Here is a 57,671-nt window from a genome sequence, read left to right on the forward strand (position 1 = left end):
TACCGCCTGACTTACGCTTTCTCTTAGGATCTGTGCGGCGATTTTTGGAACGTAAGTTATAAATGTGAGCACCGTACAAATACACCACAATAGATGCGATAAGCGCATAGCTAGGTTCCAGTAAAAAAATACTAACAGAGCCAACAAACATGTAGCTAAAAGGTAACAACTCGTATACTGGTTTAATTAACATAAGCACTCCGTCGCTATGTATTAATTATTATATGAAAAGCTAATTAGTTAGGATTCTCGCTACACCGTGATCCTTTACAGTAGCGACAATAAGTCTGACTAGTTAGTGTGATTTACCTCTCAATTATAACGCAAAAAAAGGCCTTGCCTAGAACTTAGACAACGCCTTCAATTATTTTAATGCTTTTTACTGATTGATGAGTGCAAAAAGCATTATTAAGTCTATGTGTTTTTAGTGACAGCCACAGCCGCCGTTACCATCACATCCTGGTTTCTCTGAACCGCAAGAACCGTGTTCATGGTCGTGATCATGTCCGTGGCTACCACAACCGCCTTCAGCATGAATATGTCCATGTGCAAGTTCTTCTGCAGTTGCTTCACGCACTGCGATAACTTCAACGCTAAAGTTTAATGATTGACCTGCTAGCGGGTGATTTCCATCAACAACAATCACGTCATCTTTAACTTCAGTAACTTGAACTGGGCGTTGGCCTAGCTCAGTTTCAGCAATAAAACGCATACCTGGAATAATGTCTTCGATGTCACCAAAAGCGCTCACTGGCACTTCTTGCTTTAAACCTGGGTGGTATTCACCATAACCTTGAGCTGCAGGGATGTTAGCATCGACTTTTTCGCCTGCTGTTTTACCTTCTAGAACTGATTCGAGACCAGGAATCAAGTTTTCGGTTCCGTGCAGATAAACCATTGGTTCACCTTCAAATGAACTTTCAATTAATTCACCTTGCTCATCAGACAAGCGGTAATGAATGGTAACCGCTGCATGTTTTGAAATTTTCATATCGCCTCCAATTGGTGTTGAGCGCATCATACCGTATTTTATTAGTTGGCTGCGATGACAAACATCAGTTTTTGCTTATTAAATCACAGCTTTTCAATTTCTGTTTGCGGTTTAACCCTTTATTGAGTTGATGTTGAAAATAAATCACGTTTTTTATGTTATTGACCAAACTTGAGATAAATACTGATGAATCAATGTATGCCACAGTGAACACGTGATGAACCCTAAGCCTACGAATGATTAGTTTGTAAGCTTAAAGTTCTGTATTTAAATGGTTTTATAGTCTGTGGTAGGTGTTTTTGATGATGAGGATGCTTGTTGTTATCATCGGTTTTGTTTGTTTTGTCCGTAATTTAAAACTCCTTATATTCTTAAAACGCATAAATCAACCAGCATATAAAAATAACTTTAAAATAAACTGTAAGCAGGGGTTGACAAGGTTGGGCAAAAAAAGCAATTCTGTAAGCCAATGTGTATCAGCAAATTCGGTTGCTGGATTAAAACAGTAACCTTACAAGAATTGATTAAGAGATTAACTAGATGCTTACCCTTATGCTCGTTGTAATTACCACCATTACAACCACCACTATTACAAGAGTGGGGGCGGGCTGATTACACCCTAAAAGATTTGTACTACAAGCCCGCTTCCCACAACAGAAGCGGGCTTTTTTATTTCTAATTCAACGATTTTAAATTTATATGTCATCACGTGGTGACAGGGAGATGTAGATGAAAGTAATGAAATTTGGCGGAACTTCGCTAGCGAATTGGTCACGTTTTTCGATGGCGGCAGATATTATCGCTGACTCATCATCTGTAGAGTCTGTTGCTACAGTACTTTCTGCTCCTGCTACGGTCACCAATGCGTTGTTAGAAATGGTTGATATAGCAGTAAGCCAACAAGATTACCAACCCGTTTTAGATCATATTCAACAGGTGTATACCAGCTTGTTTACTGAAGCTTCTGCTTCATTACTTTCCGCTCAACAATTTGAGTTGTTAGTCGAAAAATTAGCTGCCCAAATGTTGGTTTGGCAAGATAAGTTACATGGCGTCAAGTTATTAGGAGAATGCCCTGATAGTGTTAGAGCTCAGGTCGTTGTCACTGGGGAGCGTTTGTCTGCGGCATTAATGGAGCAAGTGATGCTGGCTAAAGGCCTAACTGCAGCGCAGCTGAATCCTGTGGCATTGTTTCTAGCCCATGGCCAACCATTAGAGTCAGTTGTCGACATTAGTGTGAGTAAACCTCGTTTTTCATTATTACCTTTAGATAAACACCGTGTATGGGTTATGCCAGGTTTTACAGCGGCCGATGCCCAAGGCAATATTGTGACGTTAGGCCGCAATGGCTCAGATTATTCAGCTGCTGTACTAGCGGCATGTTTAGATGCATCAAGCTGTGAAATCTGGACTGACGTGGATGGTGTATATAATACCGACCCACGGGTGGTTGCTGATGCTAAGTTATTGTCGCAATTGAGTTATCAAGAAGCGATGGAGCTATCTTATTTTGGTGCTAAAGTGCTGCACCCTAAAACGATTGCACCGATTGCTCAATATCATATCCCGTGTTACATCAAAAACAGCTTTAATCCTTCTGCGCCAGGCACTTTAGTGTCAAATGAAGCTGATCAAACCGGTTTGCAAGTTAAAGCGATTTCTAACTTAGACCATCAGACGATGTTTAACGTTTCTGACTCTGGTATGAAAGGCATGGTGGGGATGGCGAGTCGCACGCTTGCAGCAATCTCGCGTAGCGGCATTTCAGTGTCATTGATTACTCAAAGCTCATCTGAATACAGCATCAGTTTTTGTGTTGCCACTCATGAGGCGAACAAAGCTAAATGGGCATTAGAGCAAGAATTTGAACTGGAATTAAAAAATGAGTTACTCGAACCTATTGAGCAACGCCAAGATCTGGCGATTGTGTCATTGATTGGTGACGGTATGAAGACCCATAAAGGCGTAGCTGCCAAGTTTTTCAGTGCGTTAGCCAAAGCCAGTGTCAATATCATTGCAATAGCACAGGGGTCATCAGAGCGTTCCATTTCGACCGTTATTCAACAGAAAAAAACCAAACATGCCATTGGTGCGTGTCATCAAGCCTTTTTCGATGTTCAGCAATATCTTGATGTGTTTTTAGTGGGCAGTGGTAACGTTGGTGCGGGTTTATTAGACCAAATCAAACAACAGGCTGCGATGTTAAAAGAGCAGCATATTAGTATCCGAGTGTGCGGTATTGCTAACTCACGCCAAATGCTACTAAACAGCGACGGTATTGATCTTAATGTGTGGCAGTCATCATTAGAGCAACAAGGCCAGAGCTATGATCTTGCTAAGTTACTTGAGTGGGGACAAGAGCAACAATTACTTAATCCTGTATTGGTAGATTGTACCTCAAGTGAACTCGTGTCTGACCGTTACCTCGATGTTATGAATGCAGGATTCCATGTGGTGACACCAAACAAAAAATCGAATACTCGCGATTATGCTTATTATCAAGCACTGCGCCAAACTGCATTAAACCAACGTCGCCAATTTTTATATGAAACCACTGTGGGTGCCGGCTTACCTGTTATCGATAACTTGAAAAAGCTCTTGTATGCAGGCGATAAGCTTCATAAGTTTAACGGTATTCTTTCGGGTTCATTATCATACATTTTTGGCATGTTAGATGAAGGAATGAGCCTTTCTCAAGCAACCAGTATAGCGCGTGAAAAATGCTTCACTGAACCTGACCCACGTGAAGATTTAAGTGGTATGGATGTGGCGCGTAAGGTGTTAATCCTTGCCCGTGAAGTTGGCTTACCATTAGAGCTGTCTGATATTAATGTTGAATCAGTACTGCCTGCATCATTTGATGATTCTGGCGATGTCGATCAGTTTATGGCTAACCTTCCATCATTAGATGCACAGATCTCAGAGCGTGTCGCTGCGGCTAAGGCACAAGGCAAAGTGTTACGCTATGTAGGTCAAATCGATGAAGGGCAATGTCATGTCAGAATCGTTGAGGTCGATGCAACTAATCCATTATACAGCGTTAAAGGTGGCGAGAATGCGCTTGCGTTCTATAGCCGTTATTATCAGCCTATTCCTTTTGTACTGAGAGGTTATGGTGCCGGTACGGATGTAACTGCAGCAGGCGCTTTTGCTGACGTATTAAGAACCCTAAACTGGACTCGTGAGGTTGGGCTATGAATCAAGCGGTGAATGTAAGCCAAGAAATGCTTACCGTGTATGCTCCAGCGTCAATGGGTAATGTCGGTGTAGGATTTGATTTACTCGGTGCTGCTTTAGCTCCTATTGATGGTTCATTGTTAGGTGACAGAGTCATGATTAGTGCGGCTGATTCTGGGGTTAATTTTAGCCAAGTCGGCGAATGGGCACATAAGTTACCAGCAGAAGGTAAAGACAATATCGTATACCAATGTGCTGAGTTCTTTCTCTATAAGCTTGACCGTAAAGATGGTGTGAGCATTAGTTTAGAAAAAAACCTTCCGGTTGGCAGTGGGTTAGGCTCTAGCGCAAGCTCGGTCGTTGCAGCGCTATATGCCTTAAATGAACATTTTGGTAAACCTTTTGATGAACAAGCTCTACTGGGCTTAATGGGTGAGTTTGAAGGTAAAATTTCTGGCAGCGTGCATTATGATAATGTCGCACCTTGTTATTTAGGCGGTATGCAGTTAATGCTTAATGCAAAGGATAAAGCTTGCGCTGCTATTCCAAGCTTTGACAATTGGTATTGGGTTGTCGCTTATCCTGGTATTTCATTGTCTACGGCAAAAATGCGTGAATTACTGCCTGCACAATATGATAAAGCGGTCGCCATTGATTTTGGCCGCTATTTAAGTGCTTTTGTTCATGCGAGTTACCAGCAAGATGCCCAATTGGCTATTGAAATGCTTAAAGATGTATTAGCTGAGCCATATCGTGCAGCAGCGATCCCGGGTTATACCGATGCACGTTCTGCATTAGCAGAGTTAGGCATGTTAACTACCGGTATATCGGGTAGTGGCTCTACCTTGTTTAGTGTAACCGACGACCTCGCTACTGCTGAGAAAGCAAAAGACTGGTTGCTCAAGCATTATATTTCTCAGTCTGGCGGTTTTGCTCATGTGTGTAAATTAGATCAATTAGGCACCCGTTGCGTGTAAGTATCACCTATTCGCGTTATTATTTTTGAAATTGAAAAAGGCAGTCGTAATGCAATTATATAATTTAAAACACCCGTCACAGGAAGTAAATTTCAGCCAAGCAGTTCAGTTGGGATTAGGTAAAGACAGAGGGTTGTTTTTCCCAAAGACCATTCCGGTATTAGCGGATGTCGATGCTTTGTTGGCGTTGCCTTTTGCTGAGCGAAGCAAAAAAGTGTTGGGTGCTTGGCTAGGTGATGAGCTTGGACAGGAGAATGTTGATAAGCTTGTCGATAATGCGTTTACCTTTGATGTCCCACTAGCCAATGTTGATGATAAACGAGCCTGTTTAGAACTGTTTCACGAGCCAACATTAGCCTTTAAAGATTTTGGCGCTCGCTTTATGGCTCAGTGTGTCAACTTACTTGCCGGTGATAAAAAACTGACCATTTTAACTGCAACCTCAGGCGATACGGGGGCTGCGGTAGCAGATGCATTTTATGGTTTAGATAAAGTGAATGTGATGGTGCTTTATCCAAAAGGTAAAATCAGTGAGCTACAAGAAAAAATGTTTACTACCTTGGGTAAAAATATTCACACAGTGGCAGTCACCTCAGATTTTGATGCCTGTCAGCATCTTGTTAAGCAAGCGTTTGATGATACAGATGTACGTGACGGTTTAGCATTAAACTCTGCTAACTCAATTAATATCAGCCGTTTGTTAGCGCAGATTTGTTATTATTTTGAAGCTGTTGCTCAAGCGAAAAAAGCGGGTAAAGATGAAATTGTGATGTCAGTACCAAGCGGTAATTTTGGTAACTTGACCGCAGGCTTATTTGCTAAAGCAATGGGCTTACCGATTAAACGTTTTATTGCTGCAACGAATAGTAATGATACCGTGCCTCGTTATTTGCAAGATGGCGCATGGCAACCAAATAAAACCGTAGCAACCATGTCAAATGCCATGGATGTTTCTGAGCCAAGCAATTGGCCACGCGTTGAAGCGATTTGTGAGCAAATGGGCTGGCCGTTATCGTTAGTGACGGGCGTTGCGTTGTCTGAATCTGAAACGGCTTCAGCATTAGCTGAGCTTTATCAACTGGGTTATCAGTCTGAGCCTCACGCAGCTATTGCTGCACAGGCATTAACATTAGGGTTAACGGGTAATGAAAGTGGTATCTTTTTGGGGACAGCGCATCCAGCTAAATTTAAAGATGTGGTCGATCAACAATTAGCGATTGATTTGCCTTTACCACCAGAATTAGCTGCTGTAGCAGAGAAACCCATATTATCTGCAGAATTAGACGCCAATTTTGAGCAGCTTAAAGCTCATATGTTTTCTGTTTTAAAATAGCGCCTTAGCTCTGTTCAAACGCCTAACACGCAACCAGGTTGTGGTTAGGTGTTTTTTATATTCAAATATTATGATCTTCGTCATACCTCATTTTGTGTATCTCAGTGTAGATTAGTAAAAGTGCCAAATTTGACTATTATTTATACGTAGAGTGTCTTGTAACTCGATGACGGGAGAAAGTTATGTTGCAACGTTTAATGCGCGATCATAAGCATATTGCCATTTTGTTGAATATTCTTTCGAATAAGTTGACTCGATTGGCTGATGGAAACGGGGTGAATTTTAATCTTGTTAGAGACATTGTTGAGTACATGCAAGGTTATGCTGAACACAGCCATCATCCACTTGAAGATATTATTTTTGATTACTATAGCAATAAAGCGGGTTTAGCTAATTGCGGCCAATTGTATAACGAGCATCATCGTTTGGCTGAAGCGTCTGGCTCGCTAATTTATAGCTTGAATATGATTTTGTCTGATGTGGTGATTTCTCGTGAAAAGCTCATTAAAGACTTAAGAGATTATATTCAACTTCAGCAACTACATATGGAATATGAAGAACGTGAGGTTTTCCCTATGTTTGTGCAAACCTTCGACGATAATGACTGGGATAGAGTAGCAGTCTTGTGCCAACAACGATTAGTTGACGACCCCTTGTTCAATGACAATGATAAATCGATGTTTGAAGAATTACGGGCTTACATCGAAAAAGCTGAAACGACTGTATAGTGTTGGCCTTATTCTTTATAACAAAAAGAGCGCTAAATGCGCTCTTTTTATGTGATGTTAGCTACAATCAAAGATTGAGCAGTATAGTTATAGAACTAACGTGTTAGCATCAAAATCGAATGAATTATCGATATCTTGTAATTCCTTGAGCAAACGCTGTTTATCTTTAATGGCTTCAATCTCACGCCATTTGCGTTTTTTGGACGAGCTTTTTGAGCGGCTTGGTCTTTCAACAACTTCGTCTAGCGCACCACCATAGTCTAATCGATCCATGGTAACCTCCCTTGTTATTATGATGTCTCTCAACAAATAAGTATCATATTTCAACTATAGGGTGCAACACTTGTGTTGCATTTACGTTACTAAAAAATCACGATTTAATGAATGTGCAAGAAATTAAAAACAAAAAAGCCGTTCAAATAAGTTGAACGGCTTTTTTATTCATTGTGCTTTATTGGTTCACTCAAGCTTGTTTTATACCATTTCCATTAATTATGTGACCAATCAGAGTCGCTCAGACTGTTCAGTTTGAGGCGCATTGTTGAAATAATGGCTATTCCCTTCTAAGGCAATGCAACAAAGAAATGGACTGTCTGAGCGTCTCCTGTAAGGCGGGTTTCTGTACCTTCTATGCTGCTTAATCGTATTTTGACGTACGACTGCATGGATGCAGGAGGTAGAGCAACGCAGGAGCAGTTGCCGAGAGCAACTATGCCTACAATCCTATTACTTGCCTAGAAGGTACAGAATTCCCGCTGAATGACCAGATAATTAGTGGAATTGGTATTAAAGCTTACCTTGACGATATAGGTTGACCAAAGCATTGCTTGAACTGTCTAGTTCTGTTGCATCTTGGTCTGCACCAATGCGCTCTAGTACATCATTACCTAACTGCTTACCAAGCTCGACACCCCATTGATCAAATGAGTTAATTTGCCATATCGCACCTTGCACAAATGTGCGGTGTTCATATAGCGCAATTAATGCACCTAATGTAGTCGGGGTTAATTTATCCATCAATAAAGTATTGCTTGGTTTATTACCTGACATCACCTTATGTTTGGCTATAAGCGCTTTTTGTGGCTCATCAAGCTTACTGGTACTGAGTTCTGCTAATGCTTCTTCAAACGTACGACCTTGCATCAATGCTTGAGTTTGCCCAAAACAGTTTGATGCTAATTGATCATGATGCTCACCCAAAGGATTGTGGCTTTGAAGTGGCATGATAAAGTCAGCAGGGATTAAGGCAGTGCCTTGATGCAGTAATTGGTGATAAGCGTGTTGACCATTGGTGCCTTCGCCGCCCCAAATCACTGAGCCAGTACTGTAATCTACATCAGTGCCATTTAAGGTGACTGATTTGCCATTACTTTCCATGTCAAGCTGCTGGAAGTAGGCTGGTAAGCCACGTAAATAATGATCATAGGTTAAAATGACATGCGACTGTGAACCATGGAAATTACCATATAACACAGACAACATAGCCATAATCACTGGCATATTTTGTGGTAAAGGCGTATTGGCAAAATGCTCATCCATTTGGTGGGCACCGTCAAGTAAGGCTTTAAAGTTACCCATACCGACTAATAGCGCGATAGGCAAACCAATGGCAGACCATAAAGAATATCGCCCACCAACCCAGTCCCACATTGGGAAAATGTTGTTAGCATCCATTCCAAACTCAGTTGCTTTAGCCACATTGGATGTCACAGCGACAAAATGCTTGGCAATATCTTGCTGTGTCGCGCCTTGTGCTAAGAACCAGTCCTTAGCACTTAAGGTATTTGTCAGTGTTTCTTGAGTGCCAAATGACTTTGATGACATGACAAATAAGGTTGTCTCGGCATTAAGGCCTTTAAGCTTTTCACAAATCGATGTCGCGTCAACGTTGGCGACAAAGTGGCAATTAAGCCCTGCATGCCAATAAGGTCTTAACGCTTGCGAGACAATCTTAGGCTCCAAGAAATGAACCGCCAATACCAATGCTGACCACATCAGTGATGGCTTTACCTGTGTAGCCTTTCCATTGTCCTGATTGAACTGACTCAACAAATTCGGCCATTTTAGCCAGTGTTTGTTGTACTTCAGGGACGATGTTGGCGCCTTCTGCAATGATTTCTTGCTCCGCTTTACTGCGAAGAGCGGTGTGAAGCACAGCACGGTGTTCAGTGTTGTTGATCACATCGCCATTAAACATGGCTGCGATTTTATCTGTTAAGTTGGCTTCTTTTGCCAGTGCAAAAAGCAGCTCAAGCGTGTCATTGTTGATGCGATTTTTAGAATAATCTAAAAACAGCCCACACGCCTTAACACTCATTTGCTCAAAACGTTGTGGGTTTTGAGCAAACAGTTCGCGCATATGAGGCAATTGACTTGTGTGAGCTTGCAGTGCTTTCCAGGTAGTGCTTTGAGTGAGTGTCGTCACGAGTAAAGTCTCCTACTGTTTAGCTTAATTTGCTTTTTAGCATAACTTCTAGTTTGCCCTGATCGATGGCAAAGTTACGAATACCTTCTGCTAACTTGTCAACAGCCATTGGATCTTCATTAAAATCCCAACGGAATTGTTCTTCAGTGAGCGCAGTTGGCGCAGCAACAGTTGAGGTAGCGGCTACTAATTTACGGCTAATTGTCACATCTGTGTTAGCTAATTCTTCAAGTAGTGCAGAGCCAATGGTTAAACGGTCGCAACCGGCTAACTCGATAATCTCACCGATGTTTCTGAAGCTCGCACCCATCACTACTGTGTTGTAGCCATGTTGCTTGTAGTAGTTGTAAATTTCAGTAACAGACACTACACCCGGGTCAGTTTCTGCGGTGTAATCTTGACCTGTGTCTTTTTTATACCAATCTAAAATACGGCCGACAAAAGGCGAGATAAGGTATACGCCAGCTTCAGCACAAGCTCTTGCTTGGGCAAAACTAAACAGTAAGGTTAAGTTACAGTTGATGCCTTCTTTTTCGAGCTCTTTTGCAGCGCAAATGCCTTCCCAAGTAGAGGCCAATTTAATAAGAATGCGTGACTTATCAATACCCGCTTCTTGGTAAAGTTTAATTAGTTTGTGAGCTTTATCAATTGAGCGTTGTTTGTCGAACGATAAGCGTGCATCAACTTCTGTAGAAATGCGGCCAGGTACTAATTTTAAAATTTCCACACCGATGTTCACAGCCAGTTTATCGCCAGCATCTTCGATTTGTTGCTCAATGCTGCTGCTCTGTGTTTTAGCCCAAGCAATCGAGTCATCAATAAGCGGTGCATATTCTGGAATTTGAGATGCTTTTAAAATTAATGATGGATTGGTCGTGGCATCTTCAGGCTGGTAACGCTTAATTGCCTCTATGTCGCCCGTATCAGCAACGATGGTAGTGAATGACTTGAGTTGCGCGAGTGTGTTGGCCATGGAAATTTCCTCTCGATAAGCAATTAATATAAATCTATACCTTTATTAGAAGCGATTATAGCGATTATTCCAACTTAATTTGTAAAAAAATTACGAAAAAAACCATTATTTTCGCTTAAATTTAATTGATATTGTTGCTAAACAGACAGAATTGGTTAACCAAGTTGAACTTGATTGGCAATTCAGTTACCGCAACGTCAGTGTTAGTCACTGTTGTATTGGTTTTTAGGTCGTTCTGAAAATAAAAAAGCCGCTGCAAGCAGCGACTTTAAAGTGTAGCGTATTTTTTGTAAAAATTAACGCATTACTGGACGCTTTTCAGTACCAGTAATAATCGCTTCGATGCGACGGTTTACACGGTTTGCTTCAGCAGAGCTACCTTGCATAACGGGTTTAGTTACGCCATAACCTACAGAGCTGATACGGCTAGAGCTAATGCCATATTTAGTGTTTAATGCATTTGCTACAGCTACAGCACGACGCTCAGAAAGCTTCATGTTGTATTCTGCTTTACCTACGTTAGACGCGTGGCCTTCTATAGATACAGTGTGCTGTGGGTACTTAGTTAAATAGTCAGCTAATTTTTCTAAATCAGCAAATGAACCAGAACGGATTTCAGCAGAATCGTTAGCGAATAAAATGCCGCCTAAATCATGCTTAGTTGTGATGCTTTCATAAACAGTGCAACCTGTTGCATCAACTTTGTGAGTCATTGGCGTGTCTGCACATTTGTCGATGTTGTTTGTTACGCCATCTTTGTCGTCATCGCCAGGTGCGGCAACAACAGCGGCAACAACTGGTGCAGCAGCAACAGGTGCTGGGCTCGCAGTACCAAAACGGTAGCTAAGTGCTAAACCCCAGTAGTTGCTTTCCATTTTAAGGTTATCTAAAACGTCAGCATCCATGTTTTCGTAGCGACGGTACTTAGCTTGTAATTTTAGGTTGTCGGTAAAGTTATAACCAACACCTGCACCAAGAAATAAACCAACACCTGAATCACTCAAGTTTGCGCCGTTAATTTTTTTGTCGTTTTCTAGAAGATAGCTGTAAGTACCTACTTCTGAAGAAAGGCTCCACTTGTCAGCTAATGGATAAAAACCAACAACACCAACACTAACACCGGTAGCACCAACGTCATACATGTTGCCGTTAGTACCAGTCCATTCTGCGTTGCCTAGATCACGGTAACCAACTTCAATACCGATGTTTTCGTTAAATAAATAGCCACCAAACACATCCCATGCATATGGGTCATCGTCACCACATGTCAATGCGTTGTCGCAATTCTGTTCGTAATCGTTAATGCCCAAACCACCACCAATATACCAAGGAGTCATTTCTTCAGCGGCAGAAGCTGCAAAAGGTAACATTGAGGTGAGTAATACTACTTTTAATGTGTTCTTCATCATAATTTTTAGTCCATTGTTATTTTACTCCACCATACATGCATGTAACGGAGTTGTTAGGGTCATGCATTGCTGACACTTAGTGTGGTGATTCTTTGTGTTTTAGTCAGCGCGGCAATTATGAGCCGTAATTAGATGTTTTTCTATAGTAAAAAGGATTAATTTTTTGTAATGGTCAATATAACGACGCTGTTATAATATTGACTCTTAAAGTAAATATTTTTTAAAACAACATGTTAGCGCTTTTGGTTTTGTGTGTGAATGATTGATAAACAATAGTAGATTTAACCTCTATTTTTTAACAAGTTAATCTAAAACACCTAAGGAAATGTCGTTTTTATTGCGCAGCAGACAAAAAAATACGCCTTTACGGCGTATTTTTTATCTAACTGACTGAATTAACGAGTCCATACCCAGTTTTCAATCTCTTCTGGGTCTACACCGTTGGCTTTGATGTAGTTCTTGTGATCAACTAAGCGTTGTAACATGTCTGTTGTAATTGCAACATGTTGAGTTTCATCAATCACACCTTGTTGGAACAATTTATACGCCATATCGATAACCAGGTGGTAGCGAGACGTCCCGTTACGTACACCCATATCAAATGGTGTAGTGGTTGAACCTTCTTCTTCGTAACCTTTAATGCGGAAGCGACGGTTGCCTTTGTAATCAAACACTAATTTTTTGATGGTATTTGGGTAACCGTGATAGTTAAATACCACACCCTTATCTTCGGTGAACACTTCGTCCATCATCCAAGGTTTGCTTTGGAATTTAAGGCTACCCAAACCGCTACTGTGTAATTCAGATACGCTGACAAAGCGAATGCGAACTCTTGGTAATATTTCACGAATTAATACCAGTGATGCCATACATTCTTGTGTTGCGTAATCACCACAACCCGCTAATACCACATCAGGATTTTCGTCAGAGGCAAAATCCCATACCATGACACCATCTTTAGCTTGTTTACGAGCTTCATCTAATGATAACCATTGTGGTAGCGATTTTTTACCCGCAACAATAATGTTTAACTTGTCTCTGTCTGCATAAGCGCGCTCGGTATAAACCAAGGTGCTGTTAGCATCTGCTGGTAAATAAGCAGAGATAATGTCTGGGTGTTTTTCTAACATAGCGCCAAGGAACGATGGATTCTGGTGAGAATAACCGTTGTGATCTTGACGCTCTAGAAGCGATGAAAGTACTACGTTACATGCAGGAATAGGCTTACGGAAATGAATGCCTTGGCTCGCATGTACATATTTACAATATTGGTCAGCCATTGAAGATACAACTTGTGAGAATGCTTCATAAGTTGGGAACATGCCGTGACGACCCGTTACTGTATAACCATGCAGCATACCGAAAAGCAAGTTTTCTGATAACAGCTCGATGACGCGGCCATCACGAGACATGTCTTCATCCCAACTTTCAATTGGCCACTGCCAAGCGCGATCTGTTTCTTCAAATACTGCTTGTAATTGGTTTGAATAGGTTTCATCTGGGCTGAAAATACGCAAGTTACGTTGGTCACGGTTTAATTTGAATGCATCACGCATCCATTGGCTGCATTTTCAACATTGAGAAACCGCGCTGACCACGTGGGGTTTCAGCACCGTATCCCAATTTCGTTAAATCAGGGTTTGCCAGTGCACGTACCACTTCACCGCCGTAACTTAGACGTTGACGGCCACAGCAGAGATCTTTTGGTGGCATTAAAGACATGATGTCTTTGTCAAATACTAACTCACCTGTTTCTGTCGTTTGTACTAACTCTTCAAACTTGTAGCTGGCTAACCATGCGTCAAGTGCCGCAAGGTGGCCTTTATCTTTAGCACAGTTGTTGACAATCACTTGGTGTGATTCGCAGTTACCTTCTAGTTTTTTACCATCGTATTCAGATGTACCTGTCCAACCTTTTGCTGTGCGCATTAAAATCACAGGCCAACGAGGTTTAACAACATCTTCGCCAGAACGTGCACGACGCTGAATGTCATTAATCATGTCATATGATAAGTCCATTGCTGCTGTCATTTGTTCAAAGACGTCTGTGTCTAGCTGGTCATCAACAATAATTGGATGGTAACCCAAGCCACGGAACTCGAGATCTAATTCTTCATGGCTCATACGACCCATGCGTGTTGGGTACTGAAATCTTATAGCCATTGATATGTACTATTGGCAGTACTGCACCGTTATTAGCTGGAGAAACTAAACGGTTAGCATACCAAGACGCAGCTAATGGAGTCGGTTTCTGCTTCACCGTCGCCAATTAAACAGGCTGCAATAAGGTTTGGATTATCAAGTACTGAGCCCCAAGCAACAGAAAGTGAATAGCCTAACTCACCACCTTCTAGAATTTGTCCTGGTGCTTCAGGGTTTGCGTGTGAAGGATAGCCGTACGCAGCAGAGAATTTTTTACAAATATCTTCAATGCCCGTTTCGGTATAAGGGATTGTTTCAGGATAGAAGTGGCTTAATGAACCTTCAACAAATAGGTTAGCTTGTACTGCAGGGAAACCATGACCAGGACCGACAAGGTAAATAAATTCACGCTTATGTTTAACAATTAAACGGTTAACGTTGGCATAGACAAAGTTGATACCCGGGCAGGTGCCCCAGTGTCCAAGAAGACGTGGTTTGATATCTGTGTGCTGTAAAGGACGTTTGAATAGCACGTTTTGCTTTAGATAAATTTGTGAAGTAGCAAGGAAGTTGGTTGCTCTTACATATTTCTTTAGCGCGGTGATCTCATTTGAGTTAGCCATAGTGACCTCGGTTAAAAGTGAAAATATTTAATTAACTTTCTTGGGGAACACTGTATTCGTAATTTAGTTACAATAATGTGGCCTTTATCTAATTTTTGAGCAATGTTTGTTTATCTAGATCGCACTTTTTTAGGTTTTGGTGCTAATCGATTGAAATTTAATAACGATTCACTGGAATTTTATAAATAGAGCATTAATTAGAGAAGTGATAAAGTGTGATGCGGTTCACTTGTGGGTTTTGTTTTAATTGTGTTGCCTTCACGTGTTATTTACTTAAACAATCCATTTATTAGATAACATGGTTTTAGCATTCAAGGACTTCGGCAAACAATACCTATGAATCATCATGCTTTAGCTTTTATAATGTTTGATTAACTTGACGTCCAAACGTATTACGCAGAACAGTTTGCACAGTGACGTGCTTAGTCTGTTTTTGTAGAGATCATTATTCAGGTATAAATCTGAAACAGAAAAATAACCTTACAACGGGGAAGATAAATCAATATGGCAATGTTAGAAACGATCATTAATTTCATGAACAGCCTACTATGGGGCAAGTTATTGGTATACGGCTTGGTTGGTGCAGGTCTGTTTTTTACCATACGTCTTGGCTTTATTCAGATAACTCACTTTGTTCATGGCATTAAAGTATTATCTATCAGTCGTCGTCCTGGTAGGCATGGACTGTCATCATTTCAAGTATTTTGTACCAGTATGGCGGCCCGAGTTGGCGCTGGTAATATGGCTGGTGTTGCCGTCGCTATTGGTACAGCTGGCTCAGGTGCTGTGTTCTGGATGTGGAGCCATTGCTGTGCTAGGTATGGCTACCGCGATGATTGAATCAACCTTAGCTCAAGTTTATAAAGTGAAAGATACTGACGGGCAATACCGTGGCGGTCCTGCTTATTATATGGAAAAAGGCTTGGTGCAACGTTGGATGGGGGTATTGTTTTCATTCTTCTTAATTTTAGCTTTTGGTTTAGTCTTTAATGCCGTGCAAGCTAACACCATCACCGGGGCAATGACTCAAGTATTTGGTTTTGAGCCTACCTATATCGGCATTGGTATTGTGATATGCAGTGCATTTGTGATTACAGGTGGCTTAAAGAAAGTTGCTAAAGCCTCTGAATTAATCGTGCCAGTCATGGCTGTTGCCTATATCGCTATTGCGTTTGTGGTGGTGGCAATGAATATTGAACAACTCCCAGATGTATTTATGTTGGTGATAAACAGTGCTTTTGGCTGGCAAGAAGCAGCCGCTGGTGGTATTGCTTATAGTGTTGCACAAGCAATGCAAGCGGGTATTGCGCGAGGTTTGTTTTCAAACGAAGCTGGGATGGGGAGTGCTGCTAACGTTGCTGCAAGTGCATCACCCAATCCTAACCACCCAGCATCACAAGGCTTTGTGCAAATGATGGGAGTATTTGTAGACACTATCGTGATTTGTACTGCAACTGCAGCTATTATTTTACTTTCTGGTGATGCTGCTGCCGGCTCTGACGGTATTGCTAAAACCATTAGCGCTTTAACCAGCCATGTTGGTGACTGGGGCGGTGCCTTTATTGCTTTTGCTATTTTGCTGTTCTGTTTTACCTCTATTATTGCTAACTATTCCTACGCTGAAACCAATGTAATGTTTTTGTCTGGTAACAGTAAAAAAGCCTTACCCATTTTCCGTATTGTTGTTTTATGCATGGTGATGTTTGGTTCACTCGCTAAAATCAGTTTAGTGTGGGACTTAGCGGACGTATCAATGGGCTTGATGGCGATTGTTAACTTGGTGGCGCTAGTGTTGTTATCTGGTTTAGCGGTTCGAGTTATTAACGATTACCGTGAACAAATCGATGCGGGTATTGATCCTAAATTCGACACGAGCAAATTTCCTGAGTTAGCAGATCAGTTAGAAGAAAAAATTTGGCCTAATTCAGCTGAAACAGCCAAAAAGTAAGTTTTACCTATTAAGATAATCGAAAAAACCATGTCATTGCGGCATGGTTTTTTTATATCAGTTCAGTATCATAAAGCCATGATTTTATTTGGAGCGAACTTATGCTGGTTTTAGTTTCACCTGCGAAAACATTGGATTTTGAAAATCCTCCAATAACCAACACTTTTACTCAAGCGCCTATGTTAAAGCAAAGCCAAGAGTTGATAGATGTTTGCCGTGAGTTAACCCCAATGGACATTGCCAGCTTAATGAAAGTAAGCGATAACATTGCAGGGTTAAATGCAGCCCGTTTTGCAGACTGGCAACCTCCTTTTACGCTCGATAATGCTAAGCAAGCTATCTTTGCATTTAGAGGCGATGTGTATACTGGCTTTGATGCTGATAACTTATCTAAAGCACAAATTGCCGCTAGCCAAAAGCATTTGCGCATTTTGTCTGGTTTGTATGGCTTGCTCAAACCACTTGATTTAATTCAGCCATATCGTTTAGAAATGGGGACCAAATTGGCTAATCCTAAAGGCAGTAATCTTTATGCTTTTTGGGGAGAAACCATTACCGAGGAAGTGAATAAGGCATTAAAAGAGCAGGGCGATGATATTATTGTTAACTTAGCATCGAACGAATATTTTAAGTCGGTCAAGGTCAAGCAACTTGCAGGAACGCTTATTACGCCAGTGTTTAAAGACTGTAAGAATGGCCAATTTAAGGTGATTAGCTTTTATGCTAAAAAAGCGCGGGGTTTGATGGCTCGTTATATTGTTGACACTCAACCTAAGAGTATCGAACAACTAACCCAGTTTGATCTTGAAGGCTACTACTACAGCGAAGAGCAATCTACACCGGCAAAACCAGTCTTTTTACGTGCTGAACAAACCTAGTAAGCTGTTTTTAGTCCTACTACTTTGTAAAAATAAAGCCCTCAATTAAATATGTAGTTGAGGGCTTTTTACTGTTTAAGCGTTATGGTGCTTATATTTTAGTGCTGCTGTTGTTTTTGTTTGAGAGGTCTTAAATCAATTTCAGACTGCGCCATCATGTAAGCAAATTGTGCATAAGCGGCTGCACTTTGAGCCAGTTTTTTAGGATCAATTTTATCTAAGGTATCATTCGGCGTGTGGTGATAATCAAAATAATCAGTGCCATCTTGCCTGAGCGAAGCCACTGGTACGCCTAAGGCTGGCATGATTGATACATCTGGTGCACCAGAAGCTTCGTTATTGCCCATTGCAACGCCAAATAAGGTCATCGCTGAGTGTTCTTGTTTAACTTGCTCATAGGTCTCAGGATTAACCTTAAAGTCAATCTTGTAAACTGGACCTGCGCCAAAGTCTGATTCAGCAGCAATATAGTGTTTATCTAGCTCGTCTGCATGTTGCTCTGCATAGGCTTTTGCACCCACAATACCAACTTCTTCAGCAGCAAATAATACTACCCTGATTGTACGAGCAGGTTTTTGGGGCAAATCTTGAATGAGTTTGGCGGCAGTGGTTACGATGGCAACGCCCGCACCATCATCGATAGCGCCAGTGCCTTCATCCCAAGAGTCTAAGTGAGCACCAATTAATACTATCTCATCAGGTTTGCTACTGCCTGTCACCTCAGCAATCACGTTATATGATGTGGCTATGCCTTGGTTTTCAGAGGTCATGTTTAAAGACAATACCACTTTAGGATTACGCTTTAGCATGGCATTAATTAAATCAGCATCTGGGTTAGACATTGCAGCAGCAGGGATTTTAGGTACGCCTTCCTGATAGCGCATCATGCCAGTGTGCGCCATTCTGTCATGATCAGTACCAATAGAGCGGATCACAATCGCTACAGCGCCTTTTTCAGCTGCGGCAATCGCCCCGCGAGAACGGCCGCCAACGGACTCTCCGTAACCTTTGCCTGTAATGTGGCGTTCGGTTTTATGGTCGATAAAGACAATTTTCCCTTCAATGCGACCAGGAGAGGCCTGGGTTAATTCTTCTAAACTTTCAAAGCGAACAATAGGAGCTTGAATGCCATTAACGGGTGTGGCAATACTGCCACCTAGCGCAGTAACCACTAGAGGTTGCTCATACGGAGATACCACACTTGCATAAGCAGTTCCGCGTGACCATGCAGGTACTTGAACCGACTCTTTGTACACTTTATCAAAACCCATCAACCACAACCTTTCCATTGCCCACTCAACGGCAACGATGTCTTTTTCTGTGCCAGCGAGCCTAGGTCCGACTTCAACGGTAAGCGACTCAACAATGTCATAGCTCAAACGAGATGCTAATGCTTGTTTTGCCAGTTGTTGGCTGATTTGGGCGTCATCTGAACTATTAATGGCTATTGTTGAGGTTGAAGATTGAGTTGGCAATATATTTTGGCAGCCAACAAGTGCGACAAAAATGGCGCCGACGAGGCTGGCTGTTTGATAGTGTTTCATGAGTTTCCTTTGATTATTTTAGCTAAGTCTCATTTTTTAAAACAATCTACCAAAAAGTGTGCTTTATGTCCCGACTCTATTTGTAAGGTAACGCTATATTAGAGCGGGGTTAGATTAGGAGAACATACTCGTGATGAATATAGAAAAAATGCAGCAACAAGCAGATCATGCAGTAGTGTTGCTAAAAGCATTAGCAAATGAACGTAGATTGTTTATTTTGTGCCATCTTCTTAATGAAGGTGAAATGTGTGTCGGAGAGATGAATAAAAAATTAGGGCTAAGCCAATCGGCTTTATCTCAACATTTGGCATGGCTTCGAAAAGATAATTTAGTATGCACCAGAAAAGAAGCACAAACGGTTTTCTATTCATTGAAGAGTGATGAGGTAAAAGAGCTGATCCAAGTGCTAAACAATATGTATTGCCATTAATACTATCTCACGAACGTCTTAATGAATCGTTCATTAAGACGTTTCGCGTTTTCTTGTCTGTAACTGTGATAACTTCAATTGGTTTTACGACACAATAAATTAAGCTCATGGTGAGTATCAATTGTGAGTCTGCAAACCTAGTTTAAATATCGTCTATTTTTTCAAATACCAAACTCATTATCGGCATTGTGTACTGCCTTTTGGTTAATTTGTGCTTATGTTTATATTGTGCTCTAATCATTGGTATTAGTGAAAGCCTTGTTGGATGGAGATGGCTTTGCAGGTAAAGTTTTGGCATTGTTATGCTATCGCAGGATTAGGCGGCTAAATTTTAGGTATAAAAAAACCGGCCAAAGCCGGTTTTTTAAAATCTTAAATCGTAAGAATTAAGCAGCTAATGCTTTGATTCTTGCGTTTAAGCGTGCCTTTTGACGAGCGGCTTTATTCTTGTGAATAAGACCTTTAGTCGCCATACGGTCAACAATTGGTTGTGCAGTAGCGAATGCTTCTGTAGCCGCTTTATGGTCACCGCTTTTGATAGCAGCGATAACTTTTTTAACGTATGTACGTAACATTGAGCGACGGCTAGCGTTATGCTGACGACGCTTTTCAGACTGAAGCGCGCGCTTCTTTGCAGACTTGCTATTAGCCAAGGTGCAACTCCTAAAAACTGGATTTGATACTTTTAAAGGCCGAGGAATATGCCTGCTTTTTATCGTCTTGTCAACGACTGCGATTGAATATTCATCATAAAGATAAATTAATCCAACCTAGCATGCCTATCTTCAACCCAACTCGTGTAATATGTGGCGCAATTCTACCAGCTCTTTAGTCGGTGTGACAGGGCTAGAATCGAATATTTGTCATAAATCCCATTAATTTTCTTTGAAGTGACTGAGTCTCTGGGGGCTGTTTGAGCAAAAAATTATTTAAATCAGGTCTAATTGTGAGTGTTATGACCCTGATTTCGCGAGTGTTAGGTTTAGTTCGCGACGTAGTCATTGCCAACTTAATGGGCGCAGGTAGCAGTGCAGATGTATTTTTCTTTGCTAATAAAATTCCTAACTTTTTAAGACGTTTGTTTGCTGAAGGTGCTTTTGCTCAAGCTTTTGTGCCTGTTTTAACCGAATATCAAGAAAAAATGACCCCAGAAGATACGCGGGAGCTGATCGGTAAAGTGGCTGGTACCTTGGGCTTATTGGTGACCATTGTCACTTTATTTGGCGTGGTTTGTTCGCCAGTGCTAGCTGCACTTTTTGGTGGTGGTTGGTTTTTAGATTGGTTAAATGATGGCTCAAATGCTGAAAAATTTGAGCTGGCATCATTAATGCTCAAAATAACCTTCCCATATTTGTGGTTTATTACTTTTACCGCACTGGCGGGCTCAATTTTAAATACTCGTGGACGCTTTGCTGTATCGGCATTTACACCAGTGTTTTTAAATGTCGCCATTATTTCTTTTGCGATGTGGTATGCCGATACCCTAGAAAACCCTGAAATTGGTTTAGCTTGGGGTGTATTTACTGGTGGTTTGATTCAGTTTTTATTCCAAATCCCTTTTTTAATACGCGAAAAGGCACTAGTAAAGCCCTCTTGGGGATGGCGTCACCCTGGCGTGGTTAAAATTCGAACGTTAATGGTTCCGGCCTTATTTGGTGTATCGGTATCGCAAATCAACTTATTGTTTGACACGTTTATCGCCAGCTTTTTAATGACGGGCTCAATTAGTTGGTTGTATTACGCTGACAGATTACTCGAATTTCCTTTAGGGTTGTTTGGTATTGCCATCGCAACGGTAATATTACCGGCTTTGTCACAAAAACATGTTAATGCTCAGGGGTCAGGTTTCAATCAAACAATGGATTGGGGCGTCAAAGCTATTTTGTTGTTAGGCACACCAGCCATGCTTGGGTTAATTATATTGGCTAAGCCGATGTTGATGGTGTTGTTTATGCGCGGGGCATTTAGTATTAACGATGTTGAAATGGCTTCGTACAGTTTGGTGGCTTATGGCTGTGGCTTATTAAGTTTTATGATGATTAAGGTATTAGCGCCAGGTTATTACTCGCGCCAAGATACCAAAACCCCAGTCAAATACGGAATCATTGCCATGGTGAGTAACATGGGCTTTAACTTAATATTCGCCATACCCTTTGGATATGTCGGTTTAGCACTGGCGACATCATTGTCGGCGTTGTTAAACGCAAGCCTTTTGTACCGTGGTCTTCATCGTGCGGGTGTGTATAAAATGAGCCGGCAAACGCTTTTCTTTACCGCGAAAGTGATTGTGGCCACCGCTATAATGACATTGGTGATTATCTATTTTATGCCGCAAATAAGCGAATGGCTTGAATGGCATACATTTGAACGCATAGTGATGCTATTTGAATTGATAGTGGGCGGCGCCTTTGTGTATTTATTGAGTTTACTTGTCATGGGCGTTCGACCTTGGAAAATAAAACGTCAAACAACGGCAAACTGAGATAAGCATTGACTCGCCTTGCAAGGCGAGTCACTCATAAAGCGAGTGGAATTATATGAGGTGGAAACTCGCATCTGACATTGGTTTGGGTATATAATCTGCCGATTTACAATTGGCAGTTATTGAGCGTAATGGAATTAATCCGCGGTATACACAATATTTTACCTTCTCATCATGGTTGCGTATTAACCATCGGGAATTTTGACGGTGTCCATCGTGGTCATGCGCAAGTGATAAGCAACTTAGTTAATAAGGCGCATCACTTTCAATTGCCAGCCACTGTAATGACGTTTGAGCCACAGCCACAAGAACGGTTTCGTGGTGCAGATGCTCCAGCTCGCTTAAGTCTATTACGTGACAAAATTCGGTTGCTCGATGAGCTTAAAATCGAACAATTGCTGTGTATTAACTTTACTGCCGCTTTTGCTAATCAACCAGCTGAAGTCTTTATTGAAGATCTGCTGGTCAAAAAACTGGGTGTGAAATATTTGGTTGTAGGTGACGATTTTTGCTTTGGTCAAGGTCGCGTCGGCAATTTTAATATGTTGGTTGCTGCGGGTAAAAAGTTTGGCTTTACTGTGGTGAGCACTCAAAGCTTTATGGTGGGCTCACTTAGAGTCAGTTCTACTGCAGTGAGAGAGCAACTTGCATTAGGTCACCTAGAGCAAGCTAGACGCTTATTAGGGCATCCTTTCATACTCAGCGGTCGTGTTGCTCACGGGCAAAAAATTGGCCGCACTATTGGATTTCCTACTGCTAATATTGCGTTAAAAAGACATGTTGTTCCGGTGCGCGGCGTGTTTGCTGTGCGTTTATATTGGGATGGCAGTGATATTTATGAAGGTGTTGCTAATGTGGGTTTTAGACCAACAGTGAATGGGCAAACCTGTCGATTAGAAGTTCACTTGTTTGATTTTTCCGGTGATTTATACGGTAAACGAGTGGAAGTAGAGTTAGTAGCAAAAATCCGTGATGAACAACCTTTTGAATCATTGGATGCGCTAAAAAAACAAATTTTAAATGATGCAAACGAAGCGCGGGCTTTGTTTAGCAACGATGCTAGCTGAAACTAATCAGCTTTAATAACGGTATGGGATCAATGAGCGACTATAAATTTACTTTGAATTTGCCGGAAACAGAGTTTCCGATGCGCGGTAATTTGGCAAATCGCGAGCCAGAAATGTTAACTCGCTGGACGCAAGATGGACTGTACCAACAGATCCGTGACAGCCGTACTGGCCGTAAACCTTTCATTTTGCACGATGGCTCTCCATACGCTAATGGCAGCATTCATATTGGTCACTCTGTAAATAAAATTCTGAAAGACATTATTATTAAGTCAAAAACCATGTCAGGTTTTGACGCACCTTATATTCCTGGTTGGGATTGTCATGGTTTACCTATTGAGCTCAAAGTAGAGCAAAAAGTGGGTAAGCCTGGGGTTAAAATCTCTGCAGCAGAATTTCGCGAAGAATGTCGCAAATATGCTGCAACCCAAGTTGCCGGTCAACGCGATGACTTTATCCGCTTAGGCGTATTGGGTGATTGGCAAAATCCGTATTTGACCATGGATTTTTCAACTGAAGCGAATATCGTTCGCTCGCTAGCAAAAGTTATCGACAGTGGCCATTTGCATAAAGGCGTTAAACCAGTGCATTGGTGTACCGACTGTGGCTCTGCGTTGGCTGAAGCAGAAGTTGAATACGAAGATAAAACCTCACCAGCAATCGATGTGGCTTTTGTTGCAGTAGACAGCGCTGCCGTGGCTGCTAAATTTGGTGTTGAACACTATGCCAAACCAGTTTCAATGGCCATTTGGACCACCACCCCGTGGACACTGCCTGCTAACCGCGCGTTATCACTTAGCCCTGAATTAGATTACAGTCTGGTTGAATTTACCAAAGAAGGTGAAACAACCACACTGGTTTTAGCACAAGTGTTGGTTGAGTCTTGTCTTGAGCGTTATGGCGCCGAGTCACACACTGTTTTAGGTGAAGTGAAAGGTGCTGAGCTTGAGCTTATGCGCTTTAATCACCCATTCTATGCATTCGACGTCCCAGCTATTTTAGGCGACCATGTTACAACGGATGCAGGTACCGGTATTGTTCATACTGCACCAGGCCATGGTCAAGATGACTTTGTGGTGGGTCAAAAGTATGGTCTAGAAGTGGCAAACCCTGTTGGCGATAATGGTGTTTATAAGCCAGATACAGAATTCTTTGCCGGTCAGCATGTATTTAAAGCCAATGCGAGTGTGGTTGAATTACTTGAAGAGAAAGGCGCGTTATTATTGCATGTGCCCTATCGTCATAGTTACCCACATTGCTGGCGTCACAAAACCCCGATTATTTTCCGTGCAACGCCACAATGGTTTATCTCTATGGATAATCATGGTTTACGTTCGCAAGCATTGAAAGAAATTGAACAAACGCAGTGGATCCCTGATTGGGGGCAAAGCCGTATCGAAAAAATGGTAGAAAACCGCCCAGACTGGTGTATTTCACGTCAACGTACCTGGGGTGTACCAATCACATTATTTGTACATCGCGAAACAGAAGAGTTACATCCAGATAGCGTGTCACTAATGGAGCGTGTTGCGCATCGTATAGAGCAGCAAGGCATTCAAGCATGGTGGGACCTTGATGCAAGTGAGTTACTCGGTGATGAAGCCGATAAATACCGCAAAGTCACTGACACATTAGATGTATGGTATGACTCTGGTTCAACCTTCTCATCTGTGGTTGCTGCGCGCCCTGAGTTTCACGGTCACGAAATCGATTTATACCTAGAAGGTAGCGATCAACACCGTGGTTGGTTTATGTCGTCGCTAATGATTTCAACTGCGATGAATGGTAAAGCACCTTATAAGCAAGTACTAACCCATGGTTTTACCGTTGATGGTAAAGGCCGCAAAATGTCAAAATCTGTGGGTAACGTGATTGCACCATTACAAGTGACCAATAAACTCGGCGCTGACATTTTACGTTTGTGGGTTGCGGCCACCGATTACAGCGGTGAAATGACTGTATCTGACGAAATTTTAAATCGCAGTGCTGATGCATATCGCCGTATTCGTAACACTGCACGTTTCTTGTTAGCAAACTTAAGTGGTTTCAATCCAGAAACGGACATGATTGCGTCAGAAGACATGGTTGCACTAGACCGTTGGGTTGTTCGCCGTGCAGCAGCGTTACAGAAAGAAATCATCGAAGCATATGATCAATATAACTTCCACCAGGTGACTCAAAAGCTGATGCAGTTCTGTTCAGTTGAGTTAGGTAGTTTTTATCTTGATATCATTAAAGATCGCCAATATACCGCTAAGCAAGAAGGACATGCTCGTCGTAGTTGTCAGTCTGCATTATTCCATATTGCAGAAGCAATGGTACGTTGGATGACACCCATCCTTAGCTTTACCGCTGACGAAGTTTGGCAATTATTGCCTGGTAAGCGTGAAAAATACGTATTTACCCAAGAGTGGTATCAAGGCCTTGATGCTGTCACTTTAGATACTGATTTAAGTGATGACTATTGGGCTAAGCTGTTAGATGTTCGTAACGAAGTGAACAAAGTGCTTGAGCAAGCACGTCGTGATAAGCGTATTGGTGGTTCATTAGAAGCTGAGCTTACGCTATATGCTGATGCTGAATTAGCTGCGCAGTTAGCAAAAGTCGGTGATGAACTTCGCTTTGTATTATTGACTTCTAAAGCGGCGGTTGCTGATTTATCTCAAGCGGGCGATGACGCAATTGAAACCGAGTTAAGCTCACTTAAATTAGTGGTTAGCAAAAGTGAAGCTCAGAAATGTGAGCGCTGCTGGCACTACCGTGAAGAGGTTGGCACCATCGAAGCTCACCCAACATTGTGTCAACGTTGTGTGACCAATATTGAAGGTGAAGGCGAACAACGCGAATTCGCTTAAGGAAGTACAAATAATGAGTTCTGTGCCATTAACTTGGAAAGACAGTGGCTTGCGTTGGTATTGGGTAGCTGCATTGGTGTTTTTAGCCGATCAGCTATCTAAGCAATGGGTACTGAGCAACTTCGAATTGTATGACTCGGTTAACCTACTGCCATTTTTTAACTTCACCTACGTAAGAAATTACGGCGCAGCATTTAGCTTTTTAAGTGATGCCGGTGGCTGGCAACGTTGGTTATTTACCGTTATTGCGGTGGGGTTTAGTACTTTATTAACCATTTGGCTTCGTAAACAGTCGCACACGATGTGGCGCAGTAATTTAGCTTTTACCCTTGTAATTGGTGGTGCGTTAGGTAATTTAGTCGATCGCTTAATGCATGGCTTTGTGGTGGATTTTATTGATTTTTACTGGAACACCAGCCATTACCCAGCCTTTAATATCGCCGATGCCGGCATTTTTGTTGGTGCGATATTAATCATTTGGGAATCGTTTAAACCAGAAGCTAAAGCGTCAGAGGAGCAATCTCACCGTGACTGATTTATCTAAACAAGATGGCCATGCACTTGTATGCCATATGAATATCGTGCTTGAAGACGGCTCAACAGCCGATAGTACTAAAGCCTCGGGTAAACCTGCTCGTTTAAACATTGGTGATAATAGTTTAAGTCCTGCATTTGAAGCTCAACTTAAAGGCTTGAAAGAGGGTGATAAGCATCAATTTACACTCGCACCGCAAGATGCGTTTGGTGAATCAAATCCTGATGCAATCCATTATATGGACAGAAGCCGTTTCCCTGCAGACATGAAGCTTGAAACCGGTGTGATAGTGAGCTTTGCATGGGCCTGGAGGTAGTGAGATCCCTGGTGTTGTGCGTGACACTGCGGGTGATTCAATTACCGTTGACTTAAACCATCCATTAGCCGGCCACACCATTACATTTGAACTTGAAGTGGTCAGTGTTATAACGGAATAAAGGCAGAATATGTTGAAAGTTGATCCTACATCTCCTGAACTGAGCATTTTACTGGCTAACCCTCGAGGTTTCTGCGCTGGAGTCGACCGTGCCATTAGCATTGTTGAACGCGCATTAGAATTATTTGAACCGCCTATCTATGTACGTCATGAAGTGGTGCACAATCGTTATGTGGTTGAAAATCTCAAACAACGCGGGGCAATCTTTGTTGATGAACTTGAGCAAGTACCTGATAACAGCATTGTCATATTCAGTGCTCATGGTGTGTCACAAGCGGTAAGAAAAGAAGCTAAAGAGCGTGGGCTGAAGGTGTTTGACGCAACCTGTCCTTTAGTGACTAAAGTGCATTTACAAGTGACTCGTGCCAGCCGTAAAGGTATTGAATGTATTTTGATTGGTCACGAAGGTCATCCAGAAGTTGAAGGCACAATGGGTCAATATGATAACCCTAATGGTGGTGTTTATCTTATTGAATCACCTGAAGATGTTCAAAGCTTACAAGTTAACAATCCTGAAAACTTATGTTTTGTTACCCAAACAACGCTTTCAGTAGATGACACTTTAGATATTATCGAAGCCTTACAACAACGTTTCCCTTCAATCGAAGGACCTCGTAAAGATGATATTTGCTATGCAACTCAAAACCGTCAAGATGCCGTGCGTAGCATGTCTGCTGAAGTTGATTTATTGATTGTTGTTGGTTCAAAAAACAGCTCTAACTCTAATCGGTTACGTGAGCTAGCTGAAAAAACAGGTACGCAATCTTATTTAGTTGATACCGCTGCAGATGTTGAAGCAATTTGGTTTGATAATGTCAGCAAAGTGGCCGTAACTGCAGGCGCTTCAGCACCTGAAGTATTGGTTCAACAGGTTGTTAACGCAATTGCTACATTAGCACCGAGTGTTATTACTGAAGTAGAAGGTCGAAAAGAAGATACGGTTTTTGCTGTCCCTGCAGAATTAAGATAGTTAAATCATAGATCTAAACTTATTAACCCGCAGCTATTATTAGTTGCGGGTTTTTTGTACTTGTGTGATAAACCGAGTATAATACCGATTAATTGTTATGAGTAAGATAATTATGTGAACTTATTGTAACTTTATAAATCAGTGTAAATATTTATTGTTACTACTTTCTGATTACTTTTAGCTCAGCTATGCTTATCTATGGCTTAAAGTAATTATAAGTGTGTTATTTTTAAGGTAAAACCAAGATTTAATTATCTTTTCATGGAGGTTTGGCTTAATGTCATTAAAAAGGAATGGATTTTCCTTAATCGAAGTTATGGTTTCACTAGTGATTCTGGTGATAGGCCTTATTGGCATTTTTAATCTGCATATTGTCTCTAAACAGGGCAGTTTCGAGTCCTTTCAACAAACTCAAGCATCTTATTTAGCAAGTGATATTCTGAATCGCATGCGTTTAAACTCTTCTCAATTAGCGCAATATGCCAGTGGTTCACCATATTCTGGTAACCCTTCTACGGTGTCTCAGAGTTGCGAAGGTGGAGTGCTGTGTAGTCCTGCTCAAATGGCGTTGTGGGATATTTTTGAATGGCAGTCTTCTTTCACTGGCGCTTCCGAAGTGATTAACAATAATAATGTTGGAGGCCTAGACTCTGCAACTGGCTGTATCGCAATTAATGGAAATGTGGTTACAGTTACTATGTCTTGGAAGGCGATCAGAAGTTCCAGCGATGCAGGGGATGTGAATGCTTGTGGTACGGCTAGTGATAAACGTCGAATCTACTCAATTCAAACAGTGATTATTTAAATGAAAAAAAATGATTAGTCACGTAAAGAAACAATCAGGTATGTCGCTCGTTGAATTAATGGTGGCGATGTTGATCAGTTTGTTTCTATCTGCCGGCATTTTTACTATGTTTAGTATGTCGGCAACCAATGTAACGACAACAAGCCAATATAACCAGCTACAAGAAAATGGTCGTATAGCACTTGCCATCATGGAACGAGATATTGCCCAGCTTGGTTTTTTTGGTGATATGACCGGTTCGGAATTTATCTCCGGTATCAACACTACTTTAGATGATGCAATTCCAGCAGCGGATGATTGTATTGGGGCTGGTCTGAATAATGCGAGTTTACCCAATAATCAAGCTGCACATTTCAGACGCTTATGGGGTTATGAAAATGGCTTAAGTGGCACGACTCCTTTAGCCTGTTTGTCTTCGGCTACGGTGGCGGCTAATACTGACGTTATTCAAATTAAGCGTTTTATTGAGCCTAGTTTAGGCTCGGGTGATGGTAGCGATTCACCTGTTAATGGTGGCTCAAGGTTCGCCGTCTCAGCTACATCAACTCAAGCGATATTTTTTAATGGTACAGATCCCTCAAGTGTTATGCCTAATTCAAGGGTTTGGGAGTATCAACATCATGTCTATTTCATTGATACAGAAAATGGTTTACCCATTTTGAGCAGAAAAACATTAACAGCTAATGGTATGACCAATGATGAACAATTAGTTGAGGGAATTGAAAATATTCGTTTTTTATACGGGTTCGATAATGATGCAGATAGCACGCCTGATACATTTATTCCAGCTGCAGATGTCACAACATTAATGTGGGATAACGAAACATTTCAACGCTTAGTTGCTGTAAAAATTTATTTATTAGTTCGCTCAACTGAGGCAGATAATAACTACAACAATCAAGTGACTTATCAGTTGGGAGATAAACAGATCAATGCACCAAATGATAATTTTAGACGAAAAGTGTTATCGACAACCGTGATCTTAGAAAACCCTGTTTTAATAAGGAATTAAATGACTATTTTTATGAAGAAACAAAGAGGGATTGTATTATTTTTATCACTCATCGTTTTGGTTATTATGACGGTTATTGGTATTGCTCTAGCGGTCAACTCAACTCAGTCATTAAGAATGTCTGGTGCAGGGTCTGAAAGAATAGAGGCCATGTCTACTGCAAATGGTGGTCTAGAGCAGGTCATTGCTACTAATTCAGGGGCAAGTTTTGCTAATTTGTCAGCGGTTAAAACAGAAAATTTATTTAATAGTACGCAAGTCATAACACCGCTGCCAGAAACTGGCGTTAGGGATGTTGGTTGCCAAAGGACGTCTAACGCAATGGGTGTAAATTTAGTGAGTTGTAGAAGATCACAGATAACTAGTACAGTCCAGTTTGGTCGGGATAACTTAGGTTCTTTAACAGTTGCAGCAGGTGTTGAGCAGCAAGTGTTAACAGGGAGTTGATTTCATGAAAAATAGAATTCTAGTCAGTATATTTATAGCAATAAATATTTTAGCTGGAGGCGCTTTTGCCGACGATACAGAGTTATATCTAATTGACTCAAGTGCTCGTTCTGGGAAACGTCCACAGATTTTATTTATTTTTGATAACTCCGGCAGTATGGATACTGAAGATCAGCAGTCTGTAAGCCCTTACTGCTCAGCTTCTGAATATGAAGCTGGTAACTGTACCTATGCAGATGGGTATGAAAGCTATGCAAGTAGTTACTCAGGCTATATTAATGAGAATGGCACCTACTGGACTGCAGATGGTATCGATAGTACGAGCTTACCAACCCCTGATTCACCTAACGATTCTCGTCGGTTTTACGCCGCAAATAATAATTGTAATAAATCAATTGAGCCATTAGCAGTGACCGGTCAATACACTGGTTATTTGCGAGAATTTAAAGCAAAAGGCAACTCTGGTACCTGGGAACCTCTAGCCGATAATAATGGTTTTAATCAAAATCAAGTTGTTGATTGTTTTCAGGATATTTTAGAATACGACCCAAAAAATCCTGGCCAAGAAAAATCAGGCAATAGTTACGACGACTATGCGGATGGTTATCCTATAAACACCAAGGCTATGTACACAACTTCTACTAACAACATTGCGAGAGAAGAAAGTTATAACAACACAGATTTTGGATCTGAGGCAACCGTCACCTTGTACACAGCTGAATATCTGGTTTGGTATAAATGGGTTACAACGACAGAAGAAGGGCAAAATAGTGGAAGTTTAAGTACTCGAATGGATATTGCTAAGGATGCTTTAAATGCGGCTTTAACAAATATGTCGATTCCGATTGATGCTGGCTTAGCGGTATTTAATTTAAATTACCCATCAGAGGGTAATGCTGACGGTGGGCGTATCATTTCCGGTATTGAAGAAATGACTACATCGAATGAGTCTGCACTCATTAACACCATTTATAATCTAACCGCGGATACGAATACACCATTATGTGAAACATTATATGAAGCTTATCAATACTTTAGTGGTGACTCAGTAACCTTCGGTAACAAAGATAATAATGGTTCTGGAAAAAATAAGATCAAAGATTATGATCCTAATACGCCGGCAAGTATTATATCTTCTGGTAGTTACACTACACCATTAAAAAAGTGTCCCGATACAGCTTATGTTGTCTACATTACTGATGGTGCACCCACATTAGATCATTATGCAGATTCAAATATAATCAGTTTAACTGCCTCTGCAGAGGATAAAACCGCAGATTATTCAAAGTTTACTTTTGATGATACTAGCGGAAATGAAGAATATAGTTACTTACCTGCTCTTGCTTCTTATATGGCAAATAACGATGTGGTAAAGGGAGTACTTGATTCTGAAGGTGAGGATAACAAGCAGACGGTAAAACTTTATACTATTGGTTTCTCTTCTGGTGCAGACTCTGCAGCAGCTCTTTTAGAGGAAGCTGCATACAGAGCGGGTAGCCCTAGAGATGAAAGCACCGGAATATCATCAGGTTATTTTAGAGCATCAAATGGTTTGGCTTTAGTTGATGCAATCAACAGTGTGTTAAAAAATATATTAGCAGTAAATACGTCTTTTACTTCACCGAGTATTGCAAGTAATAACTTTGATAAAACTGAAACCTTTAACTCTGCTTATTTTGCCATGTTCTATCCAGGTACGGGGCCTCGTTGGAGTGGCAATTTAAAGAAACTTAAGGTTAACTCTAGCGGCGAAATAGTCGGCTCTGGTGGAACCGAAACCGCAGTTGATTCTGACGGTAATATCTCTGCGTCAGTTTGTACTTATTGGAATGTGTGTGCGGCAAATTCTGAGGATGGTAACAATGTTAATTCAGGCGGTGTTTTACCTTACATAAGAAGCACCCTAAAAATAGAAATATCAAAACTAATAGTGGCAATAGTTTAATTGATATAGACAGCTCTAGTTTTGTGTCAACGTATTCACAAGCAGATCTTGATTGGTTATATGGTGTAGATGTTGACGATGATGACAATGACGATGTCTATACTGACTATCGAATTGATGTAATGGGTGATCCACTTCACTCAAAACCCTTAGCGCTTAATTTCGGCACTCAATCTACTGATGGAACACAAAACCTTGATGTCAGAGTGATACTAGGAACTAACCAAGGCTTAGTTCATATGTTTAAGGACTCAGATACTGGCAGTACTGATTATTCCGTCGGAAGTGTAAGTGAATCATGGGCGTTTATTCCGCAAGAGCTGTGGAGCAATATTCCAATATTGAGAGAAAATAACTCCACAGGTGAGCATAGTGTATATGGCATGGACTTATCCCCTGTCGCTTATACTGAAACTGATAGTAGTGGCGCAGTTAGTAAAGCTTGGCTCTACTTAGGAATGCGAAGTGGTGGTGCATCATATTACTCACTCGACATCTCTAACCCTGATTCACCGTCAATGAAATGGCTCATTAACTCAACCACTTCAGGTTTTGAAGATTTAGGTGAGACATGGTCAGAACCTGTTGTTACTTTTGTTCCAGGTATTGATGACCCCGTAATCATTTTTGGCGGCGGCATGGCGTCAAGTGATGGTAATGGAGAGGGCGTATTTATTGTCAATGCAGATACCGGTCCAAATGGACTTATAAAATCGTTTACCTCTTCGGAAATGAATAGCGTAGTAAGTAAAGTGGCGGTACTAGACAGCAATAATGATGGTATTACGGATAGAATCTATGCTTCTGACATTGGTGGTAATATTTGGCGTATGGATTTACCATCGTCCGATCAATCAACATGGACAATATTTAAGTTTGCTTATGTAGGTGATAGCAGTTCACCTAACGATAGGATGTTTTTCTATGAGCCAGCCTTAGCACAGACACAAATAAGTAATATTCATAGCACGAGTGGCGTATTGAGCTATCAAAATATTCCCTATGATGCTGTCACTATAGGAACTGGTAATCGAAACCATCCATTAGATACTTACACAAATGATATGTTCTTTGTGTTTCAAGACCGTAATGTTGTAACAAAGTCATATACTTCTACAGATGCGCCAGCGACGCTATTGATATCGGACTTATATGATGTGACTTCAGCGTCGCCAAGTTCAGAGGCTGAAAACCTTGTATTTGGCACCAAGCGTGGTTGGTATTATGATTTTACTTCGACGGGTGAGAAAACACTTTCTTCGTCATTAATATTTGATGGTCAAGTATATTTTACCTCATTTATACCACCTTCAGGTGGCACTATTGATTATGATTTAGGTGTTTGTGATCTATCTGGAGAAGGGCGTCTTTATGTTTTGGACTTGCATAAAGGTACTAGGACATACAGTGAACTTTATTACGATTTAGGGGAAAGGGTGCCTGATACTCCACAAATTGTTATCCCTCACGCAGAAGATGGCGAAGAGTCTGTTGCCTATATTATTGGTGTCGGTAAAGGAGAGTGTGAGGGCACAGATTGCAAAGGGACGATTACTTTAGGTTCTGGGTTAACGACTAATCGAATTTATTATCACATAGAAGAATAGAAATTATGAGCATGCAGGATCATAAAGGTTTTACCTTAATTGAAGTGATGATAACAGTGGTTATTGTTGGGATATTAGCCTCTATTGCCTATCCTTCATACACGAGTTTCATCACTAAAAGTGGCCGTTCTGAAGGTACTGCTGCGGTGCTGAGGGTAGCCAATTTACAAGAGCAATATTATATAGACAATCGTGTCTTTGCTGAAGATATGACCGATTTAGGTATGTCAGCGGAGCCATTTTTAACTGAAAATGGTTATTACTCTGTTGACTCTGTAGGCACGACAACCTACACCATTACCGCAACAGCAAAAGGCAGACAAGCAACCCTTGATTCCACATGCGGTACAATAACGCTTACTGCCGCTGGTGTTAAAGGCACCTCTAAGGAGTGTTGGAAATGAGCAAGTTTATCATATTGTGTTTATGTTTTATTTCAGTCACTGCTATTGCTCAAACAAGTAAGTGGCAAGATTATAAATGCCATATCACTTCATCTGTGGGCGAGAGAATATTATTTTATCGCTGGAAGGTTGAGGATGCTAAATGGAATCAGGCCACATTATCTGGTTCACAGTTTAAAGACGGTAAATCAGGAACTAAGTATTTTATTAAAGAGGTCAGTGAGTGTTTGTCATTGGATGGTACTTTCGAATTAAAATCTGCCCAAGAATTGGATAGTGTGACACTAAGATAATAATTAAATAGAGTCTTTAGTGTCAACTATAAAAAAAGGCTTAGTTTAAGAAACTAAGCCTTTTGTTTATTGTTTAAGTTCATTGGCTAACAGCTATTACCATCACTGCCATACGATACTCTTCCGCTGCCCGTTACTGTAATCGTCTTTGATTCAGCCGCTTTTCCATTGGGGCAATAAGTAAAATTGCCCCCAGTAGAAATCCCATCAGAAGAAAACGTTATAGTGCCTGACGGCCTTTAACTTTATCGTTGTCACTGAAACTGTCTATGACTTTTAGCTCTGTCGTTACCCCGTTGGCTTCAACGTAAACCCTTACACCGTCACTCCAATCTGTTCCGCTCTTGCAGGTTGTTGCAGTTGCAAAGGGGCATAAGCTAACCGTTGTGCCGTAACTAACAGCTTGACTTCGAGAGAACACAAGTATGTCATGAATTTTATCGGCATTATTATCTGCTCTTACACTCTCATAAACAGAGTTTAATGAGGGAGCCGCAACGGCAAGAAGGATAGCCGCTACAGCAACCGTAACCATCACCTCGACTAAGGTAAAACCTGACTGAAATTTTTTCATGTGTGTATCCTCAACTATATAAAGAAGAGTATAACTAAGCACAGCATGAATTACAGTGTTTAATTGGTTATTTATTGTCTAGCGGTGCAGTCATTTCATAATATCTATCTCACTATTAATTAAAGACAAAACCAAAAATTAATTTGGTTTACATTTGATATTTTTCTTCTTTGACATTCTAGCTCTACCAGCTTGGTTAACAATAACCGCTTTTGAATACTCACTGTCGATGGTGCTGGGGCAATAGGTCAGGGTGCCATTAGTGCCGGAGGCAAGACCATCTGCTTGAAACCTAACCGCTGCGCGGTTGTAACCCACAAAATCGTTATCGTTAAATGCTGAGGTTTGCTGTAGTAACCGATCACTTCCATCAAGTTGATTTTTGGTACCGCGATCAATAAATACGCTAAGACCAATTCGCCAATCAGAAGTGCATTTGTTATCTACAATAGGGCAAACCGTGACTCTTGTTCCGTAGCTTATTGCCATATTACGGGCAAATTGGATTGTCTGTTGTATGACTTTAATACTGCTATTCGCTCTTGTATGTTCGTGTATTTCAGTAAAAGAGGGGATTGCGATAAGTGACATCAACATGATAATTAATGTTGTAACGATGAGCTCGATAAGCCCAAAGCCTTTTGTGAATGTTGACCGTTTCATAATTATTCCTCCCTAAATTAATAGATAGCATCCTGCAGCGGGTTAGATAGTATAGAAAATGAACAATTCTTTTGCTGTGAAATATCTTTTTCTAAATACGCAAAATAGCAGCGACATTTTGCTGTGGTTTCAAGTAAGATATTTGCAGGAAGTTTGGTTGCTATAAACGTCAACGATGACATACGTTTAACCAACAATTTAGCCGATGACAGGAGTATGTAATGAAAAAAGTCGAAGCCATTATTAAACCATTTAAACTTGATGATGTGCGTGAGTCACTCGCTGAGATTGGCATCACAGGTATGACAGTGTCTGAGGTGAAGGGATTTGGGCGTCAAAAAGGGCATACTGAACTGTATCGTGGCGCAGAATACATGGTCGATTTTTTACCTAAAGTGAAAATTGAGCTTGTGATCCAAGATGAGCTGCTAGAACGTGCTATCGATGCGATTGTTGATACTGCAAGAACAGGAAAGATAGGCGACGGAAAGATTTTTGTTACCGATGTCGAGCGAGTTATTCGTATTCGTACCGGTGAAGAAAACGACGAAGCAGTATAAGGCTATGAAGAGCCTTTTTTTATGCGTGTTCAAGTTAGTAAGACAATGTTTGGTTGGGGGAATTTATGCAACAAAGAATTGTTATCGTTGGTGGTGGGGCTGCCGGTTTAGCATTAGCGTCAAAGCTAGGGCGTAAGTTTGGTAGCAATTCTTTGGTCGATATTAGCTTAGTTGATAAAAATACCGTGCATATTTGGAAACCTAAATTACACGAGGTTGCGGTTGGGGTTATTGATCAATCGATTGAAGGATTGCAATACCGCGATCATGGCCTTAAAAATGGCTACCGTTATATTCGTGGTGCCATTGAGCAATGCGACCCACAAGCTAAAACGATTCAATTAACGCCTGTTTATAATGATGAGGGTGAACAGATTATCGCTGAGCGCCACATTGCATACGACACTTTAGTGTTAGCGTTAGGTGGAGTCTCCAATAGCTTTAATACGCCCGGAGCTGAAAAACACTGTATATTTTTAGATAGTCTTGATAGTGCAAATGTCTTCCATCAAAAGTTGATGGATGCTTTGCTGCAACTTAATGAAACCCAAGATCAACTCAGTATTGGTATTGTCGGCGCTGGTGCCACAGGCGTTGAATTATCGGCTGAACTTCATCATGTTATCGAATCTGTTAAAGAATACGGCTATCAAAATATTAGCAAAGATCATTTAGACATTAACCTTATCGAAGCATCAAACAAAATTTTGCCGCAATTGCCAGAGCAAGTAAGCGCAAGAGCCCAAACGGTATTGTCAAAGCTTGGGGTCAAACTGCACTTAGGTGTTCAGGTAAAAGAAGTGACCAAAGAAGGATTTGTAACGGCTACAGGTGAAGTCATAAAAGCCAATATTAAAGTGTGGGCTGCGGGTGTAAAAGGGCCTAAAGTGTTTGAAAACTTCACTCAACTTCCGGTGACACCTCGTAATCAAATTGATGTTGATGGTTGCATGCGGGTTAAAGGGGTCAGTGATATTTATGCATTAGGTGATTGTGCACAGTTAATATTGCCAACGGGTAAACCTGTCCCACCTCGCGCTCAAGCTGCTGCTCAAATGGCCGACCGCCTTTATGCTAATGTGTGTTTAAAAATGAAATCACAACCAGAAAAGCCATTTGAATATAAAGACTACGGCTCTTTAGTTTCATTAAGCCGCTTTTCTGCGGTCGGTAATTTAATGGGGAATTTACGCTCAGGTGATTTTTTCGTAGAAGGTCACGTGGCACGGCTTATGTATATCTCATTGTATCAACGTCACCTAGCCAGTTTATATGGTTGGTTTTCAGCTTCTGTGTACCGTATCGCCCAAAAACTGCTGCGTTGGCAGCGACCTAAGCTTAAGTTGCATTAGCGGAATTTTGTTTCGTTAAGGGCTTTATTGCATAATAAAACAGCGTTTAATGATCATAAGTGCAATTTAATCTAAATGTACTTGAATTTAAGATTGATCTTGGTAGTTTCAGGTATTAATGAGTTGTTAACTCTAGTATAGATACCAAGCTTTACGTATTTCAAAGAAGATAATCAGTGCCTCAGGGAGCCAAGATGCAAAACCAAATTACGTTATTAGAACAAACTAAACATGGCGATTTAAAACTAGCCGCAAGTGACTATTCACATGTGGCAGAGCAACATATCGTGCCAGTTACTCTACATGAGATCAGCCGTGCAGCGACAGAATACCCAATTGTGTTTGTTAAAAATAGCGACACCAATGAATTTCAGTCAGTTGCAATGCTAGGGTTAAAGCCTGGACAAAATTTAAGTGTTAAAGACGGCAAATGGCAAGGTCTGTATATTCCTGCGGTAGTGCGAGATTACCCACTTGGATTAGTGCTTAACCCTGATGTAAAAGATAAAGTGTGGATTGGTATTCGTGAAGAGGCTAAAGAAGTTAGCAAAACTGAAGGCCAACCATTGTTTGTTGACGGTAAAGAAACGCCATTGTTAGAAACACGTAAAAAAGCGTTAATTAGCCACTATGAACAAGATCAAGCAACTCGTGGGATCTTAGGCTTTTTAAATGAAAAAGGTTTATTAATCAACCAAACATTAACGGTTGATGTTGCGGGTGAAAAACGTAATATCAATGGTTTATATGTTGTTGATGAAGCAAAACTAAATGAATTGAGTGACGAAGAATTTTTAGACTTAAAAAAACGCGGTTTATTAGGCCCAATCTTCGGTCATTTAGGTTCGTTAAACCAAGTGAACCGTCTCGCTAGAGTTGAAATGCAGGATAAATAACCTGTCAGCTTATTAAGCACAAAAAAAAGGCACTCTATAGAGTGTCTTTTTTTATTCTTTTCTGATCTGATGAGTGATAAAACGTTAAGGTACTCAATCAATAGATACAAAAAAACCACTCAATGAGTGGTTTTTTTGTTTTTTATGGTGCCGGCACCAAGAGTCGAACTCGGGACCTACTGATTACAAGTCAGTTGCTCTACCAACTGAGCTATGCCGGCTAAATTGTGGTGCCCGAACCCGGAATCGAACCAGGGACACGAGGATTTTCAATCCTCTGCTCTACCGACTGAGCTATTCGGGCAAGTAAACTAAGCGTTAGTTTACTACTACAAACTAGGTACTAACTTGGTAATCAGTGCCTGTCTCGTCTGGAGTGCGCACATAATATAGTGATGAATTTTATCGTGCAAGTGCTTTTTAAAAGTTTTTCATCGTTCGGCTAGTTAATGTTCAAAAAGCGGCAATTTTAACTGTTATTGATGGTTTTTAATCCGAAATGGCTAAATTTAAGTATTAGTGTTTTGTCTGAGATAGTTTTTATTGTCCAATACTGATGGATATTGGCTTTATATCGAGTCTATATTGTCACTCGCTACAAAATAAATGCTATTTTCGATAAGGTTTAACTCACTTTTTAACAGTGGATGCCTTTACCTTTAATGGCGTTAACGATTGATGTAAAGGTGATAGGAGATAGGTAGAATTTTAGAGGCTACCGTGTCAGTTTTGTCAGCAAAACCACTTTTACGATGAAACTCTGCGAAATGAATAGGGGGTTATACCAATCCTTATTAGAATATGATCTATTAATTTTCGCTATAAAGAGCAAGTTCTAATGTGGATTAATGGTATTAGGTACTGTACCAGCTAACGATGTATCAGAATTGATCGTTGAAGCTATTAAGCTGCAGGCTATGCTCACAAAAAAGCCGCTTAACTAGAAATGTCCAACTTTATGGGGTCACTTCAGTTTGCGGCTTTCTTATTAATGTTAGTTATTCGTCTTCAGCTGGCGGAACGTAGCCTTCGATTTCAACATCTTTACCTTCAAATAAGAAGCTAAGCATTTGAGTTTCTAAAAATTTGCGGTCATCAACATTCATCATGTTGAGTTTTTTCTCATTAATCAGCATCGTTTGCTTTTGTTGCCATAAGCCCCACGCTTCTTTACTGATATTGTCATAAATACGTTTACCTAACTCGCCTGGATAAAGCTGAAAATCCAAACCGTCGGCAGATTTATTAAGGTGTTGACACTGAACTGTGCGAGCCATGGTGATTCCTTACTAACTTAATTACAATTAAAACGAATGTGTCGTGAAAAGTACGGCTAAATTAGACAAAATACGCTCTGTGGCCGCAGCTAATCCCACTTTTTCTGGTTGGTTTATGTTATACCAGAGAGTCGTGTTTTGTTCCATGATCCCTGTAACTGGCTGGGATGTTAATTCAACTAAAACGGGTTGAATATCTAAATGAAAGTGGCTAAATGTATGTCTAAATCCAGCAAGGCCTTGATCTGAAGCTTTGAGGTTATGAAGCGCTAAATAATCAGCCAACTCCACCTCTGTATCAAATTGTGGAAAACACCACAAACCACCCCATATACCCGCTGGTGGACGCTGCATTAACTGTACAGTGGTATCTGAACCAGAGTTGTTAACCATCACCAACATAAAAGCGGACTTTTCAGGGGTGACTTTTTTCGGCTTTTTACCGGGGTAACGAGTTTGTTCACCTTGTAATTGCGCCTTACAGTCAATTGCGACAGGGCATTGCGCACAAAGTGGCTTACTACGAGTACATACACTAGAGCCAATATCCATCATGGCTTGGTTAAATTTCTCTACGTCTACTTTGGGTGTGTGTTGTTCAGTTAATTGCCATAACTGCTGCTCAACCGTTTTCACCCCAGGCCAACCATCAATCGCACCGTGCCTTGCTAATACACGCTTTACATTGCCATCCAAAATAGGATGATGTTGTCCAAGTGATAATGACAACACAGCTCCAGCGGTAGACTTACCAATGCCAGATAAAGCAACCACATCGTCAAAGTCTGTGGGAAACTCGCCATTAAATGCATCACGCACATGCTGAGCGGCTTTATGCAAATTACGCGCTCTGGCGTAGTAGCCTAATCCTGTCCATAAATGTAATACCTCATCTTGTTCAGCATTAGCAAGTTCGACAACCGTCGGAAATCTTGCCATAAATCGCTCATAATAAGGGATCACCGTTGCGACTTGGGTTTGTTGCAACATTATTTCAGACACCCAAACGCGGTAAGGTGTTTTATTGAGCTGCCAGGGCAGTGTTTTACGACCATTAAGGTCGTACCAAGCAATAATACGCTCGGCAAAGGTAGTCACTTTTTTCATGGGCGCAGTGTATCTATAGCCATTTTATTACACAAGTAGGCAAACCATTTTAACCTTATATACTGACTTGAGCAGAATCACTTGTTGATGACTAATTTAGCGTAAACATGTGCGTCGACTTTAGGTATAATGACCAACTTAATTTTTAAATTGATCTACTACAGATAGCAAAAGCGTAATGTGGATGTAAATAGTGGCGTTGGTAAGCTAACGGTAAACACTTACATCGTATAAATTATGCAAGCAATGAGGCAGAAATGAGCGACGTTACCACAGCTGAGTTTAACGAAGACGGTAAGTATATTCGTAAAATCAGAAGTTTTGTTTTGCGTGAAGGGCGACTAACCAAAGGCCAATCACAAGCAATTGAGGCTCACTGGCCTGCAATGGGGTTGAACTACACACCACAACCACTTGATTTAACAGAAGTGTTTGGGCGTGATGCCGATACCGTTCTTGAAATCGGCTTTGGGATGGGCGCATCACTCGTGCAAATGGCTAGCGAAGCACCAGAGCAAAATTTTATTGGTATTGAAGTACACAAACCGGGTGTTGGTGCGTGTTTAGCCGACGCAGGTGAAGCCAATGTGACAAATTTACGTGTATACCATCATGATGCGATGGAAGTATTGGAGCACAGCATTGCTGACGGCTCATTAGCGCGTTTACAGTTGTTTTTCCCCGATCCTTGGCATAAAAAACGTCACCATAAGCGCCGCATTGTGCAAGCCGACTTTGTTCAGTTAGTCCGCCGGAAGTTAAAAATTGGCGGCGTGTTCCATATGGCAACAGATTGGGAAAACTACAGCGAGCATATGTTAGAAGTAATGAATGTGGCTGAAGGTTATAAAAATCAATCTACAACAGGTACTGTGGTTGAACGTCCTGATCATCGTCCGTTAACTAAGTTCGAAGCGCGTGGCCATCGTCTTGGTCATGGAGTTTGGGATATCATGTTTGAGCGTATCGCTTAATTTTAGCAACTGGAGAACACATTATGGCGCAAAATCGCAGCCGTCGATTACGTAAAAAGCTTCGAGTCGATGAGTTTCAAGAGTTCGGGTTCGATATCAATTGGACCTTTGACGAGTCAGTTTCAGAACAAGATATTGATGCATTAGTTGATCAGTTTATTGATGAAGTGATTGAACCTCGCCAGTTAGGCTTTCATGGTGGTGGCCATAAAGAATGGGAAGGCATCATTGCAACCCAAGCAATTGGCAAGTGTACCGAAGATGATATCGCCGCAGTACAGGCTTTTTGGCAGAGCAAACCAGTATCAGGCATAGAAGTGAGTGCCTTATATGACATCTGGTGGGGTTAAACTAAATTGCCAGAGCAATTATTATTACAAGAAGCGGTAGACAAAGTCAGGCCACTATTGGGTAAAGGCAAGGTGGCAGGATATATTCCTGCCCTTGCTAATGTTGACCCCAATAAAATTGGTATTGCCATCACAACGGTTGATGGTACTACCATAGGTGCGGGAGACTACCTTGAGCCTTTTTCTATTCAAAGTATTTCCAAAGTGTTTAGTCTCACGCTTGCGTTAAACTTATACACAGAAGAAGAAATCTGGAATCGGGTAGGGAAAGAGCCTTCAGGTCATTCGTTTAACTCATTAGTCCAAGTTGAGTTAGAGCGTGGCAAACCACGAAATCCCTTTATTAATGCGGGTGCACTGATTATTGCCGACTTGCTGCAAGCCCGTCTTGGCGCGCCTAAACATCGTATGTTAGAAGTGGTGAGACAGTTAAGCCAAGACCCAAGTGTCACTTATGATAAAACCGTTGCTGATTCTGAGTTTCAATTTAGTGCGCGTAATGCGTCAATTGCCTATTTAATGAAATCATTCGGCAACTTCGACGGTGATGTCGATACTGTATTGAAAAGCTACTTTCATTACTGCTCATTAAAAATGAGTTGCGCTGATTTATCTCGAGCCATGTTTTATTTAGCTAATCGCGGCAAAACACTCGCGGGTGATGAGATAGTCACACCTGTACAAACAAGGCAATTAAATGCCTTACTCGCCACATCTGGGTTATATGATGGTGCCGGTGAATTTGCCTACCGTGTGGGTATGCCTGGTAAAAGTGGTGTTGGTGGCGGTATTATCGCTGTTATACCTGGTGATATGTCGATTTGTGTGTGGTCACCAGAGCTTGATATTAATGGTAACTCACTTGCCGGTACCGCAATGTTAGAACATATTAGCCAACAACTTGGCCGCTCAATTTTTAGACTATTTAATTATTATTGAGATTCGTAAAATAGACTACTTTTTGGTTTATTTTACGAATACACTGCTGTTATTCATCGCTCACCTTCTTCATCTTAAATCTTTCAAGCACTAAAATCTATACAAATCATTGTGTTGCATATTTGGCACGGCTTATGCTTTGTAAGTTTTATATTCGACTTAATTATTCGCACTCGTACTGCAAAAAGGATCGTTATCATGACCAAGCAAAAGTTGATCTGTGGGTTAGCATTAACCAGCGTGTTGTTTACAGCAGGCGCATGGACTCCAGCCATGGCAAAAATGTCTCTCAATGATGATAAGTGTAATGTGACACTGAATTATGATGTCACGGTTGAACCCACAAATTTACAGATAAGTGATAACGGCGCAGAAAAATATCGCGTTGAGTTAGGCCAACTTTATGTCGATGGTAAAAAAATTACCCTTAACGACGATCAACAAAAATTATTGAACGAGTATTCTGAAGCGCTTTCTAGCCAGGTGCCAGAGGTGATTGACTTAGTGGGCGATGTGGTGTCAATTGCTACTCAAGCGGTTAACATGGCATTGACGCCAATTTTAGGTGAAGCCGCTGGTTCTCATATTGATAAATTAATGTCCGGTATTCAACAACGTGTCGATACTATGGCGTATCAGCAAGGTGATAAGTTTTATTTAGGCTCTACCGAAGCATCAATTGAAAAAACCTTTAATGAAGAGTTTGAGCAAGAAATAGAACAGATGGTAACCAGTTCAATGGGCTCATTAATGATGACGCTAGGCAGCCAAATTATGTCATCAGATGGCGGTACATTTGAAGAAAAGATGAATGCATTCTCACAAAAAATGGATAATGTTGGTAACGACATTGAGCAGCAACTTGAGTCGCAATCTCAAGAGCTTGAAGCTCGTGCAACTAAAGTTTGTGACAATTTTGAAGGTTTATTAGTGCTCGAAAATCAAGCGCGTCAAGCCATACCCGAACTGGCTCCATTTACCTTAGCGAAACTAGGTGACACAACGCAATAAGCTTTTTTTAGTCAACCCGTCTCCCTGAAAGACACCTGACCTTCCCCTGTTTCCTATTCCAAGACTCAGGGGCTTTTTTTATTGACAAAAAGCCCTCATCAGCCGCTATAGCGCCATTTCTTTGTTCTGATAAAAAAATTGTCAATTATAAATATAGAGCCACAGGTGGTTTTTTTGTTATACTCATAAAAATTATAACAAAAAAGCACTCTACTTTAGATGTGGTTATATTTAAGACAACAGACTTGTGTATGCCAGTATTGACTTTTTATATCTGCTTATTGGCTGCAAGCTTATTTCAAATATAACTGAGTTGACGTGAATGTTTAACCAGGAATAGCCTTTTAAAGTGGCTTTTATTCCTGACGCAACAAACACCTAATTTTTTTTAATGTCGTAACCAGCTTAAGGCGACTTTCATGTTAGAACTGTTAGAACCTATCGCAATTTTTACTCATGTTGCACGCGCAGGAAGTTTTAGTGCTGCTGCCAGACGTCTTGGCATTTCTAAATCTAAAGTGAGTACCCAAGTTGCAGATCTTGAACATAAACTTGGCGTTCAACTTATTCAGCGTACCACGCGTAGTTTAAGTCTTACTGAAGCTGGTAATTTGTTATATCTGCAAGGTGAAGAGTTACTTCGCGATGCAGAGCAAGCTGTTGCCAGTGTCCATAACTTAAATGACGCAACTCGTGGCGTATTGAAAGTGGGGATCTCACAATCATTCGGCACCATGCATATTATTCCGGCATTACCAGACTTTATGGCTCGCCACCCTGAGCTTGAGTTACAAGTTAGCTTGCTTGACCATAAAGTTGATGTGGTCAGTGAAGGTTTAGACTTACTGTTAACGATGTCTGAACAATTGCCATTAGGTATGGTGGCTAGACCACTAATGAAATGTCAATTTTTGTTAGTTGCGTCACCCGGTTATATTGCCCAGCATGGTAATATCAGTCGTCCTGAACAATTAGTTGAACACAATTGCTTGGTGTATCAAGGCGAGTGGCATGAGCACAGCATGTGGCAATTTAAAAAGGGCGAAGATTATTGCGAAATTGGGGTGTCTGGTAATTTCCGTGTTGATAATGCACCAGCACTTAAGTCAGCTGCCGTCAGCGGTTTAGGTATTGTATATCTTGCTAGTTATCTAATGGAAGATGAAATTGCCCAGGGCACATTGGTACCATTATTACCTGATTGGCAATTAACTCATAACTTACCTTTGCAAGCGGTTTACCCTCGTCGTAAACACTTGGCTCCTAAGGTCAGTGCATTTATTGATTTCATTAAAACCCATATTGGTAGCCCGCCATATTGGGATGCGAAGTTCGATCATTTATACAAGCTTCGTAAGTAAACCTGGAAACATTGTTCTTAATATAAAACAAAGCCGCAAGTTACCTTGCGGCTTTGTTTTTATCTGTTTTATATCAACACCTTAATTAGTTCATTGATTCGTTTTTTAGTGAGGCATTAATCAATGACTTACTGATGTAAAGCAGGTTAGCTATTGCAGTCTGTTCTTATATCAATACAATAGATGTCAGTTGATTCGAAATGATTTGAATATGTATTTTTCTGAGAAATGACCCCTTTTCAGTTGAGTGCCCAAATCGGCAACTATGCAAATTTTGAATCAGTGCTGACAACGGTTTTTTTCAAACTAAAACAATGTCGGCTTTGAAACCATCATCCTAGTTTTTTGGTTACCCCAAGCATTGACTTGGGGTTATTTTTTTGTGGTTCAAAAAAATAACAACCGATAAAAAATGCAGCAACCTAAGGTTGCTGCATTTTTTATTGTTGTACTCAACTTAAATAACTTGCTGCTTAATCCATTTATCAACTTGTTCTTCAAGTACATCTAAAGGCAATGGGCCATTTTTTAATACTAGTGTGTGAAAATCACGGATATCAAACTTATCGCCTAGTTGTTTTTTAGCTTTTTCACGTAACGATAAAATTTTAATCATCCCAACCTTGTATGCAGTCGCTTGCGATGGCATAACAATATGGCGCTCCACCATTTTTATCGCGTCAGATTCGGCGTTAGGCGTGTTATCTACGTAATAAGCAATGGCTTGTTCACGAGTCCACTTTTTATCATGAATACCCGTGTCGACGACTAAGCGACATGCGCGCCAGAGTTCCATTGATAAGCGGCCAAAATCTGAATAAGGGTCTGCATACAGGCTCATCTCTTTTGGAAAGTACTCAGAATATAAACCCCAGCCTTCAACGTATGCGGTATAACCACCAAACTTACGGAACTTTGGAAGACTTTGCAGTTCCTGTGCAATGGCTATTTGCATATGATGCCCAGGTATCCCTTCATGGTAGGCTAACGCCTCCATTTGATATTGTGGCATAGCTTCCATCTTATATAAGTTAGCGTAATAAGTGCCTGGTCGAGAGCCATCGGGAGCGGGTTGATCGTAAAATGCTTTGCCTGCAGATTTCTCACGAAAAGCTTCAACTTGTTTAACTAATAATGCCGCTTTGGGTTTTATTTTAAATACCTCGTCTAGGCGAGTTTCCATATTGTCTATTAGCGCTTTTGCTTCGGTTAAATACGCTTGTTTACCCGCGTCAGTTTCTGGATAATAGAACTGCTTATCATCACGCATAAAGGTAAAAAACTCTTGCAGGTTACCGGTATATTTAACCTTTTTCATAATAAGGCGCATTTCATTATGGATGCGTTTTACTTCAGCTAGCCCGAGGTCATGAATTTGGTCTGCGCTCATGTCTGTGGTGGTTGTGCGGGATAGGGCATTTTTAAAAAAGGCTTCTCCATCTGGGAGTTTCCATACACCATCACGTGTATCAGCCCGGGCTTCTAAGGTTTTGGCATAAGCAATAAACTGCTGGTAAGCGGGCTTTACTTTAGTGATTAAGGCTTGTTTAACTTCGGCCAATAGGGCGTGTTTTTTGTCTTCACTAATGTCGAGTTTATTGATTTTACGGTTGGCATCAGCCCATAACGCATTGTCTTTACCGGTATCGTTAAAGGGGGCGTCAGAGATAATGTTTTGACTGTCTGCAATCACATAAGCAAACACAAACTTAGGGGCGATAATCTTTTTGTTGGCACAGATTTCAAGTGCTGTTTGTAATTGCGCCAATAATGTTTCGCTGCTATTTAGGCGGCTGATATAAGCCTTAGCATCACTTTCGTCGGTTATTTGATGTTGGTTAATTAATATCGATGCCACCATAGAATGCACGCCGTACATTTGGTTTACCGGGTAGGTGTGATAACGCCATTTATCATCGGCAATCGTTTGTTCTATACGGGCTTTGAGTAACTCAAAGCTTAAGGTGGTTTGCTCGTCGAGCTGAGTAATATCTATGGCATTAATACGAGCGAGTTGATCTTTAGCGCGAGCAAGCTCGGCATCTGCAGCCGCTTCTGATAAATCATTCCATTTATCGTAGTCTTGCTTAATGCCTAAGTATGTTTGGTTTACGGGATTGGCCATCACGTTTTCCATAAAAATGGCTTCAAATAGCGCGTTTGCTTTAGCAGACTCAGTGTTGGCGGTCTCTGCTTTACTTTGTTGTGGGCTTAACACGACTGAAGTATGCGAGTGCGCAACAGCGTATGTGATTAATAAGCTTGATAATGCCACGGCAATTAAGGTTGTTTTAGTTTTAAGGGACATCAATATCTTCCTAAACGACACAATTTATAGGCTGACATCCTAATCAAGCTTTTACTAAATGTGTTAATTTAAATGTTATAAAGTATGTATTTTGTAATTGATAGTTCTGCAGATGAGTGAGCAGATAATATGAGGCGAGAGTAAGTGCCCACAACGAATGTGAATGGGCACGTTTAATACACATTAATTGTACAAATTTATCGGCACAAACGAGCTTGAGGGTTAAATAAATTGCGACAGTATGTCGTTAACAAACATGTGGCCTTTGGGGGTGAGCTGCCAATGTGTGTCAGTTTCTGTTAATAATCCTCTTTCTATCGACTTTTGCATGCCAACCTTAATGATGTCTGCAGATTGACCAGTACGTTGTTCAAATTCAGTTTTAGCAATCGGTGTCATTAACCGTAAGCGGTTCATTAAGTACTCCAATGGACGATCTTCTTCAATCACATCAGTCGTTTCAAAGGTGTAGTTTTGTGCGGCTAAATAGCCTTTTGGGTGCTTAATTTTAACCGTGCGGATAATTCGGTTGTCAGACGGCAAGGTTATTTTAGCATGTGCGCCGCAGCCAATCCCTAAATAGTCACCAAACTGCCAATAATTTAAATTATGACGACATTGAAACCCGGGCTTGGCATAGGCGGAGATTTCATATTGCTCGTAACCTAATTCTGCAAGTTTCTTTTGCCCTTGTTCGTATATTTGCCATAAATTTTCATCATCTGGCAGTTGTGGCGGTTTTGAATAGAACAGGGTATTGGGCTCAATGGTTAATTGATACCAAGATAAATGCGGCGGTGATAGTGAGGTTGCAGTGTCGATGTCGTGCATGGCTTCAGCAAAGCTTTGGTTTGGCAGCCCATGCATTAGGTCGAGGTTAAAGCTTAAATAATGAGCTTGTTTGGCCTTTTGCGCCGCGATCTTGGCTTCATCTTCGTTATGAATACGGCCAAGCAAATTAAGCTTATCTTTAGAAAAGCTTTGTACACCAATCGATAACCGGGTGACTCCTGCTGCGCGGTATGCATTAAAATCATCATGTTCAAGTGTGCCTGGGTTAGCCTCCATTGTGATTTCGATATCATCTTCAAAGGGGATTAATGTGCGCGCGCCGTCAAGTAAACGCTGTATTTGGCTGGCATCGAATAAAGAGGGCGTGCCACCACCAATAAAAATCGTGTGAATTTTACGGTTTTGCACATACGCCAAGTCAGCCTGAAGATCGGCCAGCAATGCATCAATATATTGCTGCTGCGGCAATTCTCCGTTTTGCCCATGAGAGTTAAAGTCGCAATAAGGACACTTTTGCACACACCAAGGAATATGCACATAGAGGCTCAATGGGGGCAGCTGTAAGGTCATTATTGGTCGCCTGTTGATGGTGCACTAATGACACCCTGGGCTTTCATTGCGTTAATTAATAACTCAAGCGCTTTGCCACGATGGCTATGGGCATTCTTTTGCTCGGCGGTTAACTCTGCAGCATTGCACTCAAACCCTTGTGGGATAAATACCGGGTCGTATCCATGACCTTGATCGCCTTGTGGGGCGTGGTTAATACTGCCTTCCCAAGAGGCCTGGCAAATGATCGGTGTAGGATCTTTGGCATGGCGCATGTACACCAATACACATTGAAAACGGGCTGTACGTTGAGTTGTACCTTGCAGCGCTTCTAATAGCTTGAGGTAATTGCTGGTTTCACTCGCCCCAACACCTGAATAGCGAGCAGAATAAATCCCGGGTTGTCCTTGTAGAGCATCAACTTCAATGCCTGAGTCATCTGCAATTGCTGGTTTACCGGTAATTTCTGCCGCGTGGCGTGCTTTTATAATGGCATTTTCAACAAAGGTCGTGCCGGTTTCTGCAACATCTGGCACGTTAAACTGGTTTTGTGGCAGAACTTCAATGCCGTATGTTGTAAACATTTGCGCAAATTCGGCAAGTTTACCCTTGTTGCCACTGGCAAGAACGATGTGTTGAGTTGGAGATTGCATGAGTGCTCGACCTGAGGTAAAAATTTGCGACATTATACGCTAATAAGACTGAAAAACGATACAACGAGCGAGTAAGCAATAAATACCCTAGGGGACATGGGTGATGTGAATCGTGCGCTTTACTGGCATTAGCAAGGCGCACTAACTTATTAGGATTATTCTACGTAGAATTTTTGTTTGAATTTAACGGTGGTATTGAGTTGATTAGTGTATTTGATGGCTACAGTAAAATTCACTTCTTGATCGTCACGAAAAGGCACTTCGGCAATGTAGTAAATGGCATTGCCTTCGCGGATTTCTTTAAAATCTAGAGTCATGCGTGCATCAATTAAATTATTCGCCACACCGGATATTTCAACGGCAACAGCAGGGTTGCCAGGGAGCTGAGTATTAAGCACGGTGATATTAACTAACCCATTATAACCACTACGTTCAATGCCATAGGTTTTCGCGACTTGAGGGGTAATAAAGGTGCTATTAAGTGCCATATAGTGGATGTCAAAATTACCCACTTGCTGTTTTTGTTCAGCATGAGCAACGCCTATTACACTCAGTAATGACATTAATAAAACGGTAAATATATATCGTGTAGCTGAGATAACTTTTAACATGAGATCGTCCTGTAAATGATCATTCAAGGCTGTGGCTTATACCAATTAGCCTAAAATCCAATTAGCCTAAAATACAAAAGAGCAGCTCATCATACCTTGGGTATAGGCTGCTCTTTTTATGCGTTAAACTCAGTTATTTTGCTTAAATCATTGCCCAAAATGGAATGTACTGTGCAAATAACATGTTCAAAAAATTCATCGCAATAAACACCACTAACACCGACAAGTCTAAGCCACCCATTGACGGTAAAATTTTACGAACAGGGGCTAAGATTGGTTCAGTCAGTTGAGTCATGATCATTACTACAGGATTATAGCCTTGGTTAAACCAGCTCAAAATAGCGCGGATAAGCAACATCCAAAACAATAATACACCGGCGTTTTTTAACACTGACACAACGGAAAATAATAAAATGGTTAGCAAGTCAAAGCTGGCACCCGCGATGAGAGTAAGCACTATCATTTTTAACACTACCACAATAAGTGCTAACAAAATTGATGAGGTATCAATGCTACCTATTGACGGTAGCACTCGGCGCATAGGCGCAATAATCGGTTGAGTGGCTTTTACCACAAATTGGCTAAATGGGTTATAAAAGTCGGCTTTAGCCAGTTGTAACCAAAAACGAAGAATGACGACCATGAGGTACAAGTCAAACAGCGTGTTGATCAAAAAAACCATTGCATTCATGAATAGTGCCTTACATTTGTTTTATTGATTTAGAGAGGGCTTGACGCCCAATTACGTACCACTGAGTTATCACTAGGGTCTGTTGATCTTTGCTGCAAAAACAACCTTGAAAGATCAACAGACCCTAAGCATTATAAACTGAGATAAATAATCGTTCATCTCAGTTTAGTGCTTAATTAAAAGGTTTCTGCCATTTCTTGTGCGCGGGCAACACAATTGGTCATGGCTTTGTCAACTAAGCCACCTAGGTCACCTTGTTGCAACGTTTCAACCGCTCTTGCTGTTGTGCCGCCTTTTGACATCACATTTTGGCGTAATTCGGTCACCGATAACTGCTGGTTTTGAATGACCATTTGTGCCGCGCCTAACGCAGCTTGTTCAGCGAGCAGTCTAGCTTTGTCTTCTGCCATGCCCATGTTAACGCCAGAAGCAATCATCGATTCAATAAACAAAAAGAAGTAAGCCGGCGAACTGCCTGCTAATGCTATCACTTGGTTTAAGCCATCTTCGCTATCAACCCACACCACTTTACCACCGGTTTTCATTAATGTTTCGCAAATGGCTTTGTCATGCGTTGAAATACCTTCGTCAGCATAAATCCCAGTCATACCATAACCAATTTGAGTCGGTGTATTTGGCATGGTGCGAATGAGCTTAATGGGTTGCTTAAAGTATTGCTGATAACGCGCCGCTGGAATACCTGCAGCGATAGTGATGATTAACTTACTCGACAAATCTAAATGACTGAGAGCATTGCAAACACTTTCCATCAGTTGTGGTTTTACGCTCAATACGATGACATCAGCGGCTTGTGCTGCAGCAGCATTGTCGTGTGATACTTCAATCGAAAAATCTTCTACCAGCGCCTCTAATTTGCCTTTACTCGGATTAGTCGCGTGGATAAGGGCACTTGGATAACCATGTTTGACTAAGCCACTGATAATACTACGAGTCATGTTGCCCGCACCGATAAAACATACTTTTGCTTGAGTCATTTCAATTACATCCAATTAAAGAAGTGAATTTAAATCGTTAATGGCGCTATGTTACATAAAAGGACGCTTCGCTGCTAGGTGCTAGGACGTGACTTCGTCACTGCTAGGGCGCTTCGCTTCTAGGTGCTAGGGCGTGACTTCGTCACTAATAGGACGCTTCGCTGCTAGGTGCTAGGACGTGACTTCGTCACTAATAGGACGCTTCGCTGCTAGGTGCTAGGACGTGACTTCGTCACTAATAGGACGCTTCGCTGCTAGGTGCTAGGACGTGACTTCGTCACTGCTAGGACGCTACGCTGCTAGGTGCTAGGGCGTGACTTCGTCACTGCTAGGACGCTATGCTTCTAGAATCTAGCAGGACGAAGTCCGCTCTCTGGCGAGCTTGCGAGTTCCTAGAACCTAGAACCTAGAACCTAGAACCTAGAATCTGTCTTCGCTATGCTTATCGTTCACCAAAAATCGCACTGCCAATTCGTACCATGGTTGAGCCATTTGCAATGGCAATATCCAAGTCGCCGCTCATGCCCATCGATAACGTGTCGATATAAGGATATTGCTGCTGTAATTGGTCATACAAGCTTTTTAAGCTAGCAAACTCTTGTTGTTGAGTGCGGGTATCGTCTGTGGCTGTTGGAATAGCCATTAAGCCCCGCAGTCTAAGATTAGGCAGTTGACTGATGACCCTTGCTAATGTTGCAACATCGTTAACATTAACCCCCGATTTGCTGTCTTCTTGGCTAATATTGACCTGAATACACACATTTAAAGGCGGTTTATTGCTAGGGCGTTGATCGTTTAAGCGCTGGGCAATTTTGTCACGACTAACGGTATGCATCCAATCAAAATGTTCGGCAACAATTTTGGTTTTATTTGATTGTAATGGCTACCAATAAAATGCCATTCAATATCTGGATAATCGTCTACTAATGCTGTGATTTTTGTTTCGCCTTCTTGCACATAATTTTCCCCAAAGCGTCTTTGACCTGCTTGATAAGCGGCAATGATGTCACTAATGGGTTTGGTTTTGCTTACTGCAAGTAGGCTGATTTCACTTGGCGATCGCGAACAATTTTGCGCCGCTTGTGACATTCTACTCTGGGCGATTGATATTCTGTCTGCTATTGTTGTCATAATGTTGGTTAAATGGATGTCTCTACAATGGAAATCACTGAATTACTCGCTTTTAGTGTAAAACACAAAGCATCAGATCTACACCTTTCAGCTGGTGTTTCTCCAATGATCCGTGTCGACGGTGAAGTGCGAAAAATTAACTTACCAGCGCTAGATCATCAAGGTGTTCATAGTCTTGTTTATGACATCATGAACGATAAACAACGAAAAGACTACGAAGAACACCTCGAAATTGACTTTTCATTTGAAGTGCCAAACCTAGCCCGTTTTCGTGTTAACGCGTTTAACCAGGCTCGTGGCGCTGGCGCAGTATTTCGTACCATTCCATCTGAAATTTTGTCATTAGAACAGCTTGGCGCGCCAGAGATTTTTAAAAAAATATCCAGTTATCCTCGTGGTTTAGTGCTGGTGACAGTGCCAACCGGTTCGGGTAAATCAACCACATTGGCTGCAATGGTCGACTACATTAATGAACACCGCCATGACCATATCTTAACCATTGAAGACCCAATAGAATTTGTACACCAAAACAAGCAATGCTTGGTCAACCAACGTGAAGTACACAAACACACCCATAGCTTTAATGCCGCACTACGAAGCGCACTACGTGAAGACCCCGATGTTATCTTAGTGGGTGAAATGCGAGACCTTGAAACCATTCGATTAGCCATGACCGCTGCTGAAACGGGTCATTTAGTGTTTGGTACTTTGCATACCACTTCAGCCGCTAAAACCATTGACCGTGTGGTCGATGTTTTCCCAGAAGGTGAAAAGGGCATGGTCCGTACAATGTTGTCAGAATCGTTGCAGGCGGTAATTTCACAAACATTGATTAAAAAAATTGGTGGAGGCCGAGTTGCTGCACACGAAATTATGATGGGAACGCCCGCGATCCGTAACCTTATTCGTGAAGATAAGGTCGCGCAAATGTACTCAGCAATCCAAACGGGCATGGCACATGGTATGCAAACGCTTGACCAATGCCTACAAAACTTGGTCAATCGCGGTATCATTACGCGTGAAGATGCCATGCAGAAAAGCTCGAATAAACAAGCTAATTTTTAAGGATTAGGATCATGGATGTTCGTCCGTTTTTAAATATTATGGTCGAGAAAAAGGCCTCGGATTTATTTATTACCGCAGGTTTTCCGCCAAGCGCTAAAATTGACGGTGAATTACGTCAATTATCTGAGACAAAATTAACGCCACAACAATCGTTAGAGTTTGTCGAATCGTTAATGACAGACGTTCAAAAGAAAGAATTTCATGAAAGTAGCGAATGTAACTTTGCGTTCGCCGCTAAAGAATTAGGCCGTTTTCGTGTCAGTGCATTTTGGCAGCGTGAGTCAGCCGGTTGCGTTATGCGCCGTATTGAAACGCAAATCCCAGAGGTCGATGACTTAAAGCTACCAGCCATTTTAAAAGATTTGGTCATGAGTAAACGTGGCTTAATTATTATGGTCGGGGGCACTGGTACCGGTAAATCAACCTCTCTTGCTGCACTGGTGGGTTACCGTAATGCCCATGCGCGTGGGCATATTTTAACGATTGAAGACCCCGTCGAATTTGTGCATAACCACCGTAAAAGCATTATCACCCAACGTGAAGTCGGAATTGATACCGACTCATTCGATGCTGCACTTAAAAGCTCATTGCGTCAGGCGCCAGACGTTATCTTGATTGGTGAAATTCGAACTCAAGAAACAATGGAGTTTGCGCTGTCGTTTGCTGAAACCGGTCATTTATGTATGGCGACATTGCACGCTAATAATGCTAACCAAGCACTTGACCGTATTATGCATTTAGTACCAGAAAGTAAGCACAATCAATTGTTGTTCGACTTATCATTAAACTTACGCGGCATTGTTGCGCAGCAGCTTATTCCTAAATCAGACGGTACCGGACGTCGCGCTGCGATTGAGGTATTAATTAATACCCCACGTGTCGCCAGTTTGATTGCCAAAAATGAACTGCATAAACTCAAAGAAACCATGTCTAAATCGCGCGAGCAGGGTATGCAAACCTTTGACCAAGCCTTACTCGACTTGTATATAGAAGGCGAAATTAGCTACGCTGATGCGTTACATCATGCCGATTCACCCAATGATTTACGCTTAATGATTAAGCTACAAGGCAATGAAACCTCTTCTGCAGGGTCTATGGAAGGCATTACTTTAGACATGGATTAGTTAACGTTTTAAGAGGTTATATGCAGCAACTTATGGCTTTTATTGCTATGATCACTTACTAATTTACAACATTTTTTAAAAAACTCTCAAGGATGTCACATGTATTTATGGCAAAAAGCCGCTTTAGCTTCATCGTTAGTATTGTTTTCTGTTTCTTCATTAGCGGCTAAAGTCACTGATGAATTAGACATTGGTGGTGCTGTTCGGATTAACTACGGCTGGAAAGACTACGATAATAACGCAAAACTCGAATTTGAATTATTTCGTGCTGATGTTAATTATCAAGATAAAAATGGCATCTTTGCTTCAGCTCAATACCGTTGGTATCAAGATATGGACGTTATTCATCATGCATATATGGGGTATCAGTTTGATGAAGCTCAGTCTGTACAAGTGGGTGTAACGCAAGTTCCATTTGGTTTCTTGCCTTATGCGGCTCATTCATTTTGGTTCAGCGCTGCTTATTATCTTGGTTTTGAAGATGATTATGATGCAGGTATTCATTATAAAAACGAGCAAAATGGCTGGCGCTACGATTTAGCCTATTTTGCAAATGACGAATACGGTAATGGTTCACGTTATGACCGTTACTCATTTGACGTGGCAACAACGGATCAATCTTCATATGAAGAATCCGGTCAACTTAACGCTCGCGTTGAACGTGAATTTACCACAGGTGACGTAACACACAAGTTAGGTGGTTCGTTCCAGTTTAGTCAGTTAGATTTTGTTGCTAACGAGACCAACACTGATGGTGAAGATGTTGATAGCATTGCAGCAGCTGCACATTGGCAGGCAGACTGGAAAAAATGGCAATTACAATTACAGTATATGCATTACGACTATGACGTAGAAGACAGCAACCGTATTGCGATAAGTGCTTTCCAATATCAATCTGATATTGCCGCTGAAGCTGACGTTGCCATTGTTAACATTGCTAAATCATTTGACGTAGATTGGGGCCAATTACTCAATTAAGCTGTTATAACGATTACAGCCAGGTGATGTCGTCTGGTCAAGGTCTTGATGATTCAATTCAAAACGTAACAGGGTGTGCAATCAGCGCAGGTAAGCTGTACTCATACGTAGATTGGATTGCGGGTAAAAACATGTATTTCGTTAACGGTTCAGGTGTAGGTATCGATAATGGTGATACTTCATGGCACTCTAGATTAAACATCAATGTTGGCTTTTATTTCTAAGGCAAACTGATCTTAATATCGCAAAAAAGCGTAATGTTGAGAGTAATCTACAAAGGTATTGATACGTTGATTATCAATACCTTTTTTATTGGTCTACATAAAAGGATATCTCAAGATGATAAAGTCTCTCGCAGCCGCAGCGCTTATTACTAGCAGTTTTGGAATATCGGCTGCTAGCTGCCCTGATTATCTTAATGTTGAAGCGCGAAAGTTACATTCAAAAGAAAATGTAGATTTGTGTCAGCTAACTCAAGGCAAGCCAGTGTTAATTGTTAATACCGCATCAAATTGCGGTTTTACGCCACAATTTGAAGCGCTAGAGGCGGTACATAAACAATATGCCGATAAAGGATTAGTGGTGATTGGTTTTCCTTCAGATGATTTTTTTCAAGAAGAAAAAGACGAAGCTAAAACTGCCGATGTGTGTTTTATCAATTACGGCGTTAACTTCACCATGGTAGCGACCTCAGCGGTTAAAGGTGATGCGGCAAATTCGGTATTTAAATTTTTAGCAGATAAAAGCGCAGCCCCTAAATGGAACTTCTATAAATACCTCGTTTCAGGTGATGGGCAAACGGTTCAACAATTTAATTCAAGAGTGAAACCTGACAGCGAGCAATTGAAAAAAGCTATAGAGTCGGTTTTGTAACACGATCAAAGATAAAAAATCGCTACCTAGCACTCTTTTTGTTTATAAATAATAAGATACAATAGTCACCCTAGTAACTACCTAACCTTTGCAGGAGTTACCGATAAGATAGGTCAAGTAAGCTAACAATAGCGCCTATTTTACAAAGCAAAGTCACCTTGACGGATAACGGAGAAGACATTTTGGCTAGATTTTCAGGGCTAGATAAAGACACTGGTCATAAAGCGCGTGGTAAAACTGGCGTATTACTTTTAAATCTAGGGACTCCAGATGCCCCAACTGCATCAGCGGTAAGGATCTACTTAGCTGAGTTTTTATCCGATCCTCGTGTAGTTGAAATACCAAAACTACTGTGGATGATTATTCTGCATGGCATTATTTTACGTATCCGCCCAGCTAAA

46 protein-coding genes, 2 tRNA genes and 7 pseudogenes (2 of these 55 cut by a window edge) are annotated in these 57,671 nt (G+C 41.2%); 33 read left to right on the forward strand and 22 right to left on the reverse strand.

The window, feature by feature from the left end; translation table 11 throughout:
- Both N4T56_RS03020 and slyD read right to left on the reverse strand, forming a co-directional pair.
- On the reverse strand, positions 1–193 hold the 5' portion of the coding sequence (locus N4T56_RS03020; RefSeq protein WP_261732166.1) for a hypothetical protein. 185 nt of this gene lie to the left of the window's left edge; only the first 193 of its 378 coding nucleotides appear in the window; the start codon lies at positions 191–193; the stop codon falls past the left edge of the window.
- A 231-nt stretch (positions 194–424) separates the two neighbouring features.
- Complete coding sequence (slyD, locus tag N4T56_RS03025) at positions 425–991, reverse strand: peptidylprolyl isomerase (protein WP_188925104.1); 567 nt, start codon at positions 989–991, stop codon at positions 425–427.
- Positions 992–1,720: 729 nt separating this feature from the next.
- Here slyD and thrA point away from each other — a divergent pair.
- The 4 genes from thrA (at position 1,721) to N4T56_RS03045 (ending at position 7,206) form a co-directional block, all read left to right on the forward strand.
- Positions 1,721–4,189, forward strand: coding sequence for a bifunctional aspartate kinase/homoserine dehydrogenase I (gene thrA / locus N4T56_RS03030; RefSeq protein WP_261732167.1), 2,469 nt, complete (start codon positions 1,721–1,723; stop codon positions 4,187–4,189).
- Positions 4,186–5,145 (forward strand): homoserine kinase, encoded by a 960-nt coding sequence (gene thrB, locus N4T56_RS03035; protein ID WP_261732168.1) that lies wholly within the window; start codon positions 4,186–4,188, stop codon positions 5,143–5,145. Before thrA ends, thrB begins: the two co-directional genes overlap by 4 nt.
- Positions 5,146–5,194: 49 nt before the next feature.
- Positions 5,195–6,478 (forward strand): threonine synthase, encoded by a 1,284-nt coding sequence (thrC, locus tag N4T56_RS03040; RefSeq protein WP_261732169.1) that lies wholly within the window; start codon positions 5,195–5,197, stop codon positions 6,476–6,478.
- Positions 6,479–6,660: 182 nt separating this feature from the next.
- Positions 6,661–7,206, forward strand: a complete 546-nt coding sequence (locus tag N4T56_RS03045) for a hemerythrin domain-containing protein (protein ID WP_261732170.1) — start codon at positions 6,661–6,663, stop codon at positions 7,204–7,206.
- An 87-nt stretch (positions 7,207–7,293) separates the two neighbouring features.
- On the opposite strand, the gene N4T56_RS03050 is transcribed toward N4T56_RS03045, so the two are convergent.
- The 5 genes and pseudogenes from N4T56_RS03050 to N4T56_RS03070 form a co-directional block, all read right to left on the reverse strand.
- Positions 7,294–7,479: a DUF3545 family protein gene (locus N4T56_RS03050; protein WP_188916743.1), complete on the reverse strand. Its 186-nt coding sequence runs from the start codon at positions 7,477–7,479 to the stop codon at positions 7,294–7,296.
- A 513-nt stretch (positions 7,480–7,992) separates the two neighbouring features.
- Positions 7,993–9,631: pseudogene (gene pgi, locus N4T56_RS03055) on the reverse strand (glucose-6-phosphate isomerase).
- Positions 9,632–9,650: 19 nt separating this feature from the next.
- A complete protein-coding gene (gene tal, locus N4T56_RS03060; protein WP_261732171.1) occupies positions 9,651–10,604 on the reverse strand; it encodes a transaldolase in 954 nt (317 codons plus the stop codon).
- Between the two features lie 296 nt (positions 10,605–10,900).
- On the reverse strand, positions 10,901–12,013 hold the full coding sequence (locus tag N4T56_RS03065) for an OmpA family protein (RefSeq protein ID WP_261732172.1): 1,113 nt from the start codon (positions 12,011–12,013) through the stop codon (positions 10,901–10,903).
- A gap of 395 nt (positions 12,014–12,408) precedes the next feature.
- A pseudogene (locus N4T56_RS03070) lies at positions 12,409–14,778 on the reverse strand (phosphoketolase family protein).
- 510 nt (positions 14,779–15,288) lie between these two features.
- On the opposite strand from N4T56_RS03070, the pseudogene N4T56_RS03075 reads away from it, so the two are divergent.
- Positions 15,289–16,726, forward strand: a pseudogene (locus N4T56_RS03075) (alanine/glycine:cation symporter family protein).
- A gap of 101 nt (positions 16,727–16,827) precedes the next feature.
- Entirely contained in the window at positions 16,828–17,604 is a 777-nt protein-coding gene (yaaA, locus tag N4T56_RS03080; protein ID WP_261732173.1) for a peroxide stress protein YaaA, read from the forward strand.
- A gap of 98 nt (positions 17,605–17,702) precedes the next feature.
- Here yaaA and N4T56_RS03085 read toward each other — a convergent pair whose 3' ends face one another.
- Positions 17,703–19,148 (reverse strand): M20/M25/M40 family metallo-hydrolase, encoded by a 1,446-nt coding sequence (locus tag N4T56_RS03085; protein ID WP_261732174.1) that lies wholly within the window; start codon positions 19,146–19,148, stop codon positions 17,703–17,705.
- Positions 19,149–19,281: 133 nt separating this feature from the next.
- Here N4T56_RS03085 and N4T56_RS03090 point away from each other — a divergent pair, with 133 nt between their 5' ends.
- On the forward strand, positions 19,282–19,578 hold the full coding sequence (locus tag N4T56_RS03090; RefSeq protein ID WP_188739374.1) for an ArsR/SmtB family transcription factor: 297 nt from the start codon (positions 19,282–19,284) through the stop codon (positions 19,576–19,578).
- Positions 19,579–19,964: 386 nt separating this feature from the next.
- On the opposite strand, the gene rpsT is transcribed toward N4T56_RS03090, so the two are convergent.
- Positions 19,965–20,231 carry a 30S ribosomal protein S20 gene (rpsT, locus tag N4T56_RS03095; RefSeq protein ID WP_248970283.1) on the reverse strand — a complete coding sequence of 89 codons (267 nt, stop codon included), beginning with the start codon at positions 20,229–20,231 and terminating at the stop codon, positions 19,965–19,967.
- 260 nt (positions 20,232–20,491) lie between these two features.
- On the opposite strand from rpsT, the gene murJ reads away from it, so the two are divergent.
- From murJ to N4T56_RS03155, 12 genes and pseudogenes are all read left to right on the forward strand, one after another.
- A complete protein-coding gene (murJ, locus tag N4T56_RS03100) occupies positions 20,492–22,060 on the forward strand; it encodes a murein biosynthesis integral membrane protein MurJ (RefSeq protein WP_261732175.1) in 1,569 nt (522 codons plus the stop codon).
- Between the two features lie 131 nt (positions 22,061–22,191).
- The gene (ribF, locus tag N4T56_RS03105; RefSeq protein ID WP_261732176.1) at positions 22,192–23,127 is read left to right on the forward strand and encodes a bifunctional riboflavin kinase/FAD synthetase; all 936 of its coding nucleotides are present in this window, start codon (positions 22,192–22,194) and stop codon (positions 23,125–23,127) included.
- A 32-nt stretch (positions 23,128–23,159) separates the two neighbouring features.
- Positions 23,160–25,982 carry an isoleucine--tRNA ligase gene (gene ileS, locus N4T56_RS03110; RefSeq protein WP_261732177.1) on the forward strand — a complete coding sequence of 941 codons (2,823 nt, stop codon included), beginning with the start codon at positions 23,160–23,162 and terminating at the stop codon, positions 25,980–25,982.
- A 22-nt stretch (positions 25,983–26,004) separates the two neighbouring features.
- A complete protein-coding gene (gene lspA, locus N4T56_RS03115; RefSeq protein ID WP_261734740.1) occupies positions 26,005–26,517 on the forward strand; it encodes a signal peptidase II in 513 nt (170 codons plus the stop codon).
- Positions 26,518–26,554: 37 nt separating this feature from the next.
- Positions 26,555–26,954: pseudogene (gene fkpB / locus N4T56_RS03120) on the forward strand (FKBP-type peptidyl-prolyl cis-trans isomerase).
- A gap of 39 nt (positions 26,955–26,993) precedes the next feature.
- A complete protein-coding gene (gene ispH, locus N4T56_RS03125; protein WP_261734741.1) occupies positions 26,994–27,923 on the forward strand; it encodes a 4-hydroxy-3-methylbut-2-enyl diphosphate reductase in 930 nt (309 codons plus the stop codon).
- Positions 27,924–28,200: 277 nt separating this feature from the next.
- Complete coding sequence (pilV, locus tag N4T56_RS03130; RefSeq protein WP_261732178.1) at positions 28,201–28,728, forward strand: type IV pilus modification protein PilV; 528 nt, start codon at positions 28,201–28,203, stop codon at positions 28,726–28,728.
- A 10-nt stretch (positions 28,729–28,738) separates the two neighbouring features.
- Complete coding sequence (locus tag N4T56_RS03135) at positions 28,739–29,740, forward strand: PilW family protein (protein ID WP_261732179.1); 1,002 nt, start codon at positions 28,739–28,741, stop codon at positions 29,738–29,740.
- Positions 29,741–29,752: 12 nt separating this feature from the next.
- Positions 29,753–30,187: a pilus assembly PilX family protein gene (locus tag N4T56_RS03140; protein ID WP_261734742.1), complete on the forward strand. Its 435-nt coding sequence runs from the start codon at positions 29,753–29,755 to the stop codon at positions 30,185–30,187.
- Positions 30,188–30,191: 4 nt separating this feature from the next.
- Positions 30,192–33,739 (forward strand): annotated as a pseudogene (locus tag N4T56_RS22645) (pilus assembly protein).
- Positions 33,740–33,750: 11 nt separating this feature from the next.
- Positions 33,751–34,143 carry a type IV pilin protein gene (locus N4T56_RS03150; protein WP_390904104.1) on the forward strand — a complete coding sequence of 131 codons (393 nt, stop codon included), beginning with the start codon at positions 33,751–33,753 and terminating at the stop codon, positions 34,141–34,143.
- The gene (locus tag N4T56_RS03155) at positions 34,140–34,436 is read left to right on the forward strand and encodes a TapY2 family type IVa secretion system protein (protein ID WP_261732181.1); all 297 of its coding nucleotides are present in this window, start codon (positions 34,140–34,142) and stop codon (positions 34,434–34,436) included. The genes N4T56_RS03150 and N4T56_RS03155 overlap by 4 nt, the downstream gene beginning before the upstream one ends.
- 86 nt (positions 34,437–34,522) lie before the next feature.
- On the opposite strand, the pseudogene N4T56_RS03160 reads toward N4T56_RS03155, so the two are convergent.
- Positions 34,523–35,010, reverse strand: a pseudogene (locus tag N4T56_RS03160) (GspH/FimT family pseudopilin).
- 138 nt (positions 35,011–35,148) lie between these two features.
- On the reverse strand, positions 35,149–35,673 hold the full coding sequence (locus N4T56_RS03165; protein WP_261732182.1) for a GspH/FimT family pseudopilin: 525 nt from the start codon (positions 35,671–35,673) through the stop codon (positions 35,149–35,151).
- A 221-nt stretch (positions 35,674–35,894) separates the two neighbouring features.
- Here N4T56_RS03165 and glnB point away from each other — a divergent pair, with 221 nt between their 5' ends.
- The 3 genes from glnB (at position 35,895) to N4T56_RS03180 (ending at position 38,481) form a co-directional block, all read left to right on the forward strand.
- The gene (gene glnB, locus N4T56_RS03170; RefSeq protein WP_188916721.1) at positions 35,895–36,233 is read left to right on the forward strand and encodes a nitrogen regulatory protein P-II; all 339 of its coding nucleotides are present in this window, start codon (positions 35,895–35,897) and stop codon (positions 36,231–36,233) included.
- 65 nt (positions 36,234–36,298) lie between these two features.
- Positions 36,299–37,585, forward strand: a complete 1,287-nt coding sequence (locus tag N4T56_RS03175; protein WP_261732183.1) for an NAD(P)/FAD-dependent oxidoreductase — start codon at positions 36,299–36,301, stop codon at positions 37,583–37,585.
- Positions 37,586–37,779: 194 nt separating this feature from the next.
- On the forward strand, positions 37,780–38,481 hold the full coding sequence (locus tag N4T56_RS03180; protein WP_261732184.1) for a SapC family protein: 702 nt from the start codon (positions 37,780–37,782) through the stop codon (positions 38,479–38,481).
- Between the two features lie 145 nt (positions 38,482–38,626).
- On the opposite strand, the gene N4T56_RS03185 is transcribed toward N4T56_RS03180, so the two are convergent.
- The 4 genes from N4T56_RS03185 to mutY all read right to left on the reverse strand — a co-directional run bounded on the left by N4T56_RS03185 (position 38,627) and on the right by mutY (position 40,865).
- Positions 38,627–38,702, reverse strand: a tRNA-Thr gene (locus tag N4T56_RS03185).
- Positions 38,703–38,709: 7 nt separating this feature from the next.
- Positions 38,710–38,785: transfer RNA gene (locus tag N4T56_RS03190), tRNA-Phe, on the reverse strand.
- 694 nt (positions 38,786–39,479) lie between these two features.
- Positions 39,480–39,758 carry an oxidative damage protection protein gene (locus N4T56_RS03195; protein ID WP_188916714.1) on the reverse strand — a complete coding sequence of 93 codons (279 nt, stop codon included), beginning with the start codon at positions 39,756–39,758 and terminating at the stop codon, positions 39,480–39,482.
- 27 nt (positions 39,759–39,785) lie between these two features.
- Positions 39,786–40,865: an A/G-specific adenine glycosylase gene (gene mutY, locus N4T56_RS03200; RefSeq protein ID WP_261732185.1), complete on the reverse strand. Its 1,080-nt coding sequence runs from the start codon at positions 40,863–40,865 to the stop codon at positions 39,786–39,788.
- A gap of 257 nt (positions 40,866–41,122) precedes the next feature.
- On the opposite strand from mutY, the gene trmB reads away from it, so the two are divergent.
- From trmB to N4T56_RS03225, 5 genes are all read left to right on the forward strand, one after another.
- Positions 41,123–41,839 carry a tRNA (guanosine(46)-N7)-methyltransferase TrmB gene (gene trmB, locus N4T56_RS03205; protein WP_261732186.1) on the forward strand — a complete coding sequence of 239 codons (717 nt, stop codon included), beginning with the start codon at positions 41,123–41,125 and terminating at the stop codon, positions 41,837–41,839.
- 23 nt (positions 41,840–41,862) lie between these two features.
- Positions 41,863–42,189 carry a 50S ribosome-binding protein YggL gene (locus N4T56_RS03210; RefSeq protein WP_261732187.1) on the forward strand — a complete coding sequence of 109 codons (327 nt, stop codon included), beginning with the start codon at positions 41,863–41,865 and terminating at the stop codon, positions 42,187–42,189.
- Between the two features lie 6 nt (positions 42,190–42,195).
- On the forward strand, positions 42,196–43,128 hold the full coding sequence (gene glsB, locus N4T56_RS03215) for a glutaminase B (protein ID WP_261732188.1): 933 nt from the start codon (positions 42,196–42,198) through the stop codon (positions 43,126–43,128).
- A gap of 198 nt (positions 43,129–43,326) precedes the next feature.
- On the forward strand, positions 43,327–44,139 hold the full coding sequence (locus tag N4T56_RS03220) for a YggN family protein (protein WP_261732189.1): 813 nt from the start codon (positions 43,327–43,329) through the stop codon (positions 44,137–44,139).
- A 419-nt stretch (positions 44,140–44,558) separates the two neighbouring features.
- Positions 44,559–45,500, forward strand: a complete 942-nt coding sequence (locus N4T56_RS03225; protein WP_188916701.1) for a LysR family transcriptional regulator — start codon at positions 44,559–44,561, stop codon at positions 45,498–45,500.
- A gap of 457 nt (positions 45,501–45,957) precedes the next feature.
- On the opposite strand, the gene N4T56_RS03230 is transcribed toward N4T56_RS03225, so the two are convergent.
- The 7 genes and pseudogenes from N4T56_RS03230 to N4T56_RS03260 all read right to left on the reverse strand — a co-directional run bounded on the left by N4T56_RS03230 (position 45,958) and on the right by N4T56_RS03260 (position 53,230).
- Positions 45,958–47,808, reverse strand: coding sequence for a DUF885 domain-containing protein (locus tag N4T56_RS03230; RefSeq protein WP_261732190.1), 1,851 nt, complete (start codon positions 47,806–47,808; stop codon positions 45,958–45,960).
- Between the two features lie 222 nt (positions 47,809–48,030).
- Positions 48,031–49,170: a radical SAM family heme chaperone HemW gene (gene hemW / locus N4T56_RS03235; RefSeq protein WP_261732191.1), complete on the reverse strand. Its 1,140-nt coding sequence runs from the start codon at positions 49,168–49,170 to the stop codon at positions 48,031–48,033.
- Positions 49,170–49,802: an RdgB/HAM1 family non-canonical purine NTP pyrophosphatase gene (rdgB, locus tag N4T56_RS03240; protein ID WP_261732192.1), complete on the reverse strand. Its 633-nt coding sequence runs from the start codon at positions 49,800–49,802 to the stop codon at positions 49,170–49,172. Before rdgB ends, hemW begins: the two co-directional genes overlap by 1 nt.
- Positions 49,803–49,957: 155 nt before the next feature.
- Positions 49,958–50,365, reverse strand: coding sequence for a DUF4426 domain-containing protein (locus N4T56_RS03245; protein WP_390904105.1), 408 nt, complete (start codon positions 50,363–50,365; stop codon positions 49,958–49,960).
- A 190-nt stretch (positions 50,366–50,555) separates the two neighbouring features.
- Complete coding sequence (locus N4T56_RS03250; protein WP_261732194.1) at positions 50,556–51,104, reverse strand: YggT family protein; 549 nt, start codon at positions 51,102–51,104, stop codon at positions 50,556–50,558.
- 176 nt (positions 51,105–51,280) lie between these two features.
- Positions 51,281–52,099 carry a pyrroline-5-carboxylate reductase gene (proC, locus tag N4T56_RS03255; RefSeq protein ID WP_261732195.1) on the reverse strand — a complete coding sequence of 273 codons (819 nt, stop codon included), beginning with the start codon at positions 52,097–52,099 and terminating at the stop codon, positions 51,281–51,283.
- A 442-nt stretch (positions 52,100–52,541) separates the two neighbouring features.
- Positions 52,542–53,230, reverse strand: a pseudogene (locus tag N4T56_RS03260) (YggS family pyridoxal phosphate-dependent enzyme).
- 27 nt (positions 53,231–53,257) lie between these two features.
- Here N4T56_RS03260 and N4T56_RS03265 point away from each other — a divergent pair.
- The 6 genes from N4T56_RS03265 to hemH form a co-directional block, all read left to right on the forward strand.
- Complete coding sequence (locus N4T56_RS03265) at positions 53,258–54,295, forward strand: type IV pilus twitching motility protein PilT (protein ID WP_261732196.1); 1,038 nt, start codon at positions 53,258–53,260, stop codon at positions 54,293–54,295.
- An 11-nt stretch (positions 54,296–54,306) separates the two neighbouring features.
- Positions 54,307–55,419, forward strand: coding sequence for a PilT/PilU family type 4a pilus ATPase (locus N4T56_RS03270; RefSeq protein WP_188916684.1), 1,113 nt, complete (start codon positions 54,307–54,309; stop codon positions 55,417–55,419).
- Positions 55,420–55,518: 99 nt separating this feature from the next.
- On the forward strand, positions 55,519–56,397 hold the full coding sequence (locus tag N4T56_RS03275; RefSeq protein WP_261732197.1) for a hypothetical protein: 879 nt from the start codon (positions 55,519–55,521) through the stop codon (positions 56,395–56,397).
- A complete protein-coding gene (locus N4T56_RS03280; protein WP_261732198.1) occupies positions 56,376–56,621 on the forward strand; it encodes a hypothetical protein in 246 nt (81 codons plus the stop codon). The genes N4T56_RS03275 and N4T56_RS03280 overlap by 22 nt, the downstream gene beginning before the upstream one ends.
- Before the next feature lie 115 nt (positions 56,622–56,736).
- Positions 56,737–57,270, forward strand: a complete 534-nt coding sequence (locus tag N4T56_RS03285; protein WP_261732199.1) for a glutathione peroxidase — start codon at positions 56,737–56,739, stop codon at positions 57,268–57,270.
- 182 nt (positions 57,271–57,452) lie between these two features.
- Positions 57,453–57,671, forward strand: partial view of a ferrochelatase gene (hemH, locus tag N4T56_RS03290; RefSeq protein ID WP_261734743.1) — the start only. 795 nt of this gene lie beyond the right edge of the window; 219 of the gene's 1,014 nt are visible here — the first part of the coding sequence; its start codon is at positions 57,453–57,455; its stop codon lies beyond the right edge, outside the window.

The organism is Shewanella phaeophyticola (assembly GCF_025398315.1).
Lineage (GTDB): Bacteria > Pseudomonadota > Gammaproteobacteria > Enterobacterales > Shewanellaceae > Shewanella > Shewanella phaeophyticola.

Coding starts and splice junctions, on each gene's coding strand:
- slyD (WP_188925104.1), bottom strand. CDS start 991: ATGAAAATTTCAAAACATGCAGCGGTTACCATTCATTACCGCTTGTCT.
- thrA (WP_261732167.1), top strand. CDS start 1,721: ATGAAAGTAATGAAATTTGGCGGAACTTCGCTAGCGAATTGGTCACGT.
- thrB (WP_261732168.1), top strand. CDS start 4,186: ATGAATCAAGCGGTGAATGTAAGCCAAGAAATGCTTACCGTGTATGCT.
- thrC (WP_261732169.1), top strand. CDS start 5,195: ATGCAATTATATAATTTAAAACACCCGTCACAGGAAGTAAATTTCAGC.
- N4T56_RS03045 (WP_261732170.1), top strand. CDS start 6,661: ATGTTGCAACGTTTAATGCGCGATCATAAGCATATTGCCATTTTGTTG.
- N4T56_RS03050 (WP_188916743.1), bottom strand. CDS start 7,479: ATGGATCGATTAGACTATGGTGGTGCGCTAGACGAAGTTGTTGAAAGA.
- tal (WP_261732171.1), bottom strand. CDS start 10,604: ATGGCCAACACACTCGCGCAACTCAAGTCATTCACTACCATCGTTGCT.
- N4T56_RS03065 (WP_261732172.1), bottom strand. CDS start 12,013: ATGATGAAGAACACATTAAAAGTAGTATTACTCACCTCAATGTTACCT.
- yaaA (WP_261732173.1), top strand. CDS start 16,828: ATGCTGGTTTTAGTTTCACCTGCGAAAACATTGGATTTTGAAAATCCT.
- N4T56_RS03085 (WP_261732174.1), bottom strand. CDS start 19,148: ATGAAACACTATCAAACAGCCAGCCTCGTCGGCGCCATTTTTGTCGCA.
- N4T56_RS03090 (WP_188739374.1), top strand. CDS start 19,282: ATGAATATAGAAAAAATGCAGCAACAAGCAGATCATGCAGTAGTGTTG.
- ribF (WP_261732176.1), top strand. CDS start 22,192: ATGGAATTAATCCGCGGTATACACAATATTTTACCTTCTCATCATGGT.
- ileS (WP_261732177.1), top strand. CDS start 23,160: ATGAGCGACTATAAATTTACTTTGAATTTGCCGGAAACAGAGTTTCCG.
- pilV (WP_261732178.1), top strand. CDS start 28,201: ATGTCATTAAAAAGGAATGGATTTTCCTTAATCGAAGTTATGGTTTCA.
- N4T56_RS03135 (WP_261732179.1), top strand. CDS start 28,739: ATGATTAGTCACGTAAAGAAACAATCAGGTATGTCGCTCGTTGAATTA.
- N4T56_RS03140 (WP_261734742.1), top strand. CDS start 29,753: ATGAAGAAACAAAGAGGGATTGTATTATTTTTATCACTCATCGTTTTG.
- N4T56_RS03150 (WP_390904104.1), top strand. CDS start 33,751: ATGCAGGATCATAAAGGTTTTACCTTAATTGAAGTGATGATAACAGTG.
- N4T56_RS03155 (WP_261732181.1), top strand. CDS start 34,140: ATGAGCAAGTTTATCATATTGTGTTTATGTTTTATTTCAGTCACTGCT.
- N4T56_RS03165 (WP_261732182.1), bottom strand. CDS start 35,673: ATGAAACGGTCAACATTCACAAAAGGCTTTGGGCTTATCGAGCTCATC.
- glnB (WP_188916721.1), top strand. CDS start 35,895: ATGAAAAAAGTCGAAGCCATTATTAAACCATTTAAACTTGATGATGTG.
- N4T56_RS03175 (WP_261732183.1), top strand. CDS start 36,299: ATGCAACAAAGAATTGTTATCGTTGGTGGTGGGGCTGCCGGTTTAGCA.
- N4T56_RS03180 (WP_261732184.1), top strand. CDS start 37,780: ATGCAAAACCAAATTACGTTATTAGAACAAACTAAACATGGCGATTTA.
- N4T56_RS03195 (WP_188916714.1), bottom strand. CDS start 39,758: ATGGCTCGCACAGTTCAGTGTCAACACCTTAATAAATCTGCCGACGGT.
- mutY (WP_261732185.1), bottom strand. CDS start 40,865: ATGAAAAAAGTGACTACCTTTGCCGAGCGTATTATTGCTTGGTACGAC.
- trmB (WP_261732186.1), top strand. CDS start 41,123: ATGAGCGACGTTACCACAGCTGAGTTTAACGAAGACGGTAAGTATATT.
- N4T56_RS03210 (WP_261732187.1), top strand. CDS start 41,863: ATGGCGCAAAATCGCAGCCGTCGATTACGTAAAAAGCTTCGAGTCGAT.
- N4T56_RS03220 (WP_261732189.1), top strand. CDS start 43,327: ATGACCAAGCAAAAGTTGATCTGTGGGTTAGCATTAACCAGCGTGTTG.
- N4T56_RS03225 (WP_188916701.1), top strand. CDS start 44,559: ATGTTAGAACTGTTAGAACCTATCGCAATTTTTACTCATGTTGCACGC.
- N4T56_RS03230 (WP_261732190.1), bottom strand. CDS start 47,808: ATGTCCCTTAAAACTAAAACAACCTTAATTGCCGTGGCATTATCAAGC.
- hemW (WP_261732191.1), bottom strand. CDS start 49,170: ATGACCTTACAGCTGCCCCCATTGAGCCTCTATGTGCATATTCCTTGG.
- rdgB (WP_261732192.1), bottom strand. CDS start 49,802: ATGCAATCTCCAACTCAACACATCGTTCTTGCCAGTGGCAACAAGGGT.
- N4T56_RS03245 (WP_390904105.1), bottom strand. CDS start 50,365: ATGTCATTACTGAGTGTAATAGGCGTTGCTCATGCTGAACAAAAACAG.
- N4T56_RS03250 (WP_261732194.1), bottom strand. CDS start 51,104: ATGAATGCAATGGTTTTTTTGATCAACACGCTGTTTGACTTGTACCTC.
- proC (WP_261732195.1), bottom strand. CDS start 52,099: ATGACTCAAGCAAAAGTATGTTTTATCGGTGCGGGCAACATGACTCGT.
- N4T56_RS03265 (WP_261732196.1), top strand. CDS start 53,258: ATGGAAATCACTGAATTACTCGCTTTTAGTGTAAAACACAAAGCATCA.
- N4T56_RS03270 (WP_188916684.1), top strand. CDS start 54,307: ATGGATGTTCGTCCGTTTTTAAATATTATGGTCGAGAAAAAGGCCTCG.
- N4T56_RS03275 (WP_261732197.1), top strand. CDS start 55,519: ATGTATTTATGGCAAAAAGCCGCTTTAGCTTCATCGTTAGTATTGTTT.
- N4T56_RS03285 (WP_261732199.1), top strand. CDS start 56,737: ATGATAAAGTCTCTCGCAGCCGCAGCGCTTATTACTAGCAGTTTTGGA.